The sequence below is a fragment of the Janthinobacterium sp. PC23-8 genome, assembly GCF_002250505.1.
GTDB lineage: Bacteria > Pseudomonadota > Gammaproteobacteria > Burkholderiales > Burkholderiaceae_D > Janthinobacterium.
Genome location: NZ_NJGY01000001.1, coordinates 1,843,411 through 1,884,434, shown reverse-complemented (window position 1 = coordinate 1,884,434; position 41,024 = coordinate 1,843,411). Strand labels below are relative to the sequence as shown.

42 protein-coding genes (1 of these 42 running past the window's edge) are annotated in these 41,024 nt (G+C 61.7%); 29 read left to right on the top strand and 13 right to left on the bottom strand.

Annotated elements, in window-relative coordinates; all coding sequences use genetic code 11:
• Both CD932_RS29280 and CD932_RS08140 read right to left on the bottom strand, forming a co-directional pair.
• The coding region (locus CD932_RS29280) for a transposase (RefSeq protein WP_254926608.1) at positions 1–530 on the bottom strand (530 nt) is incomplete at its 3' end.
• Positions 531–604: 74 nt separating this feature from the next.
• Entirely contained in the window at positions 605–1,624 is a 1,020-nt protein-coding gene (locus CD932_RS08140) for a hypothetical protein (protein ID WP_141213208.1), read from the bottom strand.
• 97 nt (positions 1,625–1,721) lie between these two features.
• Here CD932_RS08140 and CD932_RS08135 point away from each other — a divergent pair, with 97 nt between their 5' ends.
• The 9 genes from CD932_RS08135 (at position 1,722) to CD932_RS08095 (ending at position 8,928) form a co-directional block, all read left to right on the top strand.
• Positions 1,722–1,922 carry a DEAD/DEAH box helicase family protein gene (locus CD932_RS08135; RefSeq protein ID WP_094442191.1) on the top strand — a complete coding sequence of 67 codons (201 nt, stop codon included), beginning with the start codon at positions 1,722–1,724 and terminating at the stop codon, positions 1,920–1,922.
• 29 nt (positions 1,923–1,951) lie between these two features.
• Positions 1,952–2,179 carry a DEAD/DEAH box helicase family protein gene (locus tag CD932_RS08130; protein WP_094442190.1) on the top strand — a complete coding sequence of 76 codons (228 nt, stop codon included), beginning with the start codon at positions 1,952–1,954 and terminating at the stop codon, positions 2,177–2,179.
• 108 nt (positions 2,180–2,287) lie between these two features.
• A complete protein-coding gene (locus CD932_RS08125; protein ID WP_254926514.1) occupies positions 2,288–4,600 on the top strand; it encodes a TonB-dependent siderophore receptor in 2,313 nt (770 codons plus the stop codon).
• Positions 4,601–4,712: 112 nt separating this feature from the next.
• Positions 4,713–5,126 (top strand): hypothetical protein, encoded by a 414-nt coding sequence (locus CD932_RS08120; RefSeq protein WP_254926513.1) that lies wholly within the window; start codon positions 4,713–4,715, stop codon positions 5,124–5,126.
• Positions 5,113–5,514 (top strand): hypothetical protein, encoded by a 402-nt coding sequence (locus tag CD932_RS08115; RefSeq protein ID WP_094442188.1) that lies wholly within the window; start codon positions 5,113–5,115, stop codon positions 5,512–5,514. Before CD932_RS08120 ends, CD932_RS08115 begins: the two co-directional genes overlap by 14 nt.
• Before the next feature lie 127 nt (positions 5,515–5,641).
• A complete protein-coding gene (locus CD932_RS08110; protein WP_094442187.1) occupies positions 5,642–6,292 on the top strand; it encodes a TetR/AcrR family transcriptional regulator in 651 nt (216 codons plus the stop codon).
• 165 nt (positions 6,293–6,457) lie between these two features.
• Positions 6,458–7,108 carry a protein-L-isoaspartate O-methyltransferase gene (locus tag CD932_RS08105; RefSeq protein ID WP_094442186.1) on the top strand — a complete coding sequence of 217 codons (651 nt, stop codon included), beginning with the start codon at positions 6,458–6,460 and terminating at the stop codon, positions 7,106–7,108.
• Between the two features lie 15 nt (positions 7,109–7,123).
• The gene (locus tag CD932_RS08100) at positions 7,124–7,447 is read left to right on the top strand and encodes a rhodanese-like domain-containing protein (RefSeq protein WP_094442185.1); all 324 of its coding nucleotides are present in this window, start codon (positions 7,124–7,126) and stop codon (positions 7,445–7,447) included.
• 140 nt (positions 7,448–7,587) lie between these two features.
• Positions 7,588–8,928, top strand: coding sequence for a TolC family outer membrane protein (locus CD932_RS08095; protein ID WP_094442184.1), 1,341 nt, complete (start codon positions 7,588–7,590; stop codon positions 8,926–8,928).
• Between the two features lie 72 nt (positions 8,929–9,000).
• On the opposite strand, the gene gloA is transcribed toward CD932_RS08095, so the two are convergent.
• The 4 genes from gloA to CD932_RS08075 form a co-directional block, all read right to left on the bottom strand.
• The gene (gene gloA, locus CD932_RS08090; protein WP_094442183.1) at positions 9,001–9,408 is read right to left on the bottom strand and encodes a lactoylglutathione lyase; all 408 of its coding nucleotides are present in this window, start codon (positions 9,406–9,408) and stop codon (positions 9,001–9,003) included.
• 113 nt (positions 9,409–9,521) lie between these two features.
• A complete protein-coding gene (locus tag CD932_RS08085) occupies positions 9,522–9,944 on the bottom strand; it encodes an OsmC family protein (protein ID WP_094442182.1) in 423 nt (140 codons plus the stop codon).
• A gap of 107 nt (positions 9,945–10,051) precedes the next feature.
• Entirely contained in the window at positions 10,052–11,287 is a 1,236-nt protein-coding gene (locus tag CD932_RS08080) for a sorbosone dehydrogenase family protein (RefSeq protein WP_254926607.1), read from the bottom strand.
• Between the two features lie 107 nt (positions 11,288–11,394).
• The gene (locus CD932_RS08075; RefSeq protein WP_094442180.1) at positions 11,395–11,679 is read right to left on the bottom strand and encodes a hypothetical protein; all 285 of its coding nucleotides are present in this window, start codon (positions 11,677–11,679) and stop codon (positions 11,395–11,397) included.
• 289 nt (positions 11,680–11,968) lie between these two features.
• On the opposite strand from CD932_RS08075, the gene CD932_RS08070 reads away from it, so the two are divergent.
• The 7 genes from CD932_RS08070 (at position 11,969) to can (ending at position 20,702) form a co-directional block, all read left to right on the top strand.
• Complete coding sequence (locus tag CD932_RS08070) at positions 11,969–12,919, top strand: NAD kinase (RefSeq protein ID WP_094443532.1); 951 nt, start codon at positions 11,969–11,971, stop codon at positions 12,917–12,919.
• A gap of 63 nt (positions 12,920–12,982) precedes the next feature.
• Complete coding sequence (gene recN, locus CD932_RS08065; RefSeq protein WP_094442179.1) at positions 12,983–14,650, top strand: DNA repair protein RecN; 1,668 nt, start codon at positions 12,983–12,985, stop codon at positions 14,648–14,650.
• 111 nt (positions 14,651–14,761) lie between these two features.
• Positions 14,762–15,871 carry a ferrochelatase gene (hemH, locus tag CD932_RS08060; protein ID WP_094442178.1) on the top strand — a complete coding sequence of 370 codons (1,110 nt, stop codon included), beginning with the start codon at positions 14,762–14,764 and terminating at the stop codon, positions 15,869–15,871.
• A gap of 232 nt (positions 15,872–16,103) precedes the next feature.
• Positions 16,104–16,640 carry a nucleotide exchange factor GrpE gene (gene grpE / locus CD932_RS08055; protein WP_065306980.1) on the top strand — a complete coding sequence of 179 codons (537 nt, stop codon included), beginning with the start codon at positions 16,104–16,106 and terminating at the stop codon, positions 16,638–16,640.
• A 91-nt stretch (positions 16,641–16,731) separates the two neighbouring features.
• A complete protein-coding gene (gene dnaK, locus CD932_RS08050; protein ID WP_094442177.1) occupies positions 16,732–18,678 on the top strand; it encodes a molecular chaperone DnaK in 1,947 nt (648 codons plus the stop codon).
• A 160-nt stretch (positions 18,679–18,838) separates the two neighbouring features.
• Positions 18,839–19,972, top strand: coding sequence for a molecular chaperone DnaJ (dnaJ, locus tag CD932_RS08045; protein WP_094442176.1), 1,134 nt, complete (start codon positions 18,839–18,841; stop codon positions 19,970–19,972).
• A 61-nt stretch (positions 19,973–20,033) separates the two neighbouring features.
• Positions 20,034–20,702: a carbonate dehydratase gene (gene can / locus CD932_RS08040; RefSeq protein WP_094442175.1), complete on the top strand. Its 669-nt coding sequence runs from the start codon at positions 20,034–20,036 to the stop codon at positions 20,700–20,702.
• Between the two features lie 66 nt (positions 20,703–20,768).
• Here can and CD932_RS08035 read toward each other — a convergent pair whose 3' ends face one another.
• Complete coding sequence (locus tag CD932_RS08035) at positions 20,769–21,656, bottom strand: HTH-type transcriptional regulator ArgP (RefSeq protein ID WP_094442174.1); 888 nt, start codon at positions 21,654–21,656, stop codon at positions 20,769–20,771.
• A 122-nt stretch (positions 21,657–21,778) separates the two neighbouring features.
• On the opposite strand from CD932_RS08035, the gene CD932_RS08030 reads away from it, so the two are divergent.
• Positions 21,779–22,402 carry a trimeric intracellular cation channel family protein gene (locus CD932_RS08030; RefSeq protein ID WP_094442173.1) on the top strand — a complete coding sequence of 208 codons (624 nt, stop codon included), beginning with the start codon at positions 21,779–21,781 and terminating at the stop codon, positions 22,400–22,402.
• A gap of 19 nt (positions 22,403–22,421) precedes the next feature.
• Here CD932_RS08030 and gabD read toward each other — a convergent pair whose 3' ends face one another.
• Entirely contained in the window at positions 22,422–23,888 is a 1,467-nt protein-coding gene (gene gabD / locus CD932_RS08025) for an NADP-dependent succinate-semialdehyde dehydrogenase (protein WP_094442172.1), read from the bottom strand.
• A 159-nt stretch (positions 23,889–24,047) separates the two neighbouring features.
• Here gabD and CD932_RS08020 point away from each other — a divergent pair, with 159 nt between their 5' ends.
• From CD932_RS08020 to CD932_RS07965, 12 genes are all read left to right on the top strand, one after another.
• A complete protein-coding gene (locus CD932_RS08020; protein WP_254926512.1) occupies positions 24,048–25,952 on the top strand; it encodes a beta-propeller domain-containing protein in 1,905 nt (634 codons plus the stop codon).
• 62 nt (positions 25,953–26,014) lie between these two features.
• Positions 26,015–26,587: a sigma-70 family RNA polymerase sigma factor gene (locus CD932_RS08015; protein ID WP_254926511.1), complete on the top strand. Its 573-nt coding sequence runs from the start codon at positions 26,015–26,017 to the stop codon at positions 26,585–26,587.
• Positions 26,584–27,147, top strand: a complete 564-nt coding sequence (locus CD932_RS08010) for a hypothetical protein (protein ID WP_094442171.1) — start codon at positions 26,584–26,586, stop codon at positions 27,145–27,147. The genes CD932_RS08015 and CD932_RS08010 overlap by 4 nt, the downstream gene beginning before the upstream one ends.
• A gap of 107 nt (positions 27,148–27,254) precedes the next feature.
• Complete coding sequence (locus CD932_RS08005) at positions 27,255–28,013, top strand: gamma-glutamyl-gamma-aminobutyrate hydrolase family protein (protein WP_094442170.1); 759 nt, start codon at positions 27,255–27,257, stop codon at positions 28,011–28,013.
• A gap of 79 nt (positions 28,014–28,092) precedes the next feature.
• Positions 28,093–29,463: a glutamine synthetase family protein gene (locus tag CD932_RS08000; protein WP_094442169.1), complete on the top strand. Its 1,371-nt coding sequence runs from the start codon at positions 28,093–28,095 to the stop codon at positions 29,461–29,463.
• Positions 29,464–29,473: 10 nt separating this feature from the next.
• On the top strand, positions 29,474–30,934 hold the full coding sequence (locus CD932_RS07995) for an aspartate aminotransferase family protein (protein ID WP_094442168.1): 1,461 nt from the start codon (positions 29,474–29,476) through the stop codon (positions 30,932–30,934).
• Positions 30,935–31,081: 147 nt separating this feature from the next.
• A complete protein-coding gene (locus tag CD932_RS07990) occupies positions 31,082–32,230 on the top strand; it encodes an ABC transporter ATP-binding protein (protein ID WP_094442167.1) in 1,149 nt (382 codons plus the stop codon).
• A 7-nt stretch (positions 32,231–32,237) separates the two neighbouring features.
• Positions 32,238–33,179: an ABC transporter permease subunit gene (locus CD932_RS07985; RefSeq protein ID WP_094442166.1), complete on the top strand. Its 942-nt coding sequence runs from the start codon at positions 32,238–32,240 to the stop codon at positions 33,177–33,179.
• Positions 33,176–34,027, top strand: coding sequence for an ABC transporter permease (locus CD932_RS07980; protein WP_094442165.1), 852 nt, complete (start codon positions 33,176–33,178; stop codon positions 34,025–34,027). The genes CD932_RS07985 and CD932_RS07980 overlap by 4 nt, the downstream gene beginning before the upstream one ends.
• Before the next feature lie 29 nt (positions 34,028–34,056).
• On the top strand, positions 34,057–35,544 hold the full coding sequence (locus CD932_RS07975) for an aldehyde dehydrogenase (RefSeq protein WP_094442164.1): 1,488 nt from the start codon (positions 34,057–34,059) through the stop codon (positions 35,542–35,544).
• Between the two features lie 166 nt (positions 35,545–35,710).
• Positions 35,711–37,003 (top strand): type II toxin-antitoxin system HipA family toxin, encoded by a 1,293-nt coding sequence (locus tag CD932_RS07970; protein ID WP_254926510.1) that lies wholly within the window; start codon positions 35,711–35,713, stop codon positions 37,001–37,003.
• A 1-nt stretch (position 37,004) separates the two neighbouring features.
• Positions 37,005–37,337: a helix-turn-helix transcriptional regulator gene (locus CD932_RS07965; RefSeq protein ID WP_094442162.1), complete on the top strand. Its 333-nt coding sequence runs from the start codon at positions 37,005–37,007 to the stop codon at positions 37,335–37,337.
• Between the two features lie 6 nt (positions 37,338–37,343).
• Here CD932_RS07965 and panB read toward each other — a convergent pair whose 3' ends face one another.
• From panB to hda, 5 genes are all read right to left on the bottom strand, one after another.
• Positions 37,344–38,219, bottom strand: a complete 876-nt coding sequence (gene panB, locus CD932_RS07960) for a 3-methyl-2-oxobutanoate hydroxymethyltransferase (protein ID WP_094442161.1) — start codon at positions 38,217–38,219, stop codon at positions 37,344–37,346.
• 97 nt (positions 38,220–38,316) lie between these two features.
• Positions 38,317–38,796, bottom strand: a complete 480-nt coding sequence (gene folK, locus CD932_RS07955) for a 2-amino-4-hydroxy-6-hydroxymethyldihydropteridine diphosphokinase (RefSeq protein ID WP_094442160.1) — start codon at positions 38,794–38,796, stop codon at positions 38,317–38,319.
• Between the two features lie 6 nt (positions 38,797–38,802).
• The gene (gene pcnB / locus CD932_RS07950) at positions 38,803–40,170 is read right to left on the bottom strand and encodes a polynucleotide adenylyltransferase PcnB (protein WP_094442159.1); all 1,368 of its coding nucleotides are present in this window, start codon (positions 40,168–40,170) and stop codon (positions 38,803–38,805) included.
• On the bottom strand, positions 40,163–40,834 hold the full coding sequence (locus tag CD932_RS07945; protein WP_094442158.1) for an HAD family phosphatase: 672 nt from the start codon (positions 40,832–40,834) through the stop codon (positions 40,163–40,165). The genes pcnB and CD932_RS07945 overlap by 8 nt, the downstream gene beginning before the upstream one ends.
• Positions 40,834–41,024, bottom strand: partial view of a DnaA regulatory inactivator Hda gene (gene hda, locus CD932_RS07940; RefSeq protein WP_094442157.1) — the 3' portion only. It continues 478 nt past the right edge of the window; the window shows 191 of its 669 coding nt (coding positions 479–669); its start codon lies beyond the right edge, outside the window — the gene reads right to left on this strand; the stop codon is at positions 40,834–40,836. The genes CD932_RS07945 and hda overlap by 1 nt, the downstream gene beginning before the upstream one ends.

Below are 41,024 nucleotides of genomic sequence, written 5' to 3'. Positions count from 1 at the left end.
GTGGCGTTGCGCCCGCCGTCGCTCGGCGGCGGTCCGCTGCCGTCCTTCCTGGTGAAGCTCTTGACCGATGCCCACGCCTCGATCATGGTGCCGTCAACGGTGAAATGCTCGTCCGAAACGAGGTTTTTCCATTCGGCGATGCGCAGCACCTGGGCGAAGAAACGCTGTGTCATCGCTTCGCTGAACAGGCGCTCACGGTTGGCGCTGAAGGTTGAGTGATTCCACACGGCCTCGTCGAGATTCATGCCGACGAACCAGCGGTAGAGCAGGTTGTAATCGATGTGCTGCACCAATTGGCGCTCGGAACGGATGGAGAACAGCGTCTGGATCAGGCTGGCGCGCAGCAGGCGTTCCGGGGCAATCGAAGGACGGCCCCGACGCGAATACAGCGCCTGGAAATCATCGTTCATATTGACCAGGATGGCGTCGACCAGCACCCGCAATTTGCGCAAGGGATGCGCATTCGGGATGCGTTCTTCCAACGAGCGGTAGCTGTACAGAGAGTGCTGGGTGACGTCGGTCTTGCGCATGATGGCGGTGGGGAAGTGGGGCTGATGCAACAACGTTTACCGGCCCGTGACGGTTGACGGGCACAGCGATTAATTCAACACCCTGTTAACGGCAACAGCACCGTGGTGCCGTAAAGTTGGAAGATGTGTTTTTCATGTAGCGTCTTGTGCTTCGCCCAGTACTTCGCCTGCACAACGTGCATCACGCTATCTTTAACGCACAGTAGATCGCGACCAAGGTCCTGCAAGCCTTCTGTAGCTCCGAAAAACGTGACGGTCCAACCGTCGATTTCGTACAGGTGCCCGAGATAGCGCTCATACATTCGGCCAATTTCGACCGACGATTTTGGGCGGGCTTTCCACTTTTCCAAAGCCAGTTGATTTCGCTCTACCGGTGTTAAGCGCTGATACTCCTGAACACTGATGTAGCGAGACACTCGGTCAGATTCGGCATCGTCGTCATCGTCGAGGTCAAGCGTAGCTTCCTCGTTCAAGATGTCGTCGCGGTATTGCTCGAGAGCGGGGTAGTACTCGTAAAACGTTTTAAGAGTGTACTCAAGTTGTTTAAGTCGCTCTGTAATCTCCTTCTTTTCCGTACCGATTCGACGAACCTGCTCGGCAGCCTTGTGTGCCGGGTTTTTCTTTGTTTCCAAGGCTCGTGCCGTCGCTTCGTCGGGGGCACGAAAGGCTTCTGCGACAAAATTGGCTAGCCACTTACGCCCATCAACATAGCTCGTATTGAACGCCGCCGAAAGTGCAATCAGCTCTGCTTTTCTTTGGTTGAACAGCGCAGTGTTGCATGCCCGGTCCTGCTCTGCAAGCGCGGCGCTCTTTGCACGCTCCACCCTTTCTTTAACGTCCATTTCTTGGTTCCGCTTTACCATTTGGCGGCCTACCTCTTTCGCCACCATGGTCGAGAAGAGCCAGTACACCGCCCAAATAACAGCTAGCCCCACAAAGATAACGACCAGGCCATTATCGCTGGAGCCGCGCGCATAGGCGGGAGCAGCCGCAGTTGAAAGCAAAAAAGCTGTGGTGATACGGCGGCGCATTGCTGCCTTTTCGGTTGTTGACATAGATAGTCGCAGATTGCCCGGATATTTTTGATAAAGCAATACCCGTCCACCGCGAGCTTTTCAACCCCGTCGCTATTCGTGCATTCGCGTGTAAAGCCGGTACCTATACGTGTAATCAATCAACCGATTCCACACAATGAAACCAGGTATCAAACTCCGCGACCACCAGCAAACGCTGATGGACGCGACCAAGGCGGCTTGCCAGGTACACCAGCGCGTGCTGGCTGTTAGCCCTACCGGGTCTGGCAAGTCGATGATGATTGCCGACCTGATTGCCTGGGGCCGCGCCAAGCACACACTGGGTGCTCATTACTGCGCCGCGCGCTATCCTCGTTGACCAGCTCTCAAACACGCTGGCCAAGTACGGTGCTTGAGCACAGCCAAGTTGCCACCGGCCGAGGTTACGACCCGGAGGCGAACGTGTTTGTGTGTGGCATCGAAACACTGCGTACGTGTCGCGCGCGGCTGAACATCGGTGACGATATCGACTTGGTCATCGTTGACGAAGCAGCGCACAGCTGCGCTGCAACTTGGGCCGAACTCATCACGTCGTTCGAACTAGCCAAGATCGTCGGGGTTCACGGCGTGCGCTGAGCTCCTGTCAGGTTGGCCTAAGCGAATAACAATCTGGCCTGGTTTCACTATTGCCTCCACCTCTGTCTATTGTTAAATAGAGCATCTAAATGCAAATGAGTCTTGTTTATGCCCATCCTCACAACAGCAGGGAAGTTCCGTTGGTCAATCGATATGCGGGCAGAGCCCGCCGTCCGTCCTCATCTGGACAGGCCGTACAAGGGCGCCATCGGGAGCACCTCCCGCACCGTGCTGGGCTCGGCAGTCGCGGCGGCAGTTCTGATTGGCGCGCAGGGCGCAGTCGCCGCCGAGTCGGGGCAGATACAAACCAGGGCAGGGGGGACGTCTCAAGAGGAGATAGCCTTGCCGGCCATTGTCGTCATGGGCCGCATGGAGTCGGCGACCACCGAAGGTAGCGGCTCCTATACCACGGGCCAGACGGCGGTGGCGACGCACCTGCCGCTGTCGCTGCGGGAAACACCGCAGTCGGTGACGGTGATCACGCGCCAGCGCATGGACGACCAGCAATTGAATTCGGTGCAGGGCGTGCTGGAGAGCACCACCGGCGTCTCGTCGTACCAGTCCGACAGCGAACGGACGAGTTTCTATTCGCGTGGTTTTTTGATCAACAACGTACAGTACGATGGCATCCCCACCGTCGTCGGCGACATCGTCAACGGTAGCGGCATCGGTTCTCTCGATACTGCATTCCATGATCGTGTCGAGGTGGTGCGCGGCGGCTCAGGTTTACTGACCGGCACCGGCAACCCCTCGGCCGCCATCAACCTGGTGCGCAAACGGCCGAGCCGTGAATTCTCGGCGTCCGCCTCGCTTGGCGCCGGGAGCTGGGATACCCACCGGGGCATGGGCGACATCTCGACGCCGTTGACCGAGGACGGCCGCATCCGCGCGCGCATGGTAGGGACGTACCAGGACGGACACTCGTACATCGACGGCTACAAGCCGAAGAGGAAGGCGCTCTACGGCATCCTCGAGGCCGATCTGACCCCGGACACGACAGTGAGCCTGGGCTATGACTACCAGGACATCACGCCGAAGGGCTCGACCTGGGGCGGTTTGCCGCTATGGTTCAGTGATGGGACGCAGGCGCAGTATGCACGCTCCAAGAACTACGCGCAGGACTGGAGTCATTGGAACAGCACCTTCAAGACGGCGTTTGCCGGGATCGAACACCGTTTTGATAACGGGTGGAAACTCCGGGCCGTCGCCAACCAGTACCGCACCGAATACGATGCCGAACTGCTCGGCCTGGTCGGCCGCCCCGATCGCGCCACGGGACTGGGCTCCTTTCCCTATGGGGCCTTTCCGGTAGCGCTGGCGGCCGAAGGTCGCAGCCGTCAAAACACCTTCGACGTGATGGCGAGCGGCCCCTTCAAACTGCTGGGTCGCCAACATGACCTGGTGGTGGGGGCGACGAGTTCGCGCCGCACGGCCAGCCAGGACGATATCGCACCGTTCTTTGCAGGCTTTGCGCCGGTCAATGTCCATGACCTGAGCCCGGCCTTTCCCCGTCCCAACTTCGATACCATGGCGTCGATACCGACCCGCACCCGTATCAAGCAGGGCGGTGTCTATGGCGCAGCCCGGTTCTCGCTGGCCGAGCCTCTGAAACTCATCGTTGGCGGCCGTTTCAGCGACTACGAAATCGACGACGTCGTCGGTGGCACGTCGTTGCACTACAAAAAGAGCGGTGAATTCACGCCGTATGCCGGCTTGATCTACGACATCGACAAGACCTATTCGGCCTACGCCAGCTACACGGGCATCTTCAATCCGCAAACCGACTATCGGGACAGCAAGGGCAACGTGCTCACGCCGTCAAACGGGAAAACCAAGGAAATCGGCCTCAAAGGCGCTTACATGGACGGGCGTCTGAATGCGTCGGTGGCCTTGTTCGAGAGCAAGTTGGGCAACGCGGCACAGATGGTCGCCGGAACCACTACGCCAGCCGGCGCCCAAGCCTATAAGGGCGCGGATGGGACGAAATCGCGCGGCATCGAGCTTGATGTGCAGGGCGAACTGGCGCGCGGCTGGAACCTCTACGCCGGTATCGCTCACTTCACTGCGCAAGATGGCATGGGCGTTCGCTTGAATTCGCAAATACCGCGTACCACGGCCCAGCTTTCCACCACCTGGCAGTTGCCCGGGGCGTGGAGCAAGCTGACGCTCGGCGGCGGCGTCAAATGGCAAAGCCGCTTCTACCAGGCGCCCAACACTGGCACCAGTTCGCTGGGCGGGGAACAAGCTTCTTATGCCCTGGCATCACTGATGGGGAATTACGCCATCACGAAGAAGCTCACCGCAGCCGTCAACCTCAACAACGTGTTCGACAGGAAGTACGCGCTACAGAAGGGCGATTTCGACACCGTGAGTTATGGCGCACCACGCAACGTGATGGTGACGCTGAACTACAGGTATTGATTTGCCCGCAGGCGAACGCTGCACCCGTTGGAAATCCGCAGACATACAACCATTGATTATAGAGAAAGCTCCTATGCCCCTACAGCCCGCCCCAAGCCCACAAGACCTGGCCATGAACAACCCAAACAAGGTCGCCCTGTTCTGGTTGACGACAGCCGCCGGCGCCGTGCTTTTTGTCACCTTCCAGCTGTTCTTCTACGTCAACGACTTTGTGAGAGCGCAGGGAACCACACCGGCGATCACGTTTGAGCCCGGCGTACTGTGGATGTTTTCCGCGTTCTATGGTTGCTGGATCGTCACGGTACTTATCGCATTGATCGGAACCCGTACGTCGCAGTGGGTCGTCCTGGTCCTCGGCAGCCTGCTGGTCGTCCTCAATACCCTCGGGGGGATCGCCGACGGCTTGCGCGACGGCTGGTACCTTGCTTTCTCGGCAATATTTTTCATTACGTTACCCGGCGTGTTCGCCATTGCGGTCACCTGGCGTCACATCAACAGCAAAGGCAACAATCATGTCTATCAATAATTCCAACTTCCCCCTGGTCTGGATGAATTTTACACAAGAACCAGGACATGATCACCAGAAGGATTTCGACGAATTCGAGGCCAATTTGCAGCGCGGCGAGCCCTTCGTGCTCTTGACCGATACCGTACCTGCCGAAGACCATGAACACTCGCCGGAAGAAAACAAACGCACCGCGCTCTGGATGAAAAAGCAAAAGGTTGCATTGCGAAAGCTGGTTCTGGCAATGATCATGATCGAACCCAACGCGGCCAAACGTCTTGGTTTCAAGGCATTTGCGGTAGTTTTTGCCAAGTTCTGGGGCTACCCTATGCTGCTTGCTGCTTCACGTGAGCAGGCAATCGAGATGGCAGGAGAACTGCTCGCAAAGGATGGAAAGTCATCCCACTGATAGCCCAGGCTGGCGTCCGATCTGCCATCCCAGTTTCTATTCCGACGTAACAAGACATTCCGTCTTGACCTTGCTTCTATACAAGTCTAAGATTAATGACTTAGAAGTAAGTTACCCGGAATCGCACATGGAAGTCCCGATGGATAGCAAGCCGCGCTGGGAGCGGCGCAAGGATGCGCGGCCGCAGGAATTGCTGGCCGCCGCGCTCGACCTGTTTGTCGAGCGGGGTTTTGCCTCGACGCGCCTGGAAGACGTGGCCAAGCGTGCCGGCGTGTCGAAAGGCACGTTGTACCTGTATTTTGAAAACAAGCAGGAACTGTTCAAGGCAGTGGTGCGCGACAATATTGTCCATTCGATCGGCAAAGCGGAAACCAGTATGGCCGCGTCGGACGCCAGCAGCGGCGAGCTGTTGCGCGGCATGATGATGCAGTGGTGGGAAGAGTTCGGCGCCACCAAGCTGGCCGGCCTGACCAAGCTGATGATGGCGGAAAACAATAATTTCCCGGAGCTGGCGCAGTTTTACAACGAAGAAGTCGTGCAACGCGGCAATGCCCTGATCGCCAGACTGATCGAGCGCGGCATGCGGCGCGGCGAGTTTCGCCAGGTCGATCCGGTGCTGGTCAGCGCCATCCTGTGTGCGCCGATGACCATGCTGATCATGTGGACGCATTCCTTTTTGCCCTGTGATGTGAATGACATCGACCCCATCGCCTACCTCAATACCTTTATCGACATGAGCTTGCGCGGATTGCAGGTGAACCCGTCCGTGGGCGCCTGAGCCACGCACAATGTTACCGTTCAGTTACGCCTTTGCCAGGTTCACTCCCTCAAATCTGCAGATCGTCGCAAATTTCCTCCACGGCCCCTCTTTATGGTTAACATGTGCTTTCAGCCAGTTCAACGATAAAATGGCGGATTATTACTTCACTTACCGAGTCCAAAGATGAATATCGAACAAGCCCGCTTCAATATGATCGAACAGCAAATCCGTCCGTGGGACGTATTGGACATCGACGTGCTGGAGCTGTTGAACGTGGTCAAGCGTGAAGATTTCGTCCCCGTTGCCTACAAGAACCTGGCCTTCGTCGATTCCGAAATCCCGCTGGGCGGCGGCGAAAGCATGTTGACGCCCAAGCTCGAAGCGCGCATCTTGCAGGAAGTTGCCGTCAAAAAGCACGAAAATGTGCTGGAAATCGGTACCGGAAGCGGCTACATGGCGGCCTTGCTGGCGCACAAGGCGCGTCATGTGACCACCGTGGAAATCCAGCCGCAATTGAAACAGCAAGCCGAAAAGACCCTGGCCGCCAATGGCGTGACCAATGTCAATGTGCTGCTGGGCGACGGTGCGCAGGGCTGGAGCGCAGGCGCACCCTACGATGTGATCGTTATCTCGGGCGCGCTGCCGGTGCTGCCTGAGGCGATTTTGCAACAGGTCAAGGTGGGCGGCCGCATCCTGGCCATTATCGGTGAAGCGCCGATCATGTCGGCGCACCTGGTCACGCGCACGTCCGACAAGGCTTACGACACGCGCAAGGTATTTGAAACCAGCGTGGCGCCGCTGCAGGCCGTGCCGCCGTCGCACTTCCAGTTCTGAGGCGGCGAGGATGCAATGGAGATCCTGAGCGCACCGCAACTGGCCGCCTGGCTGGCTGATCCTTCCCGTCCGCGCCCCTTCCTGCTCGACGTGCGCGAACCGTGGGAATTCGAACTGTGCCATCTGGACGACGCCACCCTGATGCCGATGAACTCGATCCCGGCGCGCATCGACGATCTCGATGAAGAGACCGAGATCGTCTGCATCTGCCATCACGGCGCGCGCAGCATGCAGGTGGCGGCGTTTTTGGAACGCCATGGTTTTGGCAAGGTCAGTAATCTGACGGGCGGCATGCACGCCTGGGCGTTGCAGGTCGACGCCAGCATGGCAAAATATTAAGTAGTTCCTGGTCGACGCCATCCCGGGCCTGTGCCGTGCGCAAGCCCGAGGAGACCCGCACCCGTCTGATCCGGGCGGGCGGCAGGCAGCATCCGATTCTTGTATCCATCAACTTTTGACGACTCCCACGGAGAAATGCAATGCGGAAACCCCTTATCGCCGTACTGATGACCAGCGCCTTTGTCTCGATGACATGCTCGCTGCAAGCACAGGCGGCCGATCTCATCCAGGTCTACCAGCAGGCGCTGGCCAATGACGCGCAGTACGCCAGCGCGCGCGCGGCCCTGTCGGCCGGGATGGAGCGGGTTCCGCAGGGCCTGGCCGGCTTGTTGCCGCAGGTGTCCGCCTCGGGCAGCAATACGCGTGGCAATGCCGAGCAGATCACGCAGAACCAGGGCGGCAACAAGATCACTTCGCCATCGGTCAATGTGCGCACCAACAGCTACAACCTGACCCTGGCCCAGCCGCTGTTCCGCTGGGACCGCTGGGAAACCTATCAGCAAAGCAAGCTGGCGCAGGCGATTGCCGAAGCCCAGTTTGCGCAGGTGCAGCAGGACCTGATCACGCGCGTGGCGCAAGCGTATTTCGACGTGCTGAGCGCGCAGGACAACCTGGGTGCGACACAGGCGCAAAAAGTGGCGACCACCGAACAGCTGGCCTCGGCCAAGCGCAATTTCGAGGTCGGCACGCAGACCATTACCGATACGCATGAAGCGCAGGCGGCATATGACCTGGTGGTGGCGCAGGAGTTTGCCGCCATCAATGACCTGGCCAACAAGCGCAGCGCCTTGCAAACGATTATCGGCGAAGCGCCGACGAATTTGTCTCCGATGCGCGCCGGCGTGGTGCTCAGCGCGCCGCAGCCGGCCAACATCGAACCGTGGGTCAGCTCGGCCGAAGAGCAGAACTTCGGCGTCGTCACGGCCCAGTTCAACGTGGAGTCTGCCAAGCGCGACATCGGCCGCAACCGCGCCGGCCATTACCCGACCCTGGACCTGATCGCCAACGCCGGTCATACCTATACCTCTGGTGGCGGCAATGGCAGCGGCAGCAACAACAACGCCATCGGCGTACAGTGGAGCATCCCGATTTTCAGCGGCTTTGCCGTCACCAGCGCCGTGCGCCAATCGATCGCGCTGGAAAACAAGGCCCGCAACGACCTGGAGACGGCACGCCGTTCGGCCTCGCAAAATGCGCGCCAGGCTTTCCTGGGCGTCAACAGCGGCATGGCGCAAGTGAAGGCGCTGGAAGCGGCGGAAGTGTCGAGCAAGTCGGCGCTGGAATCGAACCAGTTGGGCTACCAGGTGGGCGTGCGCATCAATATCGACGTCTTGAATGCACAGAAACAATTGTTTTCGACACAGAAAGATCTGTCGAAAGCGCGTTACGACACCATCATGAATGGCCTGCGCCTGAAGGCCGCCGCCGGCACTCTGAAGGAAACCGACCTGGTGCCGGTCAACGCCTTGCTTGATCGTTAAGCGGATCTTGCAGTAACAAAAAAACCAGCGGCTGCGCTGGTTTTTTTTCGTCGGTGGCTGTGGTCCGCTCGATTACAGCCCGCCGCCATGGCCGTCGAACTTGCGTTCGATCAGTTCGATCTTGTAGCCGTCCGGGTCGGTAATAAAGGCGATCACGGTGGTGCCGCCCTTGACCGGGCCCGGCTCGCGCGTGACGTTGCCGCCATTGCTGCGCGCCGCCTCACAGGCGGCGACGATATCGTCGGCCGAAATGGCGATATGGCCGTAAGCCGTGCCCAGGTCATAGCTGGTCGTGCCGTAGTTGTAGGTCAGTTCCAGTTCCGCATGGTCCGGGTTCGAGCCGTAGCCGACAAAGGCCAGCGTGTACTGATATTCCGGATTGTCGCTGGTGCGCAGCAACTTCATGCCCAGCACCCTGGTGTAGAAATCGATGGAGCGCTGCAGGTCGCCGACCCGCAACATGGTGTGCAAAATACGCATCTTGTATCCTTGGTATGAATGAGGCAGTGGCAGGATTCTAGGCGTTTTATGCGATTCTTGCAGAACACCGCTCCCGCCGCGCGTTCTCTGGCGGCATGGAACGGTGCGTGGACTTATTCCAGCGTGGCGTCGAGCGTGATGTTCGCTACCAGCAGTTTCGATACCGGGCAGCCCAGCTTGGCGCGCCGCGCCGCATCCTGGAATACCTCGTCGGTGGCGCCCGGAATGGTGGCCACCAGGGTCAGATGCACGGCGGTGATGGCGTATTCGCCATTGACCTTGTCCAGACTGACCTGCGCCGTGGTTTTCAGCGCGGTGGCGCTCAGGCCCGCTTCGCCCAGCTTGCCCGACAGGGCCATGGTAAAGCAGGCCGCATGGGCGGCGCCGATCAATTCTTCCGGATTGCTGCCCGGACCATCTTCAAAACGGGTATTGAAGCCATAGGCGATATTGTCGAGCGCACCGCTCTGGCTGGAAATAAAGCCCTTGCCATCCTTGAGGCCGCCACTCCAGACGGCTGATCCTGATTTTTTCATGCTGTGCTCCTTTGCTTGGGTTCGAGCGGCCATCATGCGCGACGCCAGGCCATGCCACCGTTCGGTGCGTCACACAGGGCGATGATCGTCCCCCTGCCATCGGCCGTTCAAGGCGAGGTCGTCACGCGCCAGATCACATTGCCCACATCGTCGGCCACCAGCAGCGCACCTTCCTTGTCGATGGCCACGCCGACCGGGCGTCCCTGGGCGTTGCCCTTGCGATCAAGAAAGCCATCGACGAAATCCTGTGGCGGTCCCGACGGCTTGCCATCGGCAAACGGCACGAAGATCACCTTGTAGCCGCTGAACGGCTTGCGGTTCCATGAGCCATGCTGGCCGATAAATGCGCCGCCCTGATAGCTGTCGGGGAACTGTTTGCCTTCGTAAAACGCCAGGCCCAGCGAGGCCGTGTGCGCGCCCAGTGCATAGTCGGGCGCGATAGCCTTGGCCACCAGTTCCGGCCGTGGCGGTTTCACGCGCTGGTCGACGTTCTGGCCGTAATAGCTGTAGGGCCAGCCGTAGAAGCCGCCGTCCTTGACCGAGGTCATGTAGTCGGGCACCAGCTCATCACCGAGCTCGTCGCGTTCATTGACGGCCGTCCACAACGCCTTGCTGGTGGGCTGCCAGGCCATGCCGTTCGGGTTGCGCAGGCCGCTGGCAAAAATGCGCGGCTTGCCGGTGGCAATCTCAACCTGCCAGATCGCCGCGCGGCCTTCTTCGGCGCCCATGCCGTTCTCGGCCACATTGCTGTTCGAGCCGACCGACACATATAAATACTTGCCGTCGGGGCTGGCCACCACGTTCTTGGTCCAGTGATGGTTGATGGGGCCGCCCGGCAAGTCCATCACCTTGACCGGCTTGGCGGTAATCTCGGTCTGGCCTGCTTCATAGGGCACCTTGACCAGCGCGTCGGCATTGGCGATATACAGCTCCTTGCCGACCAGCGCCATGCCGAAGGGCGAATGCAAGCCTTGCATGAAGACGGTGCGCGTCTGCGCCACGCCGTTCGCGTTCACGCCGCGCAACAGGGTGATGCGGTTGGCTGTGGGCGTGCCGGCGCCGGCCTTTTTCATGGTCATCTTCATGATCTTGCCCTTGATGCCCTTGCCGTCCTCGGGCTTGGGCGGGGCATTGGTTTCGGCTACCAGCACGTCGCCATTGGGCAGCACATACACCCAGCGCGGATGGTCGAGGTCGCGCGCCAGCGCATGGATGGCAAAACCGGCCGCCACCGTCGGTTTGGCGTCGCCGGTCCAGCGCTCCACCGGCGCCACCTGCACCGTGGGGATCAATTGCTTCGATGGCTTGGGCAAGGTCGGATTGGGGCCGAAGCCGGGCGGCATGGCTTGCGCCAGCGCACTACCGGCGCCGGCGAAGGCCGTGGCGGCGGCCAGGGCCAGCAGGGAAACGCGCAAACGGGGGGCGGGAAAGGGCATGGCAGGCTCCGGGATCAGGTTTGGCGGGTTTTTTTGGATGTCAGGTCGGAAGCTGGCCTGGCTTGGCGGGGCGGCGCCGGCTTGACCTTCTCGACGCCGGGCCCGTTGCGCAGGTCGGTGTCGACCAGCCCTTGTTCCAGGTCGCTGGCGGCCTGCTTCATGAGGTCGCGCGGCTTGACGTTCTGTGCGTCGGGCGATTCGTCGCGCTCGTGCGGCAGGCGGTCCACGCCATCGTTTTGTACTTTCTCATCGGTATTGATCTTGCGCTCGCTGCTGCGCTCGCTGCGTTCGGTAACCATATCGGCCTCCTGAGGCAATGGATGACAGGCTGTCAGTGTCCCTGCGCATGCCAGAGCACGCAAGCGGATTTCCCTGCCGAGGGCGCGCTGGCGCACGCAGGGGCCGATCTTTTCTTCTCCCCCGCGCCCGCCATCCCGATTACACTGCATGCACGACTTACCGAACGCCCCTTGCAGCGGGCCCGCTACCGCACTATACTGTGAATATATACAGTATTTCGTGGTGGTGGCGTGCTGATCGCGACAGCCCTGGGGCGACTTGCCAACGAATTCATTTGCCGAGATTTTTATGCCCGTCGATAACCACGCCGATCTTCCGCCAGCCCCGCCAGCCCCGGGTTCCGGTTTCAACCTGGGGCGCAAGACCATCGCGCTGGTCGTGCGCCAGAATACCGATGGCATTGCCGAACCCGTCAAAAGCATTATCGACTTCCTGCGCGGCCTGGGCCATACCGTGGTGTTCGAGGCGGAAACCGCCACCCACCTCGACGTGGCCGGCGTGGCCGCCATGTCGGCCGCCGAGATTGGCGCTTGTGTCGACTGCGCCATCGTCATGGGCGGCGACGGCACCATGCTGGGCATCGCGCGCCAGCTGGCGCCGTATGACGTTCCTTTGATCGGCATCAACCAGGGCCGTTTGGGTTTCATGACCGATATACCGATCGAGCGCATGCTGCCGGTGCTGGCGGACATTTTAGGCGGGCATTTCGAAGCCGAGCGCCGCACCTTGCTCGAAGGTAACGTGCTGCGTGATGGCAAGGCGATTCATGTCGGCATGGCCGTCAACGACGTGGTGGTTGCGCGCGGCGCCGGCGCCGGCATGGCCGAACTGCGGGTCGAAGTGGACGGCCATTTCATGTACAACCAGCGCTCGGACGGGTTGATCATTGCCACGCCGACCGGCTCGACCGCTTATGCGCTGTCGGCCGGCGGTCCGCTGCTGCATCCCACCCTGGGTGGCATCGTGCTGGTGCCGATCGCGCCGCACGCGCTGTCGAACCGGCCCATCGTGCTGCCCGATTCAAGCCAGATCGTGGTGGAAATCGTGCGCGGGCGCGATATCAGCGTCAACTTCGACATGCAAACCTTTGCCAGCCTGCTGCAGCAAGACCGCATTCTGATCCGCCGTTCGCCGCACACCATTACTTTCCTCCATCCCGAAGGCTGGAGTTATTACAACACCCTGCGCGAAAAGCTGCACTGGAACGAGTATCCGTCCGGCGAGGGCAAACTCGTTTAAGCGCGTTGCCTTTTACGCCAACCCACGCCAACCACGCGGCGCTGCCGCCCAACCACTGAAGCCATGCTCCATACACTGTCCATCCGCGATTTTGTCATTGTCGATACCATCGAGCTGGAGTTTTCCGCCGGCTTCAGCGTGCTCACGGGCGAAACAGGCGCCGGCAAGTCCATCCTGATCGATGCGCTGACGCTGGCGCTGGGCGGGCGCGGCGACGCCAGCGTGGTGCGCGAAGGCGCGGCCAAGGCCGACATCACGGCCGATTTTTCCGTCAGCGAGGTGGCGCAGGCCTGGCTGGTGGCCAATGAATTTGCCAACGATGACGGCGGCGCCCTGCTGCGCCGCGTGATCGACAATGCGGGCCGCTCGAAAGCCTATATCAACGGCATCGCCGCCACCGCCGCGCAACTGCGCGAGCTGGGCGACATGCTGGTCGACATCCACGGCCAGCATGCGCACCAGTCGCTGCTGAAAAGCGAAGCGCAGCGCGCCTTGCTCGACGGCCAGGCGACGGCGCGCGAGGCGGGCGCGGAACAGGACGCGCGCCAGGTGGCTGCCTTGCACAAGCGCTGGCGCGCGCTGGTGCGCCAGCGCGAAGAATTCGAAACCAATGCCGCCAATGTGCTGTACGAGCGCGAACGGCTCGAATGGCAGGTGGGCGAGCTGGAAAAACTGGCAGCAAAGCCCGGTGAATGGACAGAAATTACCAACGAGCACAGCCGCCTGTCGCATGCGGCCAGCCTGCTCGAAGGGGCGCAGGAAGCCTTGTCGATTATTTCCGAAGCGGAAGAACACCCGGTGCTTTCCCAGCTGGCCACGCTGAACCAGAAGCTGGGCAAGCTGGTGTCGGTCGATGCGGAACTGCAGCCGATTATCGACCTGATCGAATCGTCGCGCATCCAGCTGCAGGAATCCGTCTACGCGCTGAACAATTACCTGGACCGGGTGGAACTGGACCCTGAGCGGCTGCACCAGCTCGACGCGCGCATGGAAGCGATGCACAGCGCGGCGCGCAAATTCCGCGTCACGCCCGAAGAATTGCCCGAAGAACACGCGAAACTGTCGGAAAAACTGCAGCACCTGGCCGACGCCAGCGATATCGAAGGCTTGCGGCGCCAGGAAGAAAGGATCGAGGCCGACTACCGCGAAGTGGCCGGACGCTTGTCCGTCACGCGCCGCGCGGCCGCGCTGGAACTGGGCCAGGCCGTCACGCGCGCGATGCAGGAACTGAGCATGACGGGCGGCAGCTTTGACATCGCTTTGAACGCCTGCGAGCCGAGCGCGCATGGCCTGGAGCAAGTGGAATTCCTCGTCGCCGGCCATGCGGGCACGGCGCCCAAGCCGCTGGCGAAAGTGGCCTCCGGCGGCGAGCTGGCGAGGATCGCGCTGGCCATTTCCGTGATCACCTCGCACGCCACCACCACCCCGACCCTGATCTTCGACGAAGTCGACAGCGGCATCGGCGGCGCCGTGGCCGAAGTGGTGGGCCGGCTGTTGAAACGGCTGGGCCAGGGCCGGCAAGTGCTGTGCGTGACCCACTTGCCGCAGGTGGCCAGCCAGGCGAACCAGCATTTCCAGGTCGCCAAAGGCACCCTCGAGAACGGCAAGACCGCTTCGCGTATCGACATGCTCGACGCCAAGGCCCGGGTCGAGGAAGTGGCACGCATGCTGGGCGGGCTGGAAATCACGGCCACCACGCGCAAGCATGCGCGGGAACTTTTGGCGACGTAATCGAGGTCGGGGTCAGACCCTTTGGGTCTGACCCCGACCCTTTCAGTTGGGTTGATCGCAAGCAAGTCCCCCTATAATAAGTGTCTTCCCGTCCAGCCTCCAAAGAACCCCATGCCCTTCCAACCCGAACCACCCCACACCCACGGTACCGTCGCGCGCAGCGCCGTGGTGCTGGTCAACCTCGGTACGCCCGATGCGCCGACCGCCTCGGCCGTGCGGCGTTATCTGAAGCAATTCTTGTCCGACCCGCGCGTGGTGGAAATTCCGCGCCTGGTGTGGTGGTGTATCCTGAACCTGATCATCCTGCCGTTTCGATCAAGCCAGTCGGCCAAGAAATATGCCTCGATCTGGACCACGGAGGGCTCGCCGCTGAAAGTCCATACGCAAAACCAGGCCACCTTGCTGGCCGGCGCGCTGGCCGAACGCGGCCATGATGGCCTGACGGTGGCCATGGCCATGCGTTACGGTTCGCCGTCCTTGCCCGAGGTGCTGGCGCAGCTGAAAAGCGAAGGCTGCGAGCGCGTAGCGATCCTGCCTGCCTATCCGCAGTATTCGGCCACTACCACCGGCTCCATCTATGACGCCGTGTTCAGCCATTACGCGACGGTGCGCAATGTGCCGGAACTGCGCTTTATCAAGCAGTACCACGAGCACGACACGTATATCGCCGCCTTGCGCGACTCGGTGCTGGCGCACTGGGAACGCAATGGCCGCCCGGACAAACTGGTAATGAGTTTCCATGGTGTGCCCAAGCGCACCCTGATGCTGGGCGACCCGTATCATTGCCAGTGCCTGAAAACGGCGCGTTTGCTGGCCGAACAGTTAAAACTGGATAAAGATCAATATATGGTCACCTTCCAGTCGCGCTTCGGCAAGGCCGAGTGGCTGCAGCCGTACACCGCGCCGACCCTGATCGCTCTGGCGCAGCAGGGCGTCAAGCGGGTCGATCTGCTGTGTCCGGGCTTTACCAGCGACTGCCTTGAAACCCTGGAAGAGATCGCGATGGAAGCGAAGCATGATTTCGAAACGGCGGGCGGTCAGCAGTTTCACTATATTCCTTGCCTGAACGAAACCCCGGCCTGGATCACGGGCATGGCAGAAATTGCTGAGCAGCATATGGTCGGCTGGCCCACCCAGCGTACGCCGGCCGAGCGCGCGGCCGCGCAGCGCGATGGGCAACAGGCACGCGTGGCGGCGCTGGCGCTGGGCGCGGCCAACTGATTTTTCAGCAAGACAAAATTTTCTAAATGGCAACACCGAAATGGCAGGTGCTGTTGCCGCACTGGTAGAATGCCCGGCTACGTGCTGCTAAATCCCGGTAACATTGAGGGTCTTTTCTGGCGATGTTGCCAATCCCCCTTGAAACAGAGGGATATAGCCCCATCTGTCGCTCAGTGTTCTAGCGCGATGTAGCCTAACTAATATTAAGTCATTGATTGTAGGAGCTTTTCAGATGCAAGATCAGGAAAACCAAGCTGTACCTAATCAGCCAGCGGACGCTGCGGCGGCTGCACCATCGACTCCCGCAGAGCCTACTTTGGAAGAGCAGCTGGCCAGTACCGAAGCGCGTCTTGCAGAGATGCACGATGCCTTCATGCGCGCCAAGGCCGACGGTGAAAATATCCGCCGCCGCGCCCAGGAAGATGTTGCTAAAGCACATAAATTTGCCGTTGAAAGCTTTGCCGAAGCCCTGGTGCCCGTGAAAGACAGCCTGGAAATGGCGCTGACGGTGGAAGCGCCAACGATCGAATCGCTGAAAGAAGGCGTGGAAATGACCTTGAAACAGTTGAGCTCGGCTTTCGAGCGCAACCGCCTGGTCGAGATCCTGCCGGCGCAAGGCGACAAGCTCGATCCGATGAAGCACCAGGCCGTGGCTGTGGTACCGGCCGAGCAGGAAGCCAATACGGTCGTGTCGGTGTTGCAAAAAGGTTATATGATTGCCGACCGCCTGTTGCGTCCGGCCATCGTGACCACCGCGCAAGCAAAATAATCAGAGTGCGGCATCAAGCAAGCCTTGAAACCATGCCGCTTTGCCACATATAAGAACCATCTGAAATCTAGCGAATAAAAGGAAATAAATCATGGGTAGAATTATCGGTATCGATCTGGGAACCACAAATTCCTGCGTTTCCATCATGGAAAATGGTCAACCAAAGGTAATCGAAAACGCCGAAGGCGCACGCACGACGCCGTCGATTATCGCTTACCAGGAAGATGGCGAGATTCTCGTCGGCGCGCCGGCGAAACGCCAGGCCGTGACCAATCCGAAAAACACGCTGTTCGCAGTCAAGCGTCTGATTGGTCGCAAGTTCGACGAGAAAGAAGTCCAGAAAGACATCGCGCTGATGCCTTACCAGATCACCAAAGCCGACAACGGCGATGCGTGGATCGGCGTGCGCGACAAAAAACTGGCTCCACAGCAAATTTCGGCTGAAGTGCTGCGCAAGATGAAGAAAACCGCCGAAGACTACCTCGGCGAAGAAGTGACCGAAGCCGTCATCACGGTACCGGCCTACTTCAACGACTCGCAGCGTCAGGCTACCAAGGACGCCGGCCGTATCGCCGGTCTGGACGTCAAGCGCATCATCAACGAGCCGACTGCGGCGGCGCTGGCCTTTGGCCTGGACAAGAACGAAAAAGGCGATCGCAAGATCGCCGTCTACGACCTGGGTGGCGGCACGTTCGACGTGTCGATCATTGAAATCGCTGACGTCGATGGCGAAAAGCAATTTGAAGTGCTGGCCACCAACGGCGACACCTTCCTGGGCGGCGAAGACTTCGACCAGCGCATCATCGATTACATCATTGACGAATTCAAGAAGATCAACGGCATCGATCTGAAAAAAGATCCGATCGCACTGCAGCGCATCAAGGCTTCGGCCGAGCGCGCGAAGATCGAGCTGTCGTCGTCGCAACAAACCGAAATCAACGAGCCGTACATTGCCATGGCCAATGGCGCACCGGTCCACCTGAACCTCAAAATGACGCGCGCCAAGCTGGAGTCGCTGGTGGAAGAGCTGATTGCCGCGACCATCGAGCCTTGCCGCATGGCCATCAAGGATGCCGGCGTGAAGGTTTCTGACATCGACGACATCATCCTGGTCGGCGGCATGACCCGTATGCCGAAGGTGCAGGAAAAAGTGAAGGAATTCTTCGGCAAGGATCCACGCAAGGACGTGAACCCGGACGAAGCCGTTGCCGTGGGCGCAGCGATCCAGGGTTCCGTGCTGTCGGGCGAACGCAAGGACTTGCTGCTGCTGGACGTGACGCCATTGTCCCTGGGTATCGAAACCCTGGGTGGCGTGATGACCAAGATGATTCACAAAAACACGACGATTCCGACCAAGTTCTCGCAAGTGTTCTCGACTGCCGACGACAACCAGCCTGCCGTGACCATCAAGGTCTACCAGGGTGAGCGTGAAATCGCGGCCGGCAACAAGGGCCTGGGCGAATTCAATCTGGAAGGCATTCCGCCAGCATCGCGCGGCACGCCACAGATCGAAGTGACTTTCGACATCGACGCCAACGGCATTTTGCACGTCGGCGCGAAAGACAAGGCCACCGGCAAGGAAAACAAGATCACCATCAAGGCGAACTCCGGTTTGACCGAAGCTGAAATCCAGAAGATGGTGAAAGATGCCGAGTTGAACGCAGAAGAAGACAAGAAGGTGAAAGAGTTGGCCGAGTCGCGCAACCAGGCCGATGCTCTGGTACACTCGACCCGCAAATCGCTGACGGAATACGGCGACAAGCTCGACGCTGGCGAGAAAGAAAAGATCGAAGCGGCCATCACCGACCTGGAAGCGAGCATCAAGGCTGGCGACAAGGCCGAGATCGACGCCAAGCTGGAAACACTGTCCACCGCATCGCAGAAACTGGGCGAAAAAATGTACGCCGACATGCAAGCCCAGCAAGCTGCCGGCGGTGCAGAAGGTGCGCAGCAAGCTCCTGGTGGCGCATCCGATGCAGGCGCCAAGCAAGATGACGTGGTTGACGCTGACTTCAAGGAAGTCAAAGACAGCAAGTAACCTCTTGCGCTCCTGTACCTTGGGGGCAGCCGGGCTGAACGCTACATCGCGGCATTAGCCACGAAGACCGGCCGAGCCGAGTCGCCGCCCAGCGCGGCACTCGACTCGGCTTTTTCGTGTAATTTTTACATCAGTAGATAGACTGCAAGGTGCCGACAACATGGCAAAGCGTGATTTTTACGAGACACTCGGTGTCGCAAAAAATGCTTCGGAAGAAGAGATCAAAAAGTCTTACCGTAAACTGGCGATGAAATACCATCCGGACCGCAATCCGGACAGTAAGGAATCGGAAGAAAAGTTTAAGGAAGTCAAAGAAGCCTACGAAATGCTGACCAATCCGGAAAAGCGCGAAGCGTACGACCGCTATGGTCATGCCGGCGTGGACCCGAACATGGGCGGCGGTGGCGGCTTCGGCGGCGGCGCTGGCGGCTTTGCCGACAGCTTCGGCGATATCTTCGGCGACATCTTTGGCGGTGGCGGCGGACGCAGCCGCAATGCGGGACCGCAGGTGTACCGTGGCGCCGATTTGCGCTACAACCTGGAAATTACACTTGAGCAAGCTGCGCACGGTTTCGACACGACCATCCGCGTGCCGAGCTGGGACAAGTGCGAAACCTGCCATGGCAGCGGTGCCAAGCCGGGCACCCAGCCCGTCACGTGCGGCACGTGCGCCGGGCATGGCCAGGTACGCATGCAGCAAGGTTTCTTCAGCATCCAGCAGACCTGCCCGAAATGCCATGGCAGCGGCAAGGTGATACCCGAGCCATGCCCTACCTGCGCCGGTGCGGGCCGCATCAAGCGCAACAAGACGCTGGAAGTGAAGATTCCAGTGGGCATCGACAACGGCATGCGTATCCGTTCCTCCGGCAACGGCGAACCGGGCACGAATGGCGGTCCGGCGGGCGACCTGTATGTGGAAATCCACATCAAGGCGCATGCCGTATTCCAGCGCGAAGGCGACGACCTGCATTGCGAAATGCCGATCTCGTTCACCAAGGCAGCCTTGGGCGGCGATATCGAAGTGCCCACCCTGAACGGCAAGGTGTCGTTCACGATCCCTGAAGGCACCCAGTCGGGCAAGACCTTCCGCCTCAAGGGCAAGGGCATCAAGGGCGTGCGCTCCGGCTACGCGGGCGATCTGTTCTGCCACGTGGCGATCGAAACGCCGGTCAAGCTGACCGATAAACAAAAAGAACTATTACGCGACTTTGAAAAATCCACTACCGAGGGCGGTGCCAAGCACAGCCCGCAAAGCAAGACCTGGAAAGACAAGGTCAAGGATTTTTTTGAATAAGCATTAATCACCATATCGCCGGGATGCCCACCACATCCCGGCGTTTTTTTAGGAAAACATCATGACCGAAGTGAAAAACGGCCCGGCCTTGACGGAACTGCTACAGCGTAACAAGCGCTGGGCCGATTCGATGGTGGAAAAGAATCCTGAATACTTCAAGAACCTGGAAGCGCAGACCTCGCCCGAATACCTGTGGATCGGTTGTTCGGACAGTCGCGTGCCGGCCAATGAGCTGCTGGGCATGCCGCCAGGCGACGTGTTCGTGCACCGTAATATCGCCAACGTGGTCGTGCATTCCGACCTCAATTGCCTGTCGGTGCTGCAATTTGCCGTCGACGTGCTGAAGGTCAAGCATGTGATCATCGTCGGCCACTATGGCTGCAAGGGCGTGCATGCGGCCATGACGGGCACGCGCATCGGCCTGGTCGACAACTGGCTGCGCCATGTGCAGGACGTCAGCCAGAAGCACGAGCGCTACCTGGGCGACGTGCTGACCAGCCGCCAGCGCAGCGACCGCCTGTGCGAACTGAACGTGGCCGAGCAGGTGCTCAACGTCTGCCAGACCACCGTCGTCCAGGACGCCTGGGAACGCGGCCAGGAACTCAGCGTGCACGGCTGGGTGTATGGCTTGAAGGACGGCGTGCTGAACGACCTGAACGTCACCATCACGGCCGGCCATGAACTGGCGCCGCGCATGGCGGCGCGCCTGGCCAGCTACGAAGAAGCATAGTCATTGCCGAGCGGTTCGCCATCACGGCGAACCGCTTTTTACCTCATGCCTTTACCTCTTCACGCCTTATCTCAACACCGTGCGCGCCGCCGCCACGATCTGCCGCGACAACTGCTCCATGCGCGGCGACTGCACTTTCCAGGTATGCCAGTACAGCGCCACGTCGGCCGGCTGCTGCGGCGTCAGCATTTCCACCAGCTGGCCATCGGGACTGGCCTGCAGCAGCAGTTCCGGCACCATGCCGTAGCCGAGCCCGTAGCGGATGGCGTTGAAGTGCGAGGTGGCGCCCGGCACGTAGTGGCAGGGGTAGGCGCCTTCGGGCAGGCCCAGCGCCTCTTGCAGGTAGTTTGACTGCAAGGTGTCCTTGCGCGTGTAGGCCACCACCGGCGCCGCGCGCGCCGCCTGGCGCGTCAGGCCCTGGGCGAACCATTGCTGGCGAAACGCCGGCGTGGCCACCAGCCAGTAGCGCATCACGCCAAGCGGCTCGGCGCTGCAACCGCGCATCGGCTTGGACTCGGTGCTGATGCAGCCGATCGCCATGCCTGTCTCCAGCAGGGTATAAGTGTGATCCTGGTCTTCCACGGTCAGGTCCAGCAGCACGCGCTCGCGGTTCAGGATATCGGCCAGGGCGGGGAAAAACCAGGTGCCCATCGAGTCGGCATTGAGCGCCAGCACCAGGGTCAGCGGGGCGTCCTGCTGCACCGCCAGTTCCGCCGCCAGGTCCGCTTCGAGCAGCTTGGCGCGTTTCAGGTATTGCATCAGGCGCTGGCCGGTGCGCGTGGCGCGGGCAGGGCGGCTGCGCACGATCAGGGCGTTGCCCAGCTGGCTTTCGAGCGCGCGCACGCGCTGCGAGATGGCCGGCGAAGTCAGGTGCAGCCGCAGCGCGGCCTGCTCGAAACTGCCGGTCTCGACGACGGCGCGAAACGCTTCCGTATGCCTGGGATTGAGTTCCATCAGCGCCGCCCTGGATTAGAAAAATTTATCATTCCCAAATAATACTTACTTTTGATTAGGAAAGGCGTGTTGCGGTGCACAATGGCGTTTTCGCACCTTGCCGTACTCTGGAAGAACAAAACATGTTGTTATATACGATCTATCTGGTGGCGATTACTGCCGAAGCCATGTCCGGCGCCATCATGGGCATGCGCCGTGGCATGGACCTGTTCGGCATCGTGATGATCGGCACCGTCACCGCGCTCGGTGGCGGCACCATCCGTGATGTGCTGCTGGGCCACTATCCGCTGGGCTGGATCGCGCATCCCGAATACCTGCTGTTTACGGGCGGCGCCGCCGTCGTCACGGCGTTCGTGGCGCGCTACCTGCATCACTTGCGTTCGGTATTTCTGATCGTCGATGGCCTGGGGCTGGTGGCGTTTTGCGTGATCGGCTGCGATATCGCCATGTCGGCCGGCCTGCATCCGGCCATCGTGGTATTGGCCGGCATGATCACCGGCGTGTTCGGTGGTCTGCTGCGCGATATTTTATGCAACCAGATTCCGCTGGTGCTGCAGCGCGAAGTGTATGCCACCGTGGCGGTGTTGACGGGCGCGCTGTACGTGGCGCTGCTGTATTTCAAGGTCGACAGCGCGGTGGCGCAACTGGCGTCGATTGCGGCCGGCTTGCTGTTTCGCTTTTTGGCGCTGCGGTTTTCGTGGCGGCTGCCCAATTTCGATGGCGACCGCATTCGTGGCTTTGAATGAGGTCGCCCCAGGCAAATGGTCAGATCCCGCCCATGCAGATATATTTGATGACCAGGTAATCATCGATGCCGTACGACGAGCCTTCGCGGCCCAGGCCTGACTGCTTGACGCCGCCGAACGGCGCCACCTCGGTCGAGATCAGGCCCGTATTGACGCCGACCATGCCCGATTCCAGCCCTTCGGCCACTTTCCAGATGCGGCCGATATCGCGCGAATAGAAATAGGCGGCCAGGCCGAATTCCGTGTCGTTGGCCAGCGCCACCACTTCGTCGTCGCTCTGGAAGCGGAACAGGGGCGCCAGCGGGCCGAAGGTTTCTTCCCTGGCTACCAGCATGTCGCTGGTGACGTCGGCGATCACGGTGGGCTGGAAGAAGCTGTGGCCCAGCGCATGGCGCTGGCCGCCCGTCAGCAAACGGCCGCCCCTGGACAGCGCGTCGGCCACGTGCTGCTCGACTTTTTTCACGGCTTTTTCTTCGATCAGCGGCCCTTGCGTGACGCCGTCGTCGACGCCATTGCCTACCTTGAGCTTTTCCACCGCCGCCACCAGTTTTTCGGCAAAGGCGTCATATACGCCATCCTGCACATACAGGCGGTTGGCGCACACGCAGGTCTGGCCCGCATTGCGGTATTTCGAGGCGATCGCGCCTTCGACGGCAGCGTCCAGGTCGGCGTCATCGAAGACGATGAAGGGTGCATTGCCGCCCAGTTCCAAGGACAGCTTCTTGATCGTCGGCGCGCACTGCGCCATCAGCTTGCGGCCCACTTCGGTCGAGCCGGTGAAACTGAGTTTGCGTACCAGCGGGTTGGCCGTCAGCTCGTCGCCGATCTGCTGCGACGAGCCGGTGATCACATTGAACACGCCCGGCGGGATGCCGGCCCGCTCGGCCAGCACGGCCAGCGCCAGCGCGGAGAAGGGCGTCAGGCCCGCCGGCTTGACGATGATGGGGCAGCCGGCGGCCAGCGCCGGGCCCACTTTGCGGGTAATCATCGCGGCCGGGAAATTCCATGGCGTGATGGCGGCGCACACGCCGATCGGTTCTTTCGTCACCACGATGCGGCGGTCGGGCCACGGCGAGGCCAGGGTCTCGCCCGAGACGCGCTTGCCTTCCTCGGCAAACCATTCGATGAAGGAGGCCGCATATTTCACTTCGCCCTTCGATTCGGCCAGCGGTTTGCCTTGCTCCATCGTCATCAACAGCGCCAGGTCGTCGGCGTGCTCGAGCATCAGATCATGCCAGCGGCGCAGGTAGCCGGCCCGTTCGGCTGCGCTTTTCTTGCGCCAGGCGGGCCAGGCGTCATTCGCTGCGCTGATGGCCTGCGCCGTTTCCTGCGTGCCCATGCCTGGCACCTTGCCGATCACTTCGCCAGTGGCGGGGTTGCTGACGTCGGTCGTCCTGCCGCTGTCGGCATCGCGCCATTGGCCGTTGATATAGCATTGCTGGCGCAGCAGCGCGGGATCGTTCAATGTCAGCGTGGTGGTAGGCATGGCGCTCTTTCGGCAAGTGGTGACTGGGTCTTTCATGTTAGCCCTTTTTGACGGCGCACGATTGGACGCGCATGCGCCACATTGCGCCACCTGTGAGCTGGCTCACGCCAGGATTATTTTTGCAGGGCTTTAACCCCGTTTTATCCTGCGCCGCGTTTCATGACCGACACCTGCGTGACCACCGGAGAAAACGCCATGCCCACTGCCCTGAAAACGACCTTGCTGCTGTCGCTGCTGCTGTCGTGCGCCGCCCATGCCGGCGATACCAGTTTCAGGAAAACGCTGACGGCGTTTGCCAGCGAACAGGCCTTGAGCGCTTATCTGGACAAGCTGGCTGCGCAGCAGATGGCCTTGCAACGGCGCGCCGAGCTGCAGATGCAGGCCATGCCGGCGCCGGCGCCAATGGCGGCGGCGTCTTCCAAATCGGCCGACGTGGCGGGGGCGCTGACGGACTCGGTCACCAATACCCAGACGGCCGGCGTCGACGAAGGCGGCATCGTCAAGGTACATGGCAAGCACCTGGTGATGCTACGGCGCGGCAAGCTGTTTACGGTCAGCGTGGGGCCGCAGGGCTTGCGCCCGGTGGCCTCGCTCGACGCCTATGCGCCGGGCAGCGATCCGTCCGACAGCTGGTATGACGAGATGCTCGTTTCGGGCGACACGGTGGTGGTGATCGGCTACAGCTACAGCCGTGGCGGCACCGAGGTGGGCCTGTTCGATATCGATGCTGCTGGCCGCCTGGCCTACCGTTCCACCTATCACCTGCGTTCGAACGACTACTATTCGGCGCGCAATTACGCCAGCCGCCTGGTTGGCACCAAACTGGTGTTCTACTCGCCGCTATCGCTCAACGTGCGCCGCGGCGACCCGTACGGCGGCTTTCCCGCAATACGCCGCTGGCGCCCGGATGCCTTGCCACAGGACTTCCGGCGCATCGCGCCGGCCACGCGCATTTTCCGCACCGATGAAGAACCGGAACCGGGTGCGGCCATCGCCCTGCATGCGGTGACCAGCTGCGACCTGGCCAGCCGCGAGCTGCGCTGCGAGGCGAGCGCCGTGATGGCGCCGCCTGGCCGCGTGTTTTATGTTTCGGGCGAGTCGGTCTATGTATGGACGACGCGCCGTGGCGGCGGTTCCAGTGTCTTTCGCCTGCCGCTCGACGGCACGGCGCCCAGCGCCCTGAAAACGGCCGGCGCGCCGGTCGACCAGTTCTCGTTCCTGGCAAGCGCCGACGGTTACCTGAACGTTTTGCTGCGTTCGCAGGGGCGCGGCGACGCCATGTGGGATTCTGAAAAAGGGCGTGGCAAACTGGCCCTGCTGCGCGTGCCGCTGAACAGTTTTTCCGATGGCCGCGACAGCGCGCCGGCCGCCAGCTACCGTGCCTTGCCCGGCAATGGCGACTACGGCTTGCAGAACCGCTATGTGGGGCCGTACCTGCTGTATGGCCAGCCCGGCAACTCCGCGCGGCGCCAGCTTGATCCGAACTGGCCTTTGCAGCCGCTGCATGCGCTGCGCTGGGCCGGCAAGGACGCGCCGCAGGCTTTGGTGCTGGCGCATGGCGTCGAACGCATCGAGGCGCTGGGCAAGGATGCGGTGGCGGTCGGCGCCAAGGGAGCGGACCTGCATTTCACCAGCATACGCCTCGGTAGCGGCGCCGATATCGCCGGCACCTATGTGCGGGCCGATGCGGCCCAGGGCGAAACGCGCAGCCACGGCTTTTTCTACCAGCCCGATACGGGCAGCGAAGGCGTGATCGGCCTGCCGATCATGGGCGCGCAGGAGCGCGCCGGCCCGCGCAGCGAATCGGCGTCCGTGCTCTACCTGCGCAATCACAACCTGGCCCTGACGGAACTGGGCGCGCTGGCGGCCAAACCCGGTGCGCCGCCGGACGACGGCTGCCGCGCCTCGTGCGTGGACTGGTATGGCAATGCGCGAGCGCTGTTTTTGCAGGGCCGGATCTTTGCCCTGCTCGGCTACGAGCTGGTGGAAGGGGGGCTAGCCGATGGGAAGATACGCGAGACGCGCCGCATCAGTTATGCGCCAGCGGCGGCCCGCGCGCGGTGACGATGGTGGCCGCTGGCGTGCGGCGATTGTGGCCGCCGCCCGCATCGGCTACACTGGCTCGCATGGCCGATACCCTACCCAACGACACCGATGAAGAGCTGATGCTGCGCTATGGCGGCGGCGACCTGCCGGCATTTCGCGAACTGTACCGGCGCCATCGCGAGGGCCTGTACCGCTTCGTGGCCTGGCGTTCGCCGCGCCGTGCCTGGGTCGACGAGATCGTGCAGGATGCCTGGGCCAGCCTGCATGCGGCGCGCGCCAGCTACCAGCCGCAGGCGGCATTTCGCACCTGGTTGTACCAGATGGCGCGCAACCGTTTGATCGATCTCCTGCGCCAGAAAGAAGCGCTGTGGCTGGGCCCTGAAGTGGCCGCTGAAGTGCCCGGCGACGCCGCCTCGCCGCAGCAGTCGTTCGAACAGAAACAGCAGCACGCCTTGCTGCACGCGGCCATCGCGTTGCTGCCGGCCGAGCAGAAGGAAGCACTGGTGCTGCAGCAGTTCAGCGCCATGAGCATTGCCGACATTGCTGTGGTCACGGGGGTTGAAGCGGAAACCGTGAAGAGCCGGCTGCGCTACGCGATGCAGAAACTGCGCGCGCAACTCGATGCGGCCAGCGGCAAAGGAGTACGAGCATGAATCCCGATCATCACGACGAAGAATTGAACGCGCTGCTGGCCGCCTTGCCGCAGCCGTCGCCGCCCTGCGAACTCGATGCGGCCATCCTGGCGGACGCGCAGCAGGCCCTGGTCATGCCTTTGGCAAAACCGCTCGCCGCGAACGACAGCTTAGACGGCGTGGTGCGCACCTTGCCGGCCATCGACTATTTGACGCGCTGGCGCATTCCGCTGGGCCTGGCCGCCGCCGTGCTGCTGACCTTTAACCTGGTCGGCGGCGACTTCTTTGGCCACAAGCAGGCGAAGTTCCCGGTGGTCGGCGAGCCTGTCGATCCACCGGCCGCGCAGATGGAGTCCAATGCCGAACCGTCTGGCGCAGTGCGCGCGCAGCCATCGGCACGGAGCGCCATGGCGCCGCCGGCGCCGCCTAAACTCGATGCGTCCGTCTGGCTGCTCAAGATCGACGGCCTGCTGAAAGCTGGCCAGGGGCCGGCCGCGCAGCAGGAGTGGACAGCCTTCAGGCAGGCGTATCCCGAATATCCGGTCGACAAGCAACTGCAACAGCGGCTGGAGCAACGCTAGAAATGGCAATTCGCTGTTGACGATTCCCATGGTTATAAGCATTAGTGTGGCAGTTTGGCAACTCCATCCTGTAGAGTAGGGCTGTCACGCTACCGGGAGCCAGTCTTATGCACCGTCCCATCGTCCTCGTTCCGGCCTGCCGCCGCCAGCTGGGCAGCCATGCCTGCCACACGGCGCAGGATAAATACCTGCACGCCGTGGTCAATGCGGCCGGCTGCATGCCGCTGCTGCTGCCGGCCCTGGGCAAGGACGCCGACTTGAAAGCGGTGCTGCGCATCGCCGATGGCGTGCTGCTGACCGGTTCGGCCTCGAATGTCGATGCGGCCCTGTATGGTCAGGAGATTGCCTTCCCCGAGCTGCCGCAGGACGGCGCGCGCGACGCCACCACCTTGCCGCTGATCCGCGCACTACTATCGCGCCAGCTGCCGCTGCTGGCGATCTGCCGCGGCTTCCAGGAAGTCAATGTGGCGCTCGGCGGCAGCTTGCACCAGGCCGTGCATGCGGTGCCCGGCATGCTGGAGCACCGCGAAAACATCAACGACCCTTTGGTGCGCCAGTACGGCCCGGCGCACCGCATACGCATGACGCCGGGTGCGCTGCTGTCGACAATACTGGGCGGCGAGAGCGAGATGATGGTCAACTCCCTGCACGGCCAGGGCATCGCCCGCCTCGCCGACGGCCTGCTGGTCGAAGCGCTGGCCGACGACGGCCTGGTCGAAGCCTGGACGGTGGCCGCCATGCCCGGCTTTGCGCTCGGTGTGCAGTGGCACCCGGAATGGCAGGTCGAAAACAACCCGCAATCGCTGCGCCTGTTCGAGGCCTTCGGCCAGGCCTGCCGCGATTACCAGCACACGCATCATGGATAGACAGAATGAACTTCAGTAACTAGCTAGCGCGCCGCAGCGGTGATGGGCGGCGCTTGATCAAGACCAGCGAGAGGACAAGATGGCGATACGCGAAAATTTTACCTACACCGACATGGACCTGTGGCTCAATGAGAAGCGGGTCACGGAAATCGAATGCCTGGTGCCCGACCTGACCGGTGTTGCGCGCGGCAAGATCCTGCCGCGCGGAAAATTTACCCAGGAGCGCGGCATGCGCATCCCGGAGGCGGTGCTGGGCATGACGGTGACGGGCAATTACCCGGTCGACGACGGCGGCTATGACCGCGCCATTTCCAGCACCGACCGCGACATGATTCTGAAGGCCGATCCGACCACCATCACCATGGTGCCGTGGGCCACCGATCCGACCGCGCAGGTGATCCACGACTGCTATTTCGCCGACGGCATGCTGGTCGATTTCGCGCCCCGTTCGGTGCTGCGCCGGGTGTTGAAACTGTATGCCGACAAGGGCTGGAAACCGGTGGTGGCGCCCGAACTGGAGTTCTACCTGACGGCGAAAAACACCGACCCCGACCTGCCCTTGAAGCCGCCGATCGGGCGCAGTGGCCGCGCCGAGACCAGCCGCCAGGTGTACAGCATCGACGCCGTCAACGAGTTCGATCCGCTGTTCGAGGATATCTACGACTACTGCGAGCTGATGAACCTCGACGTCGATACCCTGATCCACGAGATCGGCGCCGGCCAGATGGAAATCAACTTCCTGCATGGCGATCCCTTGGGTCTGGCCGACAAGGTGTTCTTCTTCAAGCGCACCTTGCGCGAAGCGGCGCTCAAGCACGACATGTACGCCACCTTCATGGCCAAGCCGATGGCCGGCGAACCCGGTTCGGCCATGCATGTGCACCAGAGCGTGGTGGACGCGAAAACGGGCCTGAACATCTTCAGCAACGACGACGGTTCGGCCGCGCCCATCTTCAAGCATTACATTGCCGGGCTGCAGCGCTACATGCCGTCGGCGATGGCGATTGTCGCGCCATACGTCAATTCCTACCGCCGCATCGTGCGCCATACGGCCGCGCCCATCAACATTCAATGGGGGCTGGACAACCGCACCGTGGGTTTCCGCGTGCCCGAATCGGGCGTGCAGGACCGCCGCGTGGAAAACCGCATTATCGGCGCCGACGCCAATCCCTACCTGGCGCTGGCCGTCACCCTGGCCTGTGGTTACCTCGGCATGACGGAGCAGCTCGAAGCGACGCCGATGATGGTCGGCAGCGCCTACGACATGAAGTTCGAACTGCCGCAAGGCCTGCCCGAAGCGCTGCAACTGCTGCGCGGCGAAGACAAGCTGCGCACGGTGCTGGGCGACCGTTTCATCGACGTCTATGCGGCCATCAAGGACCTGGAACACCAGGAATTCATGACCGTCATCAGTCCCTGGGAACGCGAACACTTGTTGTTGCACGTATAAAGGAATACCTATGACTAAAAGCAATCATCCGCTGGCGCCGAGCGCCGCCTTCGTCGCCTCCGTGGCGCAGAAAAACGCCACGCCGCAGGTATATGACACGGCCGCCATCCAGCAAGCCGACTCGGCCCACTACCTGCATCCGTTTACCGACTTCCAGGACCTGGCATCGAAGGGCGCGCGCGTGATGGTGCGCGGCGAGGGCGTCTACCTGTGGGACAGCGACGGCAAGAAAATCATCGACGGCATGTCGGGGCTGTGGTGCGTCAACGTCGGCTATGGCCGCACGTCGATTTCGCAAGCCGTCTACCGGCAGATGGAAACGCTGCCCTTCTATAACAGCTTTTTCGGCACGACGAACTTGCCGGCGGTGCAGCTGGCCGCCAAGCTGGCGCAGATCTCGCCGCCGCAGTTCCAGCACGTGTTCTTCACCAGTTCCGGTTCGGAAGCGAATGACACCAACCTGCGCATGGTGCGCCGCTACTGGGATTTGCTGGGCTACAAGGAGCGCCACACCATCATCAGCCGCCACAATGCGTATCACGGCAGCACGGTGGCCGGCGCGTCCCTCGGCGGCATGGACGGCATGCACGCCCAGGGCGGCCTGCCGATTCCCGGCATCGTCCATATCGGCCAGCCCAATTACCTGGAAGCGGGCCAGGGGCTGACGCCTGAAGCATTTGGCTTGAAAGCGGCCGGCTGGCTGGAAGAAAAAATCCTCGAAGTGGGCGCTGACAAGGTGGCCGCCTTTATTGGCGAACCGGTGCAGGGCGCCGGCGGCGTGATTATTCCGCCTGCCACCTACTGGCCCGAAGTCCAGCGCATCTGCGACAAGTACGGCATCCTGCTCATCGCCGATGAAGTGATCTGCGGCTTTGGCCGCCTGGGCCGCTGGTTCGGCTCCGAGCTGTTCGGCATCAAGCCCGACCTGATCACCTTCGCCAAGGGCGTCACCTCGGGCTATGTGCCGCTGGGCGGCGTGATGGTGGGCGAGCGCGTGGCCAGGGTGCTGATCGAGAAGGGCGGCGAATTCACCCACGGCTACACCTATTCGGGCCATCCGGTGGCGTGCGCGGCAGCGCTGGAAAATATCCGCATCATCGAAGACGAGGGCTTGGTGAGCAAGGTGGCGGACGACACCGGGCCGTATCTGAAGCAACGCTTCGCTGCCCTGGGCGAACATCCGCTGGTGGGCTACGCCGACAGCTGCGGCCTGGTGGCCGGCCTGAACCTGGTGCGCAGGAAGGGCGCCACCGTGCATGACAACGTGCTGTTCGACGAAGACCAGGGCGTGGGCATGATCTGCCGCGGCCATATGTTCGACAACGGCGTGATCATGCGCGCCGTGGGCGAGCGCATGATCGTCGCTCCGCCGCTGGTGATGACGCGCGCGCAGATCGACGAGATGACCGATCTGATTCGCCTCTGCCTGGACAAGACACATGCCGATGTGAAGGCCAAGGGCTGGGTGTAGGCTGAGTAACCCCAGCCTTTCGCTGTTGGGTTTTTATCGACATCTGTGCAATTTTTAGACCCGATAAGCGGCAGTTCCGCTACACTCCCACTCTGGCCGCTCCTGCGGCCAGTTTTTCATTGCCCACCCCATTCCAAGCTACCAACCATGACGATAGCAACATCTGCCGCGTCGGCCAGTGACGCCCCAGCGCCTTTCCTGGTGATAGACCAATTGGTCAAGGAATTCGATGGCGTGCGCGCTGTCAATGATATTTCCGTGACCATCAACCAGGGCGAGATCTTTGCCCTCTTGGGCAGCTCGGGCTGCGGCAAGTCGACCCTGCTGCGCATGCTGGCCGGTTTCGAGACGCCGACCTCGGGGCGCATCGCGCTTGCCGGTAACAGCATCGTCGAGGTGCCGCCGCACCAGCGGCCGATCAACATGATGTTCCAGTCGTATGCGCTGTTTCCTCACCTGTCGGTGTGGGACAATATCGCCTTCGGCCTGCGCCGCGACGGTCTGCCGAAGGCGGAAGTGGCGGCCAGGGTCGAGCAGATGCTGGCGCTGGTGCAGCTGGGGCAATACGCGAAACGCAAGCCCCATCAGCTGTCCGGCGGCCAGCAGCAGCGCGTGGCGCTGGCGCGCAGCCTGGCCAAGCGGCCGCAGTTGCTGCTGCTCGACGAGCCGCTCGGCGCGCTCGATAAAAAACTGCGCGAACGCACGCAGATGGAGCTGGTCAATATCATCGAGCAGGTGGGCGTGACCTGCGTGATGGTGACCCACGACCAGGACGAGGCGATGAGCATGGCCACGCGCATCGCCGTGATGAGCGAAGGGCGCATCCTGCAGGTGGGCGCGCCGGGCGACATCTATGAAACGCCGAACTGCCGTTTCGTGGCTGACTTCATCGGCAGCGTCAATCTGTTCGACGGCCGCATCACGCAGGACGAACCCGATCACGTGGTGGTCGATACGCCCGATGTGCGCCACTATGTGTCCCACGGCGTCACGGGCACCCTGGGCATGGAAGTGTCGGTGGCGGTGCGCCCCGAAAAGATCGCCATCGGGCTCGCGGCGCCAAATCTGGAAGAGCGCGCCTCGGCGGCGGAGCACGGCTACAACTGCGCCCAGGGCGTGATCGTCGCCATGGCCTATTTTGGCAATGAGACCAGCTACCATGTGCGCCTGGACAGCGGCGCAGTGGTGAAAGTGTCGCGCACCAACGCGGCCCGCCACGACGCCGCGTGCCTCGAGCGCGAGCAGCGCGTGTGGGTCTGGTGGGATGGCGCCGATATCGTCGTGCTGACCAGCTGAGGTTCACATGAACATTATTTGGCAATCGTTGCGCAGCCTCTTTGGCTTGCGCTGGATAATCGGGGGAAATGCGGGCCGCAACGCCGTGATCGCCGTGCCGTCGCTATTCCTGACGGCGGCATTTTTAGTGCCCTTTCTGATCGTGCTGCGCATCAGCCTGTCCGACATGGACACGGCCGGCAGCCCGTTCGGCGGCCTGCTGTCGTATGTCGACGGCATCGTGGTGCTGAAGGTCAAGGTGGCCAACTACCTGTTCATCGCCGCCGATGAACTGTATCTGCTCACCTACCTCAGCTCCATCAAGTACGCGGCGATTACCACCGCGATTTGCCTCTTTATCGGCTATCCGTTTGCCTATTTCATGGCGCGCGCCAGGCCGTCGCTGCGGCCGATCCTGATGATGCTGGTGATGCTGCCGTTCTGGACCTCGTTCCTGCTGCGCGTCTATGCGTGGAAGGGCATCCTGGCCAACCACGGCTTGCTCAACGACCTGTTGATCGCGCTCGGCGTGGTGAGCGCACCCTTGCCGATGATGAACACCTCGTTCTCGCTGGTGGTCGGCATGGTGTATGCGTATCTGCCCTTCATGATACTGCCGCTGTACGCCAACCTGGTCAAGATGGACTTGCGTTACCTGGAAGCGGCGGCCGACCTGGGCGCCACGCCGTTGCAGGCCTTCTGGCGCATCACGGTGCCGCTGTCGAAGTCGGGCATTATCGCCGGCGCCATGCTGGTGTTTATTCCCTCGGTGGGCGAATACGTGATTCCCGAGCTGCTGGGCGGCCCGGAAACACTGATGATAGGCCGCGTGCTGTGGGACGAATATTTCACCAACAACGACTGGGCCATGGCTTCGTCGGTGACGGTGCTGGTGATTTTGCTGATCCTGGTGCCGATGGCGATTTTTAACAAGTACAAGACGGATCAGCACGCGGGAGAAAAACCATGAACGGGCGTACCTTCCTGCAGCGCTGGTTCGGCCGTGGCTGGCTCTCGCTCGGCTATCTGTTCCTGTATTTGCCCATCATCGTGCTGATCGTCTTCTCGTTCAACAGCTCGCGCCAGGACATGGTGTGGACCGGGTTTTCCCTGCGCTGGTACCAGGAGCTCGTCAGCGACACGGAGATCATCGCCGGCTTTGGCCTGTCGCTGAAAATCGCCTTCATGTCGGCCACTTCGTCGGTGGTGCTGGGCACCTTTGCCGCCTTTGCCCTCGTCAATTACCAGCGTTTCAAGGGCCGTACCCTGTTTTCATCCATGGTCAGCGCGCCCCTGGTGATGCCCGAGGTGATCATCGGCCTGTCATTGCTGCTGATGCTGGTATCCATGGAAAAGGTGTTCGGGTTTCCCGAGCGGGGCGTCGCCACCATCTGGCTCGGCCACACCCTGCTGGGCATGGCCTATGCAGCCGTGGTGGTGCAGTCGCGCCTGCAGGAGATGAGCAAGTCGCTCAGTGAAGCGGCGATGGACCTGGGCTGCCGCGCGCACCAGGTGTTTTTCCTGGTGACCCTGCCCAATATCACGCAAGCGCTGGCGTCAAGCTGGCTGCTGACGTTTACCTTGTCGCTGGACGATGTGGTGCTGTCGGCCTTCCTGTCCGGCCCCGGTTCGACCACCATGCCGCTGGTGATCTTTTCGCGCGCGCGGCTGGGCCTGGACCCGCGCGTCAACGCCATTGCCGCGCTGACGATATTGGTCGTCACGTTGGCCGTGATCGTGTACGCGGTGATGCTGGCGCGCAGCGACCGGCGCCTGCGCCGTCAGATGTCCGCTGCGTATACAATCGACCAGGAGTAAGCTGTTTTCCACTATCACAGGAGATCACCATGAACTGGCATGCGCGCGCGGCGGAACTGAAGATCGATGGACGGGCTTTTATCAATGGCGAGCGGGTCTGGGCCATGTCCGGCCTGCAGTTCGACAATCTCTCGCCCATCGACGGGCGCTTGCTGAGCCAGGTGGCGCGCTGCGATGGCCTCGATGTCGATGCGGCCGTGCTGGCCGCGCGCGCCGCCTTCGAGGATCGCCGCTGGGCCGGAAAATCACCCGCGCAGCGCAAGCGCGTGCTGCTCAAATTCGCCGACCTGGTGCAGCAGAACGGCCCCGAACTGGCCCTGCTCGAAACGCTGGACATGGGCAAGCCGATCAAATACAGCACGAGCGTGGACGTCGGCGCCACCGCCAACTGCCTGCGCTGGTATGGTGAGGCGATCGATAAAATCTACGATGAAATTGCGACCACGCCAGCCAACAGCCTGGCCCTGATTCAGCGCGAACCGGTGGGCGTGGTGGCCGCCATCGTGCCGTGGAACTACCCGATGATCATGGCCGCCTGGAAGATCGCGCCGGCGCTGGCGGCCGGCAACAGCGTGATTTTGAAACCGTCCGAAAAGTCGCCGCTGACCGCCTTGCGCCTGGCCGAACTGGGCCTCGAAGCGGGTCTGCCGCCGGGCGTCTTCAATGTGCTGCCCGGCTACGGCAACGAGGCCGGCGCCGCGCTGGCGCTGCATATGGATATCGACTGCATCGGCTTTACGGGCTCGACCCGCACCGGCAAACTGATCGTGCAGATGGCCGGCCAGTCGAACCTGAAACGGGCCTGGACCGAACTGGGCGGCAAATCCGCCAATATCGTCTGCGCCGATTGCCCCGACCTCGACAAGGCGGTGGCGGCGGCCATCGGTTCGATCTTTTTCAACCAGGGCGAAAGCTGCAATGCGCCGTCGCGCCTGTTCGTCGAAGAGTCGATCAAGCAAGCATTTCTGGCCAAGTCGACGGCCATGCTGCCGCGCTTCCAGCCCGGCGATCCGCTCGATGAAGCCACCGTGATGGGCGCCATCGTCGACGCCACGCAAATGAACACGGTGATGGCGTATATCGCCAAAGGCAAGAGCGAAGGCGCGCAGCTATTGGGCGGCGGCGTGGCGGCGCGCACGGACACGGGGGGCTACTACGTGCAGCCGACCCTGTTCGATGGCGTGAATTCAAACATGACGATCGCGCGCGAAGAAATCTTCGGGCCGGTGCTGTCGGTGCTCGGTTTTACGGACCTCCAGGACGCGATCCGCCAGGCCAACGCCACGCCCTACGGCTTGCAGGCGGCCGTCTGGACCTCGGACATTACCAAGGCGATCCAGACCGCGCGCGCCTTGCGCGCCGGCACCGTGCATGTCAACCAGTACGACGGCGACGATATCACCGTGCCGTTCGGCGGCTACAAGCAGTCGGGCAACGGGCGCGACAAGTCCTTGCATGCGCTCGATAAATACACGGAGTTGAAGACGACGTGGATACAGGTGGGATTATTTTTATAAGAGTACTTAAAAGAGCTAATTGATGGTGTTGATGGCTTAAATTAGTTCTTTTAGGGATCATTATATTTTTCATGGCGCCGTACTTGTTAAAATTTGGATCGTATAAGTGCTAATTTAAGGATAAACTGAACACAATTAGCTACTATAAGATCCAATTGGAGCCGTCATGCAGTGCCATTTTCAAATTTTTCATGAGGATGCGTGGCACGATTGCGCATCGCTGACTTTGCTTGAGCCAGCAGGTGGCAATCCACGTACCGCTGCCCTGTTCGAGTATGACCTCGATTATGCCTTCTTCAAGCTTGAGAGTGGACCTGTCTCGCTGCGTTTTCCCGTCACGGCAGAGATGCAGAAGCTGGCGCAATGGCCAGCCTTTGTCTTTGACCTGATTCCCCAGGGAAGCGGGCGGACATATCTGCTTGGGCAGCTTCAACTGGCAGATGGCCCGGCTGCCGATTTTCCGCTGGCGTGTGCCGGCGCATTCAATCCGATCGGGCGCGTGCGCATCGTCGAGGCCGTGCAGTACTACGCACAACATATGAATCGCCACGACAAGGGCAAGCCGCAGTCCGGCTTTTCACTGGACGAGATCATAGGTCGTGGCGATGCCTTCAATGAGCGCATGCTGATGCATGGCATGCTGGCCGCCGGCAGTCTGGGGGTGCAAGGAGCGGCGCCGAAATATCTGCTGACTACCGACCATGCTGGTCTCTGGCATGCCGATGGGGCTCTGGCGGACCAGTACGCAGCTGCCCATTTCATCGTCAAGCGTCCGCGCGGAAAGACCGCCAGCGACGCTAAGGTATTGAGAAATGAAGCCGCGTACATGACTGTGGCGCGCGCGCTGGGCCTGCGTACCGAAGGCCAACTGCGCTACCAGGACGATACTTTGTTCATTCCCCGCTTTGACCGCCGCATCCGGGATGGAAAAGTGCTGCGACTCCATCAGGAAAGCGCCGCTTCGCTGGCAGGTATCGTTGGCTTTGAAGCCACGCCTAGTCAATTCGCGCTATTGCAGGCGCTGCGCGCTGTCGTCAGCGACAAGACTGCGGAAACCATCGAATTTCTCAAACGCGATATCTTGAACCTGGCTATGCGCAATACCGATAATCACGCACGCAATACGGCGGTACAGCAAGTTGGTGCCGAGGTGCGCCTCACACCGCTGTTCGATTTTGCGCCGATGTACCTGGACCCGGATGGCATACCACGTGCGGCGCGCTGGTATCACCCGGACACCAAAAACGAGCTGCATGACTGGACGACGATACTGGCTACGATCAGCATGCTGGACGTGGAGCGCCAGCAGATCCGCCTCGCGTTATACGGATTTTCCCAGCAACTGGCTGCGCTGGAACAGCATATGCAAGAGGCAGGCGTGGATGATGACATCATTGCTTTCCTCCGTCCACATATCGCCGGGCAGATCGAACAGCTCAAGGCATTGGGAGAGCACTGACATGGCGCGTACGAAAAAGACCGTTGACAAGGAAGAGTTGCGGCAGCGCAGGGCAGCGCTTTACGAAGCCATTGAAGCAGGAGCCGTCACACTACAGCACGCGGTCAAGGAAATGCGCGCCATCTCGCGCATGACGCAGGCAGAGTTTGCGACGCACCGGGGCGTGAGCACAAAGGTCATCAAGGAGATCGAGAGCGGCAAGGGCAATCCGACCATCCAGACGCTGAACCGTATCGGACAGTTCTTTGGCCTGGAGGTGGCCTTTGTACGGACAGAAACGCTGCGTGAAAAAAAAATCGCCCCGCAGAGCGCCGGGGCGATATCGCCTCAATAGGCTACATCAGAAACAGTGTTCCATCGCCGGAAAACTGCCCTCTTTTACCGCGCGCACATAGGCGCTGACGGCTTCGTCGATGCTGGCGGCGCCTTCCATGAAGTTGCGCACGAAGCGCGCCTTGCGGCCCGGGAACACGCCCAGCATGTCGTGCATCACCAGCACCTGGCCCGAGCAGTCGGGGCCGGCGCCGATGCCGATGGTCGGCACGTGCAGCATCTCGGTCACTTCCTTGCCCAGCTGGGCCGGCATCGCTTCCATCAGCACGATGGCCGCGCCCGCGTTCTGCAGCGCCAGCGCGTCGTTTTTCAGCTGCTCGGCGCTTTCCGTGCTCTTGCCCTGTACTTTGTAGCCGCCCAACTGGTGCACCGATTGCGGCGTGAGGCCGATATGGGCGCAGATGGGGATGCCGCGTTCGGTCAGAAACCTGACGGTGTCGGCCAGCCAGGCGCCGCCTTCGATCTTGATCATGTGCGCGCCGGCCTGCATCAGGATGACCGCGTTGGCATAGGCGGTTTCCACTGTGCCGTAGGCGCCGAACGGCAGGTCGGCCATCACCATGGCGCTCCTGGCGCCGCGCGCCACCGACGCCGTGTGGTAGGCCAGTTCGGCCACCGTCACGGGCAGGGTGGAGTTGTGGCCGTTGCAGACCATGCCGAGCGAATCGCCGATCAGCAAAATCTCGACACCGCAGCGGTCCATCAGCGAGGCGAAGCTGGCGTCGTAGCAGGTCAGCATGGAGATCTTTTCACCGGCGGCGCGCAGCGTGGCCAGGGTATGGATGGTCACGGCCTTGCTGGCGACGCTCTTCGCTGGCGCAGGGGCAGGGGCGTTCGCCTTGTCTTTGGCGGCCAGATCGGTTCCTTGCAAATAAGCGGACATAGGTATTCTCTAAAGTGAAAGGGATACAGCGCCGCTAGTGTAGACCTTTATATGGCGGCGTGCAGGGGCGGCATTGTAGAGCATGGCCCCGTTGCGGTCAGAGTTTGCTGATCGCCTGGCCGGCCACCGACGCGAGATAATCGCTGGCTGCGCCTTTGCCCGGCACCGTGATCGAGGGCATGAGCGCCAGCAGCGGCACCAGCACAAAGGCGCGTTCGGTCATGCGCGGATGCGGCACCGTCAAGGTGGCGCTGGCGATCTGCTCCTCACCGTACAGCAGCAGGTCCAGGTCCAGGGTGCGCGGCGCGTTGCGATAGGGCCGCTCGCGGCCGTGCTGCGCTTCGATCGCGTGCAGCGCCCGCAGCAGTTCCTCGGCCGGCAAGGTGGTGCTGATGCGCGCCACGGCGTTGATGTAATCGTCGCCGCTCGCATCGATCGGTGCGGTGCGGTAGCTGGGCGAGGCCTCGACCAGGGTGGCGCCGGGCAGGCGCGCCAGGCGCGCGATGGCCTCAAGCACGTTCGCGCGCGCGTCGCCCAGGTTGGCGCCGATGCCGATGTACGCGGTGACCTGCGCCATGACTGTTTATTGCTCGCTGCCGCTGCTGTCGGCGGCGCCACCGCTCTTGCTGCGGGTGCTGCGGCGTGGCGGACGTTTTTTCTTGACGGCGCCGGGTGCGGCGTTGGCGCTGGCCAGCAGCGCTTCGCGCGTCTCTTCATCGCCTTCGTAGAAGGCGGTCCACCATTCGCCAAGCTCGGTGTCGATCTCGCCCGAGGCACAGCGCAGCAGCAGGAAGTCGTAGCCGGCGCGGAAGCGCAAATGCTCGAGCAGCTTGTGCGGGGCCTTGCCGACCCGGCGCTCGAAGCGAGGCTGCATCGACCAGATATCGCGCATGTCCGAACCGATCTTGCGCTGCAGGGCCAGCTTTTCCGTTTGCGAATCGAGCACGTCGTCGGCCGCCAGGTGCAGCGCGGGGATGGTCGATTCGCCGGCGGCGCGGTAGGCGGTCCATTTTTCCAGCACCTGATGCCACAGCAGGGAAGCGAACAGGAAGCCTGGCGAGACCGTCTTGCCGGCGGCAATGCGGGCATCGGTGGCGTCCAGCGCCAGGGTGACGAACTTGGCGCCCAGCGGCTGCTCCAGCACCACGTCGAGCAGCGGCAGCAGGCCGTGATGCAGGCCTTCCTTGCGCAGTTGCTGCAGGCACGCCAGCGCGTGGCCGCTCATCAGCAGTTTGAGCATTTCATCGAACACGCGCGGCGCCGGCACATTGTTGATCAAGGGCGCCATCACGGCGATCGGTTCGGCCGTGTGCGGCTCGATGGTGAATTTGAGCTTGGCGGCGAAGCGCACCACGCGCAGCATGCGCACCGGGTCTTCGCGGTAGCGCTCTTCCGGTTTGCCGATCATGCGCAGGGTTTTGGCGCGGATGTCTTCCGCGCCGCCGTGGTAGTCCAGCACTTCCTGCGTGGCCGGGTTGTAGTACATGGCGTTGATGGTGAAGTCGCGGCGCAGCGCGTCTTCGTGCTGCAGGCCGAAGGTATTGTCGCGCAGCACGCGGCCATGTTCATCTTTCGGCGCCGAATCGGCGCCGGCGCCGCGGAAGGTCGTCACTTCCAGCAAGTCCTGGCCGAACATCACGTGCACGATCTGGAAGCGCTTGCCGATGATAAAGGCGCGGCGGAACAAGCGCTTGACCTGTTCCGGCGTGGCGTTGGTGGCGATGTCGAAGTCTTTCGGTTTCACGCCCAGCAGCAGGTCGCGCACGGCGCCGCCCACCACGAACGCCTCGAAGCCCGCTTCCTGCAGGCTGCTGGTGACGCGGATGGCGTTCGAGGTCACCAGTTTCGGATCGATTCCGTGTTGCGCGGGGCCGAGCACGGTGGCTACCGTGGTGTCGCGCGCTGCCTCTTTTTTAACGCCGAGGATCTTGCGGATGAATTTTTTAATCATTGAATAAGTGGAGTGATGGCCAGCCGTGGAGGGATGCGTGTGCGCTCAAAGCGGCGTTGGGGTTGGTGGCGACCGGGTGGGTCACCACCGACAACAGGGGGATGTCGTTATGCGAGTCGCTGTAGAAATAACTGCGTTCGAACTGGCCCAGTTCCTTGCCCAGCTTTTCCAGCCAGGCATGGGTATGGGTCAGCTTGCCGGCGCCCAGGGTCGGCGTGCCGATGAGTTTGCCCGTCACATTGCCGTCGGCGTCGTATTCGGGCATGGCGGCGATCAGGTGCTCGACGCCCAGGGCGGCGGCGATCGGCCTGGTGACGAATTGGTTGGTGGCCGTGACGATGGCGATCAGGTCGCCCGCGTCCTGGTGCTGTTTCAGCAGCGCCACGACTTCGGGACGGATCGCCGGCAGCACGACTTCGGCCATGAATTGCGCATGCAGTTCGTCCAGGCGCGCGCGCGGGAACTGCGCCAGGTTGCCGAGCGCGAATTCCAGGTATTCCACCGCGTCCAGGGTGCCGGCCTGGTATTGGGCAAAAAAGCCGTCATTGCGGCGCGTAAATTCGGTGGCGTCCACCACGCCGCTGCGTACCAGAAATTCGCCCCACTCGTGATCGGAGTCGATGGGCAGCAGGGTGTGGTCGAGGTCAAACAGGGCCAGATTCATCATTCTTTCGCTTCCGCCTGCAACAACTCGCGCAACAAGGGCAAGGTGATCGGACGTTGGGTTTCAAGGGAGTAGAGGTCGAGTGAGTCCAGCATCGTCGACAGCGAACGCATGTCGCGCCGGAAATGGGACAGCAGATAGGGTAACACGCCGGGCGACAAGGTCAAGCCGCGGGTGGTGGCCGCTTGTG

Excerpts from the sequence above, each read along its gene's own strand:
- CD932_RS08125 (WP_254926514.1), top strand. The coding sequence starts at position 2,288 with ATGCCCATCCTCACAACAGCAGGGAAGTTCCGTTGGTCAATCGATATG.
- CD932_RS07985 (WP_094442166.1), top strand. The coding sequence starts at position 32,238 with ATGAACATTATTTGGCAATCGTTGCGCAGCCTCTTTGGCTTGCGCTGG.
- hemH (WP_094442178.1), top strand. The coding sequence starts at position 14,762 with ATGCCCTTCCAACCCGAACCACCCCACACCCACGGTACCGTCGCGCGC.
- grpE (WP_065306980.1), top strand. The coding sequence starts at position 16,104 with ATGCAAGATCAGGAAAACCAAGCTGTACCTAATCAGCCAGCGGACGCT.
- CD932_RS08120 (WP_254926513.1), top strand. The coding sequence starts at position 4,713 with ATGAACAACCCAAACAAGGTCGCCCTGTTCTGGTTGACGACAGCCGCC.
- CD932_RS07975 (WP_094442164.1), top strand. The coding sequence starts at position 34,057 with ATGAACTGGCATGCGCGCGCGGCGGAACTGAAGATCGATGGACGGGCT.
- recN (WP_094442179.1), top strand. The coding sequence starts at position 12,983 with ATGCTCCATACACTGTCCATCCGCGATTTTGTCATTGTCGATACCATC.
- CD932_RS08110 (WP_094442187.1), top strand. The coding sequence starts at position 5,642 with ATGGAAGTCCCGATGGATAGCAAGCCGCGCTGGGAGCGGCGCAAGGAT.
- CD932_RS08035 (WP_094442174.1), bottom strand. The coding sequence starts at position 21,656 with ATGGAACTCAATCCCAGGCATACGGAAGCGTTTCGCGCCGTCGTCGAG.
- CD932_RS07945 (WP_094442158.1), bottom strand. The coding sequence starts at position 40,834 with ATGAATCTGGCCCTGTTTGACCTCGACCACACCCTGCTGCCCATCGAC.
- CD932_RS08100 (WP_094442185.1), top strand. The coding sequence starts at position 7,124 with ATGGAGATCCTGAGCGCACCGCAACTGGCCGCCTGGCTGGCTGATCCT.
- CD932_RS07965 (WP_094442162.1), top strand. The coding sequence starts at position 37,005 with ATGGCGCGTACGAAAAAGACCGTTGACAAGGAAGAGTTGCGGCAGCGC.
- CD932_RS08005 (WP_094442170.1), top strand. The coding sequence starts at position 27,255 with ATGCACCGTCCCATCGTCCTCGTTCCGGCCTGCCGCCGCCAGCTGGGC.
- CD932_RS08115 (WP_094442188.1), top strand. The coding sequence starts at position 5,113 with ATGTCTATCAATAATTCCAACTTCCCCCTGGTCTGGATGAATTTTACA.
- CD932_RS07970 (WP_254926510.1), top strand. The coding sequence starts at position 35,711 with ATGCAGTGCCATTTTCAAATTTTTCATGAGGATGCGTGGCACGATTGC.
- CD932_RS08075 (WP_094442180.1), bottom strand. The coding sequence starts at position 11,679 with ATGGTTACCGAACGCAGCGAGCGCAGCAGCGAGCGCAAGATCAATACC.
- pcnB (WP_094442159.1), bottom strand. The coding sequence starts at position 40,170 with ATGATTAAAAAATTCATCCGCAAGATCCTCGGCGTTAAAAAAGAGGCA.
- gloA (WP_094442183.1), bottom strand. The coding sequence starts at position 9,408 with ATGCGTATTTTGCACACCATGTTGCGGGTCGGCGACCTGCAGCGCTCC.
- CD932_RS08080 (WP_254926607.1), bottom strand. The coding sequence starts at position 11,287 with ATGCCGCCCGGCTTCGGCCCCAATCCGACCTTGCCCAAGCCATCGAAG.
- dnaK (WP_094442177.1), top strand. The coding sequence starts at position 16,732 with ATGGGTAGAATTATCGGTATCGATCTGGGAACCACAAATTCCTGCGTT.
- CD932_RS08085 (WP_094442182.1), bottom strand. The coding sequence starts at position 9,944 with ATGAAAAAATCAGGATCAGCCGTCTGGAGTGGCGGCCTCAAGGATGGC.
- CD932_RS07995 (WP_094442168.1), top strand. The coding sequence starts at position 29,474 with ATGACTAAAAGCAATCATCCGCTGGCGCCGAGCGCCGCCTTCGTCGCC.
- CD932_RS07980 (WP_094442165.1), top strand. The coding sequence starts at position 33,176 with ATGAACGGGCGTACCTTCCTGCAGCGCTGGTTCGGCCGTGGCTGGCTC.
- folK (WP_094442160.1), bottom strand. The coding sequence starts at position 38,796 with ATGGCGCAGGTCACCGCGTACATCGGCATCGGCGCCAACCTGGGCGAC.
- CD932_RS08135 (WP_094442191.1), top strand. The coding sequence starts at position 1,722 with ATGAAACCAGGTATCAAACTCCGCGACCACCAGCAAACGCTGATGGAC.
- dnaJ (WP_094442176.1), top strand. The coding sequence starts at position 18,839 with ATGGCAAAGCGTGATTTTTACGAGACACTCGGTGTCGCAAAAAATGCT.
- CD932_RS08010 (WP_094442171.1), top strand. The coding sequence starts at position 26,584 with ATGAATCCCGATCATCACGACGAAGAATTGAACGCGCTGCTGGCCGCC.
- CD932_RS08000 (WP_094442169.1), top strand. The coding sequence starts at position 28,093 with ATGGCGATACGCGAAAATTTTACCTACACCGACATGGACCTGTGGCTC.
- gabD (WP_094442172.1), bottom strand. The coding sequence starts at position 23,888 with ATGCCTACCACCACGCTGACATTGAACGATCCCGCGCTGCTGCGCCAG.
- CD932_RS08070 (WP_094443532.1), top strand. The coding sequence starts at position 11,969 with ATGCCCGTCGATAACCACGCCGATCTTCCGCCAGCCCCGCCAGCCCCG.
- CD932_RS08020 (WP_254926512.1), top strand. The coding sequence starts at position 24,048 with ATGACCGACACCTGCGTGACCACCGGAGAAAACGCCATGCCCACTGCC.
- can (WP_094442175.1), top strand. The coding sequence starts at position 20,034 with ATGACCGAAGTGAAAAACGGCCCGGCCTTGACGGAACTGCTACAGCGT.
- panB (WP_094442161.1), bottom strand. The coding sequence starts at position 38,219 with ATGTCCGCTTATTTGCAAGGAACCGATCTGGCCGCCAAAGACAAGGCG.
- CD932_RS08015 (WP_254926511.1), top strand. The coding sequence starts at position 26,015 with ATGGCCGATACCCTACCCAACGACACCGATGAAGAGCTGATGCTGCGC.
- CD932_RS08105 (WP_094442186.1), top strand. The coding sequence starts at position 6,458 with ATGAATATCGAACAAGCCCGCTTCAATATGATCGAACAGCAAATCCGT.
- CD932_RS08030 (WP_094442173.1), top strand. The coding sequence starts at position 21,779 with ATGTTGTTATATACGATCTATCTGGTGGCGATTACTGCCGAAGCCATG.
- CD932_RS07990 (WP_094442167.1), top strand. The coding sequence starts at position 31,082 with ATGACGATAGCAACATCTGCCGCGTCGGCCAGTGACGCCCCAGCGCCT.
- CD932_RS08095 (WP_094442184.1), top strand. The coding sequence starts at position 7,588 with ATGCGGAAACCCCTTATCGCCGTACTGATGACCAGCGCCTTTGTCTCG.